Consider the following 53,704-nt stretch of genomic DNA (forward strand, 5'->3'; position numbering starts at 1 on the left):
GTGACCATCGGGACACCCACGCTCTGCGCCCCCGCGCGCTGCAGGATGGAGCGGACAATGAACTGGGCCCGCTCGGTGCCCCGGGTTGCCACCAGATCGTCGAAGGACTCGATCCATTCGGCAGTTTCTTCAGGATCGCGGTCCGGCAGCTGGCTTGTCAGCCCGCTGAGGATGTGCGAGGTGTCTTCTCCTGCGCTCACGTCCAACCTCTCCTAGGTGCAGATTGTGTCTGCGCTGTATATGGTCAACCGTCCCGGAGGGATTAGCCGCCGGGTGCGTCCGTTCCCGAGTGCCGGGCCGTCGCTTGCAAGGTTCCGCCGCGACCGGGTCCTGGCGCACGCGGACATTCCTCCTGCCACTCTATCCGCTGCCGCGGCCCGAGCGTATCTGCATGACGCGGCCTGCTGCGGCAGCCGGACCCAATCTTGAAGCGGAGGGATTTAGGGTGTTGGCTGGTAGTGGCAAATGTTGTCGGTGATGCACGGCACCATATAAATTGCACTAAAGACCGTTCCATACAGGAGGAGCACAGTGAGCGAGGCCGAGGCCGCCGCGGTGGATAATGTGGCAGGCAAGTTGGGTTTCAAAGAGGGAGACCTGATCCAGGAGTTAGGCTACGACGAGGACGTGGATTTCGATCTGCGCGCCGACATCGAAGATCTCGTCGGCTCTGAGTTGCTCACTGAAGACGACCATGAGGTAGTCGACGCCGTTATTTTGTGGTGGCGCGACGGCGACGGCGACCTGGTGGATGCGCTGGTCGATTCGCTGACGACTCTTAACGAGGGTGGAATGGTCTGGGTCCTGACCCCCAAGTCCGGCCGCGACGGCTATGTCCCGCCGAACGAAATCCAGGAAGCCGCCCCCACCGCCGGACTGCACGCGACGTCGTCCGCCGGAGTCTCAGATGATTGGGCCGCCACCCGGCTGGTCAGCAGAAGGAACAAATAACCCATGACTTTGCCTCTGGCAGGCCGCCCCGCGCCCGACTTCGAACTGTCGAACCAGTTCGGCGAACCCATCCGGCTCTCGGAACTGCGCGGCGGCAACGTCGTCGTGGTGTTTTACCCCTTCGCCTTCTCCGGCATCTGCACCGGCGAGCTCTGCGCCCTGCGCGACGACCTCGGAGTCTTCCGGGACGAGAACGCGCGGGTGCTGGCCGTCTCGGTGGACCATAAGTTCGCGCTGCGGGCCTTCGCGGAACAGGAAGGCTACGAATTCGACCTGCTGGCGGATTTCTGGCCGCACGGCGGCGTGGCCAAAGAATACGGCGTCTTCGACGAAGCGTCCGGCATGGCCGGCCGCGGCACGTTCATCATCGACGCCGAAGGCATCCTGCGCCATATCATCCAGAGCCCGCGCGGCCAGGCCCGGGATCTCCAGGAGTACCACCGGATCCTGAAGGGCCTGTAGGCCCGGAAGCCGGGATGCCATGCCGCACAGCCCGCCGCAAGACCGGAGCGAGCCAGCCCAGGCGCCGGAACTGCTCGACCAGGCGCTCCGGCTGCTGGCAGGCGTCCGGCTGGCCGTCCTGACGGGCGCGGGCTTGAGCACGGATTCGGGCATACCTGACTACCGCGGGCCGACGTCGGTGCCGCGCACCCCGATGACGTACCAGCAGTTCGTTTCGGACCCGGTGCTGCGCCGCCGGTACTGGGCCCGCAACCATGTGGGCTGGCGGCATATGCACCGGGCCGCGCCCAATGCCGGACACTTCGCCATTGCCGGCATGGAGCAGGCTGGCCTGCTGACCGGGCTGATCACGCAGAACGTGGACCGGCTGCATTCGGAAGCCGGCAGCCGGCAGGTCATCGACCTGCACGGGCGCTTCGACCAGGTTATCTGCCTCGGCTGCCGCAGAATCATCAGCCGTTCCGCCCTGGCGCAGCGGCTCGAGGCACTCAATCCGGGCTTCGCCGCGGGCCCTTCCGACGCCGGGGACGTCGCCCCGGATGCCGATGCTGACGTCGGTGCAACCGATAGTTTCGTGGTGGCTGACTGCCACGTGTGCGGAGGGATGCTCAAGCCGCATTTCGTCTATTTTGGCGAGAACGTGCCCAAGGACCGGGTGGACGCCGCCTACGCCATGGTGGACCAGGCCGGTGCGCTGCTGGTGGCCGGCACTTCGCTGACGGTCATGAGCGGCCTGCGCTTCGTCAGGCATGCCGCAAAATCAGGCACTCCCGTGGTGATCATCAACCGCGGCATCACCCGCGGCGACGAGCTGGCAGCGGTGAAAATCGACGCCGGCGTATCGGAGTCGCTCACCTTCCTGGCCACCCGGCTGCGGGCGGCATCCGGTTAGGAAATCGGTACCGCCATCCGGTAGAGTGAATCCTCGTGATGTTGCGGCGGATAACGCTCCGCGGTCCCGTCAAAAACATTACAAAAAGGGTCTTTAGCTCAGCTGGTAGAGCGCCACGTTTACACCGTGGATGTCATCGGTTCGATCCCGGTAGGACCCACCGCAGAGCCCCGGCGACGGGGCTTTTGCCGTTTAATGCCCTTCTCCGGGCAGGGCGGGCCGGAGCGCTGACGCACCTGTCTGCAGCGCCAAGCCGCCTCCGCACTTCACAAGTTCAGGGCACGGCCCTCGGCGGTTAGGCTTGGGGGAGACGACACCGGCCTTTCGCAGGCCGCGCCCCGCAACGGGGCAGAACTCGAGCAATGGAGAATCAATGAGCGCACAAATCGGTGTCACCGGGCTGGCCGTCATGGGGGCGAACCTGGCCCGGAATTTTGCCCGCAACGGCTACACGGTGGCCCTGCACAACCGCTCGGTGGCCAAAACCGACGCCCTGCTGGCCGCCCACGGCCACGAGGGCAGCTTCGTGCGGACCGAGACGCTGGCCGAGCTCGTGGACGCGCTGGAGCGGCCGCGCCGGGTGCTGATCATGGTCAAGGCCGGGGCGCCGGTGGATGCGGTCATCGAGGCGCTGGTGCCGCTGCTGGAGGAAGGCGACATTGTCATCGACGCCGGCAACTCCCACTACGAGGACACCCGCCGCCGGGAGGCTGCCCTGGCCGCGAAGGGCCTGCATTTTGTGGGCATCGGGGTCTCCGGCGGCGAGGAAGGGGCCCTGCTGGGCCCGTCCATCATGCCCGGCGGCTCCCGCGCCTCCTACGATTCGCTCGGGCCGATGCTGGAGAAGATCGCCGCCAGGTACGACGGGGTGCCCTGCTGCCGCTGGGTCGGCACCGACGGGGCCGGCCACTTCGTGAAGATGGTGCACAACGGCATCGAGTACGCGGACATGCAGGTGATCGGCGAGGCCTACGACCTGCTGCGCTCCGGGGCCGGGATCGGACCGGCCGAGCAGGCGGGCATCTTCACCGAATGGAACAAGGGCGAGCTGTCCTCCTTCCTGATCGAAATCACCGCCGAGGTCCTGGGCCACACCGACGCGAGGACCGGCGCGCCGTTCGTTGACGTCGTCGTCGACTCCGCCGGCCAGAAGGGCACCGGGCGCTGGACCGTGGTCTCGGCCCTGGAGCTGGGCTCGCCGGTGTCCGGGATTGCCGAGTCCGTGTTCGCCCGGGCCCTGTCCTCCCAGCGGGACCAGCGGGCCACCGCCCGGCAGGTGCTCACCGGCCACGAGCAGCAGGTGGCGGTTCCGGAGGGCTTCGTCGAGGATGTCCGGCAGGCGCTCTTTGCCTCCAAGCTGGTCTCCTACGCCCAGGGCCTGGACATGCTTGGTGCCGCCGCCAAGGAATACGGCTGGGACCTGAAGCTGGACGAGATCGCCTCGCTCTGGCGGGCCGGCTGCATTATCCGCGCCGAGCTGCTGGACGAGATCATGAAGGCCTACGCCGGCGGGGACAAGCCGGCGAACCTTTTGTTCGCCCCGGCCTTCGCCGGGGCCATTGCCGCCGCGGTGCCGGCCTGGCGGCGCGTGGTGGCCACCGCCGTGGCCCTGGGCATCCCGGTGCCGGTGTTCGCCAGCTCGCTGGCCTACTATGACGGCCTGCGCCGGGACCGCCTGCCGGCCGCGCTGACCCAGGGCCTGCGGGACCTGTTCGGCGCGCACACCTACCGGCGCACCGACGCCGAAGGCACCTTCCATACCCTCTGGGGCGGGGACAAGTCCGAAATCGAAGCAGTCGACACCCACTAGGAACGGCACCCGTTCCACCCGGCCCGGGGCGCACCGCCGTGCCCCGGGCCTTCCGCGCATCCATGCCCGGAGTCATGCACAGGCCCGGCAGCAGCGCGGGCAATAAGCAACGGCAGGACCGGAACCGGTCCTGCCGTTGCTTGGGCGTTTTCAGATGATCTGCGCCGCCGTCAACCTCCGCGGTGGGTCCTGCTCAGATCCACATCGCGGGGTCGATGTACTCGGCCGGGTCCACTGCCGGCTTGGTTTCCTTCTGCGGATCCCGGTGGCGGAAGGTTGCGGGGATGCCGGTGATGATGGACTCGGGCGGGGCATCCTTGACGACGACGGCGTTGGCGCCGATCGCGCTGTCCGCACCGATGACCACGGGGCCGAGCACCTTGGCCCCGGCACCGATGACCACGCGGTCGCCGATGGTCGGGTGGCGCTTGACCTTGGCCAGCGAGCGTCCGCCGAGGGTGACTCCGTGGTAGATCATCACGTCCTCGCCGATCTCGGCGGTCTCGCCGATCACCACTCCCATGCCGTGGTCGATGAAGAACCGCCGGCCGATGGTCGCACCGGGGTGGATTTCGATGCCGGTCAGGAAGCGCGCCGCCTGCGAGAGCAGCCGGGCAGGCAGGCGCAGTTTGGGATTGGCCCACATCCGGTGGGTCAGCCGGTGCACCCAGATCGCGTGCAGCCCGGAATAGGCGAGAAAATTCTCGACGTGGCCCCGGGCCGCCGGGTCATGGGACCGGGCGGCCTCGAGGTCTTCACGCAGTCGCGCTATGAATCCCACAGTGATCTTCCTGATCGTACGAACAACAGGCCGCTGCGGTTATGGCACTGTAGCGACCCTGGCAGGCTAGCCGCGGATGTCGTCGTAGAGGATGGTGGAGATGTAGCGCTCTCCGAAGTCCGGGACCACGGCCACAATCAGCTTACCTGCGTTTTCCGGCCGCCTGGCCACCTGCAGGGCGGCCCAGACCGCAGCGCCCGAGGAGATACCGCCGAGAATCCCTTCCCGGACGCCCAGGTCGCGGGCGACGGCGACGGCGGCGTCCGTGGGGGCATCCAGCACCTCGTCGTAGATGGTGGTGTCCAGGATCTCCGGGACGAAGTTGGCGCCCAGGCCCTGGATCTTGTGCGGGCCGGGGTTGCCGCCGGTGAGGATGGGGGAGTCGGCCGGTTCCACCGCGACGACCTGCAGCTCGGGCTTCTTCTCCTTCAGGAAGCGGCCCGCGCCGGTGACCGTGCCGCCGGTGCCGATACCCGCCACCAGGATGTCCACGGCGCCGTCGGTGTCTTCCCAGATCTCGGCACCGGTGGTGGCGTAGTGGATGGCCGGGTTGGCTTCGTTGGCGAACTGCTGGGCCCAGATGGCGTTCTCGGTCGTGGCCACGATCTCCTTGGCCTTCTCCACCGAGCCGCGCATGCCCTCGGAACCGGGGGTCAGCACGATCTCGGCACCGAAGGCCCGCAGCATGACCCGGCGTTCGGTGGACATGGTCTCCGGCATGGTCAGGATGACCTTGTAGCCGCGGGCAGCGCCGACCATGGCCAGGGCGATGCCGGTGTTCCCGGAAGTGCCTTCGACGATGGTGCCGCCGGGCCTGAGGGCCCCGGCCTTCTCCGCGGCGTCGATGATGGCGACGCCGATCCGGTCCTTGACGCTGTTGGCAGGGTTGTAGAACTCAAGCTTCACGGCGACCTGCGCCGGCAGCCCCTCGGTCAGGCGGTTCAGCCGGACCAGGGGGGTGTGCCCCACGAGCCGGGTGACGTCGTCGTAGATGCGTGCCATGTTTCCTGCCTTACTCGGCCTTTCCGGCCGTCTGGAATGGAGCGGACAATGCAGTGGGGCAGGACGGGCAGCGACCTGCAGCAAGACCTGCCTCCAGCCTAGTCAGCCCCGCACACCATGGCTAAGATGCGGACCATAGCGCGTAATGTGGCTAGACCGTGAGCCATTCGGCGTAATATTTCCTGGCCTTGGCCAGCTTGGGGTTGATGATCACCTGGCAGTATCCGGCAAACGGATGCTTGGCGTAGAAGTTCTGGTGGTATTCCTCGGCCGGATAGAACTCGGCCAGCGGCACGACCTCGGTGACGATGCTGCCCGCCCAGTCCTCCTGCGCCCGGCCGATGGCCGCCTCGAAGGCCTGCTTCTGTTCGTCGTCGGCATAGAACATGGCCGAGCGGTACTGCGTGCCCACGTCGTAGCCCTGCCGGTTGAGCGTCGTCGGGTCGTGGGAGGCGAAGAACATGCCGAGGATGACCTCTTCGGGCACCACGTCCTCGTCGAAGGTCACGGCCACCACTTCGGCATGCCCGGTGGTCCCGGAACAGACTGCCTCATAGCTGGGGTCCGCCACATGGCCCCCCATGTAGCCGGAAACCACTTCGCTGACGCCGCGGGTCTTCTGGTACACGGCATCCAGGCACCAGAAGCAGCCGCCGCCCAGGACAAAAGTCTTCATGGGTTTAACAATGCCAGAGCTACGCGGAAGATTCCCGGCGGGGACGGGACGTATGTAACCGCGGTCACGTAAACTTCAGGCCTTTTCCGAAACCATGCGGTAGAAAAGGAGCTATGGAGCCGAAGACGCAGCAAAAGGACGCTCCCGCGCCGGGAGCCCGGGAGCACAGCGGGCCGGAGACCCGGGAGGACGCCGGGCAGCAGCCCGGGCAGGACGCTGCGCCCGGGCCCGCGGAGGATCCCGGGGACGTGGCCGGGCCCGGCCCGGCCGAGGACGACAGCACCCCGGTGCTCGGGGACGTCCTGCTGGCCGTGGAAGAACTCTGGCCCCGCTCGCTGGCCGAGCAGTGGGACGCCGTCGGCCCCGTGGTCGGCCGCAGCAACGCCCCGGTGCGGCGCATCCTGTTCGCCGTGGACCCGGTCACGGAGGTGGTCGAGGAGGCCGTGGCGTGGGGCGCGGACCTGCTGGTCACCCACCATCCGCTGCTGCTCAAGCCGGTGAACTCCGTGGCCGCCTCCAGTTTCAAGGGCAACATCGTCCACCAGCTGATCGAATCCGGCTGCGCCCTGGTGACAGTCCATACCAACGGGGACAGCGCCGTCGGCGGGGTCTCCGACGTGCTGGCCGACGCCTTCGGGCTGCAGCATGTCAAGCCCCTGTCGCCGTCGGTCAACGGGCTGCCCGAAGAGGGCATCGGCAGGGTGGGCGAGCTTGGCGAGGCGACGACGCTGGGCACCTTCGCCGAGACCGTGTTCAGCCTGATGCCGGCGGTGGCCGGAGGGGTGAAGGTCGCCGGCAACCGGGACGCGCTGGTGCGCACCATCGCCGTCTGCGGCGGCGCCGGGGACTCCCTGTTCGACGCCGTCCGCGAAGCCCAGGCGGACGTCTACGTCACCGCCGACCTGCGCCACCACCCGGCCTCCGAGGCGCGCGAGGCGGCAGTGGACGGCCGCCCCTACCTGATCGATGTTTCGCACTTTGGCAGCGAGTGGCTCTGGCTCACCCCTGCGGCCGCAGCCTTGGAGAACGTGCTCGCCGACCAGGGCTACGACGTCGAAATCCGCGTCAGCGGCATCAATACCGATCCCTGGGACTTCATCCTGACCCCGGCCTGACCCACCCCGGGCGGTAGGCTGGTTCGACGCGTTACCTGTAGTTCGGCAAGCAATATCCGGAACACCTTAAGGGGACATATGGCCAAGGCACCAGCATCCGAGCAGCTGCGTCTGCTGGATCTCCAGGCGCTGGACAGCAAGGTGGTGCAGCTGACCCGCCGCGCCGCCGCTGCCGCGAAGAACGCCGACATCGACGCGCTGCTGGACAAGCTCGGCTCGGCAGAGCGCGATCTGGCCGCTGCCAATGCCGAGGTGGCCGGCGCCGAGCGTGAGCTGGCCCGCTCGGAGGCGGACGTGGAAACGGTCCAGGGCCGGATCGACCGGGACCAGCAGCGCCTGGACAGCGGCTCGGGTACGTCCAAGGACCTGACCGCGCTGCAGCACGAACTCGAAACCCTGAACAAGCGGCGGTCAGACCTGGAAGACGTGGAGCTGGAGGTCATGGAGCGCCTGGACGGGGCCCGGGAGCGGCAGGAACAGATCCGGCAGGCCTGTGACGCCCTGCGCGAGCAGTTGGCCGGGCTGGAGAAGATCCGTAACGAGGAACTGGCCTCCATCGAGGCCGAGAAGGCCGAGGTCGCCGCCCGCCGGAGCGAGCTGGCGGCAACGTTCGACGCCGGGCTGCTGGCCGTCTACGAGAAGACACGGGCCCAGCGCGGCATTGGTGCCGCCCGGCTGTTCCACGGCAAGTCCGAAGGCTCGGGCATGCAGCTGAGCCCGGGGGATCTGGCCGACATCAGGAAGGCGGCCGAGGACGACATCGTCTTCTGCCCCGACTCCGGCTGCATCCTGGTCCGCTCACCCGAGTGGAGCAGCTAGCCTCCCCGTATTCCCCGACAAAAACCGGCCGGTAGCTGTCCTCTTCCGGGAAAGTGCCGTGCGGGCCCTGCAGCGGTGCGGGCCCTCGTCAGGCGGCGGGCGGCACCCACCCCAGCTCGCGCATCCTGCCGTCGGCGAGCTGCCGCAACGCCTCGTACCCATGCTCGTTCAGATGCGCCCGGTCCCCGGACAGCCCCGGCGGCTTGTTGCCCCGTGCCTGCTGCTGCAGGTCCGCCCAGGAGGGCAGCAGGCCTGCCTGCGCCCAGATGCCGAAGGAGGTTACCAATGCCTGCACATCCACAAAACGCGATCCGTAGCGTTCCTTCAGCGCAAGGTTGACCCGGACGATCCGCTCACGCACCGGCCGCGATTCCGGGGTGTAGGTGTTGACGAAGTGTCCCCAGACCAGCACCTGCCCGCCGGCAGCCGAAATCCACTCGCAGGCGCCGATGGTCCAGTCGATGATGGTTTCCGGATCGGTTGTGCCCTGGCGCCTGCCGGTCAGATTGTTCTTGCCGATGTTCAGGTGGTTGATGCCTGTCCGGAACTCGGTGCCCTTGTCGGGCAGGAACGGCGTTCCGGCCGCAATTCTCCTGGGGTGGCCGGGCCGGTGCCGGGTGAAGCGGTAGCCGGAGCGGGCTCCCGGCGGCTTGACCAGGGTGCCTGGAATGCCGGCGAGCGTGCCGGCGGCGGCGAACGGGGCATGGTCTGCGGCACTCATGGATCCGGTGGTCAGCACCACCGAACCGGAGGCCGGGATGATCCCGCCATCCATGCGCGCCGGACGGGAGCCCAGGCGGGCCAGGATCTGCTCGGCGGTCTGCCCGCCGGCCCCTCCGTTGAAGTAGCGCATGTTGTAGGCGGCGGCGGTTGGCTCCATGTAGGCGGAGATGCCCGCCACCGTCGAGGAGCCCCAGCAGGCCATCGTGGCTGCCTGGCCGCCTGCAGGCCCGGGATGCGGTCCGACCGGGAAGGGGGCAGGTCCACGGCCGCCGGCCGCCCACCAGAGGGCCGGCGGTACCGCCACCAAGGCCAGACCCAGCGCAGTGCGGCGCCGGATGGGCTGCTGACGCGAGGGCATGGGGCGCCTCCTCAGGTATCCGCGCAGGCGCCATCATCCGCCCCGAACCTTGGGAAAAGCTGTGGAAGGCCCGCCGCCGTCAGCGCCGAAGCAGCCGGGCCATCCGGCGCCCGAGATGGCGCTTGAGATAGCGCGGGAGACGCCGCACCGGCACGGCACGGAGCCCGGGCGCCAAGGGCATGGTCAGCGAGCTGCGGATGCTCGCGGAGGTCGTTCCCGCATCGTCCACCGTAATCTGGACGGTCTTGCCCGCCGGCAGCGTGTACACGGCGCCCGCGCAGCTGAGGGTCACCGCGACGTCGTACCGGCCCGGCCGGAGCCCGGAAACATCGACGCCGGATTTCCGCGGGGTGCTGAAGCGGGCGGCCGCGTAGTTGCCGAGGCCGTCCCCGAAGTCAATGTCCGGCCCGTCCAGGCCGCCGCACACCAGTGCCCGCGCGTGGGTCTTCCCGGCCCCGCGCAGTACCAGATAGTACGACCCGGTTTTCCGGTCCGGCAGCTGGACCCCGCGCACGGCGAAGTCCCCGTCCAAATGCACCAGCGGCCCGCGGGCCCAGCTCTTGCGCAGCCGGAACACCGCCTGTTTCGGCGCGGCCCCCACTACCGGGCGCACATCCAGCACCGCCCGGCGTTCATCCGACCGCAGCCGGTACAGCAGGCCGTCCAGGTGGGACTCGGACCGCACCGGGTCGGTCGAGCGCAGCGGCACCTCCGCCGCCTGGCCGGGCAGGACCAAACGCAGCAGCAGCTCGTAGCTGCCCGCGGGCACCTGCGACAGGTCGATGCCAAGCTTCTTCGGCGAGGCGAACCTGGCCCGGTTGTAGTCGCAGGCGGCCTCCTCGTAGTACCGGAAGGAGACCGAGGGATCGGCCCGGTCCGCGGCCAGCGGAAATTCATACCGCCTGCCGCTGCCCGCCAGCACCAGGACGGTGGACAGGGCATCGGCGCTGTCGACGGCGTGCCCCCGCAGGAATCCCGTGCCTTCCGGGAAGAACCTGGGCCCGGCCAGCCGGCCGGAGGAGAGGTTGACGACGACGCCGCCGGCGGCACGCTGCCGCTCCAGCACCTTCCGGCGTGCCCCGGGCGCCAGCCGGTTTCCGTTGCGCACCATGCCGAACCGGGGCGGGGCGTTCTCCGCCGCCGCGTACAGGATGGACAGCATCAGCGGCAGGTTGTAGCGGATGACGCCGGCATGGTTCCAGACCAGGTCCGAGTCCGATTCGATGTAGTTGAAGTTCGGGTACTTGGCGAACATCGGCAGTGCCGGCACGATCTGGGCCTGGTGGAACTGGTCCTGGGCGGAACTGAACAGGTAGATGTTCTTGTCCGTGCCGCGGTCGGCTGCCACGGCCTCCGGAATCAGTGCGTCCAGCAGTTCCTGCTCCCGGTCGCCTCCGCCACCGGTCATATGGGCGAAGATTTTGGGCCGGACCTGCCGGGCGTGTGTCCCAACATAGACCTGCGGAGCGGTGGCCACGATGTTCCGGAAGTTGTACTTGATGCCGTAATACAGCGCCGGGAAGCCGCCCTTGGAGATGCCGGCGAGCGTGCACTCGTTCCGGGTCAGTCCCAGCCGGGCCAGCTCCGCATCGATCAGCGCCATCACGGCGTGCTCGATGCCGTGGTCCATGTTCCGGCACACCGTGTAGGCGTAGTAGCCGTCGAATTTGTCCTTGATCCACAGCCAGTGCGCCTGGCTGTCCCGGCTGGAGCGCCCGTCAAAGTCATAGGCGTCCAGGGGCCGCAGGCCGGTGAACATGACGATCAGGTGGCGCCGGTCCAGCCTGCCGGCGCGCCTTTTGTACTCCACCAGTACGCCGTTGTGCCGAAAGGCCGTCTCGTGTGCGGGCATGCGTGCGAAAGTACCGGGCCGCGGTGAACGCGAAGGAAACGGCGTGCGACGACGGCGTGCGGCCGCCGCTGGTCAACTGCGCCGGGCAGGGCGGCGGAAGGCGCGCTGGCGGAGGACAGCCGGCCGCAGGCGGCCCAGGCCGGCCCGGAACAGCACGGATTCCGGGCCGGGCTGGCGGACGGCGGCGGTCACGCCGCTGCCGGACGCAGTGATCTGCACGCTCCTGCCGGCCGGCAGGGTGTAGAGTCCGCCGGCGCAGCTCAGCGACACCGCGGCGTCGTAGGTCCCGGGCGCCAGCGCCGAGAGATCGACGCCGGCATCCCGGCGCGTGCCGAAGCCCGCCCAGGAATAGTCGCTCAGACCGTCGCCGAACGGATCCGGTTCGCCGCGCCGGGCTGCCGGGGCCAGCTCGAACGAATGCACGCCCGCCGTCCCGTGCAGCACGAGGTAGTAGCGGGCCGCCTGCCGGTGCAGTATTTCCACTCCGCGGACGGCGAAGTCCCCGGCCAGGTGCAGCAGCGGCCCGCGGGTGGAGCAGCTGCGCAGCCGGAAGCAGGCCTCGCCGGGAGCGGCCCCCAGCACCGGCCGGATATCCAGCACGGCCCGGCCGCCGTCGGCACGGAAGCGGAACAGCCGCCCGCCCAGCTGGGATTCGCTCCCGATGCCGGTGTCGGAGCGCAGCGGTACTTCCACCGTCCGGTCCGGTGCCGCCAGCTGCAGTTGCAGGCAGTAGGTATCCGGCGGCAGGGCGCCCAGGTCGATCCCGGCCTTCTTCGGCGAGGAGAAAGCCGCCAGCCGGTAGTCGCAGAAAGCGTCCTCGAAGTACCTGAAGCCGATCCCCGCGTCACGGTTCCCGCCAAGCCTGAATTCGTGGCGCGTCCCGTTCCCGGCCAGCACCAGCGTGGCGGCCAGGTCCTCCCACCGGCGGACGGCATGCCCGCGCAGGAAGCCCACGCCCTCAGGGAAGAACACGGACCCGGACAGCCGCCCGGAGGTCAGGTTGGCCACGGCGTCCCCGCGTTCCTGCTGCCGCAGCAGCACCTGCCCCACGGTTGCCGGATCCAGCCGGTTTCCGTTGCGCACCGTGCCGTAGCGCGGCGCCACGTTGTCCGCGAGCGCGTAGAGCGTGGCCAGGATCAGCGGTACGTTGTAGCGGGTCACGTCGGTGTGCTCGTTGACCAGGTCCGAGTCCGTCTCGATGTAGTTGAAGTTCGCGTACTTGGCGAACATCGGCAGCGCCGGCACGATCTGGGCCTGGTGGAACTGGTCCTGCGGGGAGCTGAACAGGTAGATGTTCCGGTCCGTCTCCTGATCGGCGGCCACGGCGTCCGGAACCAGGGAGTCCAGCAGCACCTGCTCCCGGTCGCCACCGCCGCCGGACAGGTGGGCAAAGATCTTGGGCCGGTTGGTACGGGTATGCGTGCCGACGTAGACCTGCGGGGCGCTGGCGACGATGTTGCGGAAGCCGTACTTGATGCCCAGGTACAGGGCCGCGAAGCCGCCTTTGGAAAAACCGGCCAGCGTGCACTGGCTCCGGGTCAGCCCCAGCCGCTCCAGCTCGCCGTCGATCAGCGCGATGACAGCGCGTTCGATCCCGAAGTCCAGGTTCCTGCACAGGTAGTAGGCATGCTGCCCGTCGAACTTGTCCTTGAGCCAGAGCCAGTGGGCCTGGCTGTCCCGGGACGCCCGGCCGTCGAACTCGTAGCTGTCCAGCGGCCGGATCCCGGCGAACATGACCACCAGGTGCCGCCGGTCCTGCCGGGCGGCGCGCCGTTTGTACTGCACCACAACGCCGCCGCTGACGAAATCGAGTTCCTGCTCGGCCACGCCGCCTCCATGCTCCTCATCCCTGCCGTACCGGTCAGGAGTCCGAACCTAGGCGGCCGGCATGAACGCAGGGGAAACGGCAGGCAACGAGCCTATCCGGCGAGGATGACGTTGAGGGCGTGCGGCTTCCGCGCGGTCCCGGGGACAAGCTCCGCCGCCCACTTTTCCTGTGCGGCCTTCAGCAGCGCCTCCGGCGTTTCCGGGGCCTTGCCCCGGCGGGTAACCAGGTGCCGGGCCAGTTCGCCGCGGGTGTGCTTGGCGAAATGCGAGACGACAGTCCGCTTCCCATCGCACTCCTGGAAGACGTTGACGACGACGGTGCGTTCCGGAGGCGGGGCCCAGGCCGCCGCGTAGCTGCTGGAACGGCAGTCCACCAGCAGTTGGCCGTCCGCGTGCGCAGCCAGCGCTGCCGGCAGGTGCCGCTTCCAGTAGGAGGCGAGCTTGCCGGTCTCCGGCAGCCCCACGGACATGGACAACCGGTAGGCCGGAATCCGGTCCGCGAAGCGGATGGCACCCCACAGTGCGGAGATGACCACAACGGCGTCGTCCGCCTTGCGCCGCTGCGCCGGCGTCATGCTGCGGTAGCCGAGTGCGTCGTACAGCACGCCGGAGTAGACGGTGTGCGCCGGCGCGGAGGGCTCGGCATGCAGCCGCGTGTTGCGCTGGACCTCGGCCGCCAGGGATGCGCCGACGCCCAGCTTCGCGAGCGCATCCGGCGACGCGCTGACATGGGCCAGCGCGGCCAGCACCTGCCCGCGCGCGGGGTTCAGTTCGGGAAAATGCAGGTCCTCGAGGTCAAACGGAAGGCCGTCGGTGGCGGCCGTCTTTCCTTCGGACGGGGGAAGCAGGATCAGCACCGTCCGAGCTTACCCAGCCGCGGGGGAGTGGGGCGAAACGATACAGCCGATGAGCGCGGCGGGTGCCGGAGGACGTATCCTTAGGGGGGATGGGTTGGCCGGGCGATCGCGTCGGTGCGGCTGCCGGCAACAGCCGGTCGGCTGCCCGCCGAGGAAAGTCCGGGCTCCGCAGAGCAGAGTGGTGGGTAACGCCCACTCGGGGTAACCCGCAGGCCAGTGCCACAGAAAACAGACCGCCAGGATTGCCTTCAGGGCAGGACCTGGTAAGGGTGAAACGGTGGTGTAAGAGACCACCAGCGCCCCGGGTGACCGGGGCGGCTCGGTAAACCCCACTCGGAGCAAGGCCAGACAGGGCGCGTTCGAGGGCTGCTCGCCCGAGCGTCCGGGTAGGCCGCTTGAGGGTGCCGGCAACGGTACTCCTAGATGGATGATCGCTACCCTGCGGCGGGCAACTGCCGCAGGTGACAGAACCCGGCTCACAGGCCAGCCCATCCCTTCCCTCCGGCCCGCGCAGCGTCCCGGCTGCCGTGCCGGACGTGACATCCGGCACATCGTCCTCCAGTGGCGTCCGCCACCCTCTAAAATAGGTGTGGGTCCGTCACCACGGACTTGGGTTCCGCCTGCCGCAGGGCGGTCCCCGTCCCTGAAGCGAATCAGCCGGGTTTTGCCCAGGGCTCCGCCGCGGTCGGAAGCACCGGGCGTTTCCAACCGGACTCGAAGGCGTGTCCGGCTGATGTAGGAAGGTAATTCTGTGAACCAGAAGTCAGAAGAGTCGTTGGCCGCGTGGGTCAACCGTGAGGAACTCGCCGAGGCGATGATTCCGCTGATCGGGCGCCTGTACCGGGAAAACAACGTTGTTACGTCCATCCACGGCCGCAGCCTGGTCAACCAGTCGGTGGTGGGCATCCTCAAGGCGCACCGCTTCGCCCGTCAGATCGACGAGGTCGAGCTCTCCCTGGAAGAAACCTTTCCCGTCCTGCAGGTGCTGGCCGGCCTGGAACTTGGCGCTGCCGCGGTCGACGTGGCCCGCATGCTGGCCAAGTACAAGGCCGAAGGTGCCGGACGCAGCCTCGAAGACTTCCTGCGCGAGGAACTGGCCGAGGTCGTCGGCCGCAAGGGTGCTGACGAGCGGACCAGCACCGACGTCGTCCTCTATGGCTTCGGCCGGATCGGCCGCCTGCTGGCCCGTATCCTGATCGGCCACTCCGGCGGCGGCCACGGCCTGCGCCTGCGCGCCGTCGTCGTGCGCAGGGGCAGCGAGAACGACCTGATCAAGCGCGCCAGCCTGCTGCGCCGCGACTCGGTCCACGGCCCCTTCGAGGGCACCATCTCCGTCGACGAAGAGAACAACACCATTCTCGCGAACGGCACCCTGATCCAGGTCATCTACTCCAACGATCCGTCCTCGGTGGACTACACCAAGTACGGCATCGAGAACGCGATCGTGGTGGACAACACCGGCAAGTGGCGGGACGAGGACGGCCTGTCCCAGCACCTGCAGTGCCCGGGCGTCTCCCGCGTGGTGCTCACCGCCCCGGGCAAGGGCGGCCTGAAGAACATCGTCCACGGCGTGAACCACGGTGACATCACGGGCGAGGACAAGATCGTCTCCGCTGCTTCCTGCACCACCAACGCCATCACCCCGGTGCTGAAGGCCCTCAACGACAAGTTCGGCATCGTGCACGGTCATGTGGAGACGGTCCACTCCTACACCAATGACCAGAACCTGATCGACAACTTCCACAAGGGCGAGCGCCGCGGCCGCTCGGCGGCGCTGAACATGGTGCTGACCGAAACCGGCGCCGCGAAGGCCGTGGCCAAGGCCCTGCCCGAGCTGGCCGGCAAGCTGACCGGCAATGCCATCCGCGTCCCCACCCCGGACGTTTCCATGGCCATCCTGAACCTGAGCCTGGAGCAGGAAGCGACCAAGGAAGGCATCAACGAGTACCTGCGCGGCATGTCGCTGAACTCGGAGCTGCGCAAGCAGATCGACTACATCGACTCCCCGGAGGTTGTCTCCACGGACTTCGTCGGCTCCCGTCGCGCCGGTATTGTGGATGGCCTGGCCACCATTGCCACCGGCAAGAACGCCGTTGTCTACGTCTGGTACGACAATGAGTTCGGCTACAGCTGCCAGGTGATCCGCGTGCTTGAGGACATGGCCGGGGTCAACCCGCAGTCCTTCCCGGCCGTGCGCCAGGACGAAGCGCTGTCGGCGATCGTCTAGCAGCCGGCAAGCCTCAAGGACCGGCAGCGGGTTTCCGCTGCCGGTCCTTCGGCGTCCTCGGGCTATGGCTTTTGCGCGCGCGGCGTTCCTAGAATGAGCCACATGACTGAGATGACGCGGTGGCAGCGGGCACAGGCCAACTACAAGGAGGCGGTCCGGCTCCTGGATGCGGCCAAGGCCGCCTATGCCAGGGGGGACGTGACGGAAAAGCGGGTGGCGGAACTGTCCCGCCTCCTGGACGTGGCCGCTGAGGATCTGCAGCGCTGCGAACTGGAGCACCGCTCGGGCTTCACCGACTCCTGAGGCGCGTCCCCGCCTTTCCTGGCCACCTGCCGTCCACAGGTGGGCACGAAGGGACAGCCTGGGGCGGGGTTAGTGGCCGAAGGGGTCCGGGTCCGTGCCGGGCAGCCAGGTGAGCCCGGGAATGCCCCAGCCTTCCTTCTTGACCTGCTTGCGGGCCCGCCGCCCCCAGCGGTCGTTGAGCCGGTCAATGTACAGCTTGCCGTCCAGATGGTCGTACTCGTGCTGCATCACGCGAGCAAACCAGCCGGTAGCCTCAAAATCCAGCGGCTTGCCGTCGGCGTCGAAGCCCTTGACCCGGGCCCACTCCGCGCGCTTGAGCGGGTAGCTCAGCCCCGGCACCGACAGGCAGCCTTCCACTTCCTCGTCCGGGTCCGGATCGGCGCCGGAAACCTTGGACAGCGTCAGCGACGGGTTGATCACCACCCCGCGCTCCGGCACGCCGTCGTCGTTGGCGTACTGGTAGGTGAACAGCCGCAGACCGACGCCGATCTGCGGCGCTGCCAGGCCGACGCCGTGCGCGGCGTCCATCGTCTCGTACATGTCCTCGACCAATGCGCGCAGTTCGCCGTCGAAGGACTCCACCTCTGCCGCCCGCCGGTGCAGCACCGGCTCGCCCGCGATGGTCACTGGTCGGATGCCCATGGTTCTCCTTGCTCCTGCCCTGCGGTTAGCGGGCGATGTCCCGGCCGATGACGTCGCGCATGATCTCGCTGGTGCCGCCAAAAATGGTCAGCAGGCGGGAGGCGAGGAAGGCCTGGGCTACCGGGTATTCCATGATGTAGCCGTAGCCGCCGTGCAGCTGCAGGCAGCGGTCGGTGATGGACTTGACCCGCTCGCTGGCGAACAGCTTGACCTGGGCGGCGGAGACGGCGTCCAGCCGGCCGTCGTTGAAGGCAAGGATGGCCTTGTCCACATAGGCCTCGATGGCGTCCACCTCGGTCCGGATTTCCGCCAGCGCGAAGCGGCTGTTCTGGAAATCGAGGATGCGTTCGCCGAAGGCGCTGCGGTCCCGGGTGTACTGCACCGTCTCGTCGTACACCGCGCGGGCGACGGCGGAGGCGGCCACCGCGATGGCCAGGCGCCCCTGCGGCAGCTGGCCGGCGGCGTATTCAAGGCCGCGGCCTACCTCGCCGACCAGGTTCATGCCCGGGACCCGCACGTTGTCGAAGAACAGTTCGGCGGTATCGGAGGCCTTCAGGCCCATCTTGTCCAGCTGCTTGCCGGTGGTGTAGCCCTCGCCCTTCTCCACCATGAAGAGCGAGAAGGACCCGGCGGTTCCCCGTCCGGCCGAGCCGTCGGTGCGGGCCAGGACCAGCGCGGCGTCGCCGCTGACGCCGTTGCCAATGAAGGTCTTCTGGCCGCTGATCAGCCAGTCGTCCCCGTCCCGCACGGCCTTGGTCCGGATGCCCCGCAGGTCCGAGCCGGCACCGGGTTCGGTCATGGCCACGGAGGTGATCTTGTCGCCGGAGACCATGCCCGGCAGCCAGTACTCCTTGAGCTCGTCCGAGCCGTAGGCCAGCAGGTGGGGCAGGACCAGGTCGTCGTGCAGGTGGAAGGCCAGGGCGACGGCGAGATGGTTGGCCTTGGCGAACTCCTCGTCCAGCACGGCCCGGAAGCGGTAGTCGGCCAGGCCCAGGCCGCCGAACTCCTCCGGCACGGCCAGGCCCAGCAGGCCCTGCTCGCCGGCGGCCTGCCACAGCTCCCCGGACATCATGTGCTTTTCGTCCCACTGCTGGTAGTGCGGCGCTACCTCGCGGGTATTGAACTCCGCGGCGAGTTCGCGGAAGTGCTCGTGGTCTTCTTCGTAGAGATTGCGTTCCAAAACGGTGGTCCTCCACTTGCTGCGCTGATCAACGGTGGAGGGGCCTGTGCTGCATTCGGCCGGATATACGAGAAGCCGCCCCGGAATGATTCCAAGGCGGCTTCTGCCGGACCGGCCGAATGCCGGCCCCTTCGGGGTGAGTAACGGGGATTGAACCCGCGACCTCCTGGACCACAACCAGGCGCTCTGCCAGCTGAGCTATACCCACCGTGTGCTTCTTCGTTCCTCCCGGGAGGGCCCGTATGGCGGCGGTCCCGGCCGGTCTTCAACCAAGAAGAGCAACGCAGATAAGTTTACATGCTTTCCGGGCCGGTTTTGACCATTTGGTCCGATTTCCGCCATTTCGGCCCAAATGTGGCGCAGCTAACAAAATCAGTTCTGGTTCTGCCCGGAGATGCCGGCGGCAATCTGCTTCGCCGTGGCCGAGTCCGGGCCCGGGGACGGGACGAAGACCGCCTGCCGGTAGTAGCGCAGTTCGTTGATCGAATCCCGGATATCGCCCAGGGCGCGGTGGCCGCCGTGCTTGGTGGGGGACTGGAAGTACGCCCGGGTGAACCAGCGGCGCGCGAGCTCCTTGATGGTGGAGACATCGATGATGCGGTAGTGCAGGTGCTCGACTATCCGGGGCATGTCGCGGGCCAGGAAGGCACGGTCGGTGCCGACGGAGTTCCCGGCCAGCTGGGCCTTGCGCGGCTCGGGTACCCAGGTGGTGACGTACTCCATCACCCGGTCCTCGGCCTCCTGCATAGTGATGCCGCCGGAGAGTTCCTCCAGCAGGCCTGAGGTGGTATGCATCTCCCGGACGAAGTCGCTCATCTGGACCAGCGCCTCCTCGGAGGGCTTGATGACCACGTCCACGCCGTCGCCCAGGACATTCAGTTCCGAGTCCGTGACCAGGACCGCCACCTCGATCAGTGCGTCGGCCTCAAGGTCCAGGCCCGTCATTTCGCAGTCGATCCAGACAATGTGTTCGTTTGAGATAGGCACCGGTCAAATGTATCGTGTTCTGCCCGCCGTGCTGCCTGCAGGTGTGCCTGCGGCCTGCTGATAAAATGCTTCGGATGACTGCCCACCGCCCTGCCGCCGCCCCGCTGCCGCTATCCGGCACAGCTGCCGGCGGGGGCCGCTGCACGCGCACCATTATCCAGGGAGCTGTCGGGTCCGTCCTGATGTTCTTCGGCTCCCTGGGCGTGGGCTGGCTGGCCTCGGTCTCCGAGCTGCGCCGGTGGCCGCTGCTGATCTGGCTCCGGCTGGAGCCGGCCGGGGTCATCGTCTCCGTGCTGCTGCTGGCCGTCGGCGGGATGCTGCTGGTGCGCTCCTGGCTGCGGCTGGGCCAGCAGTTCTCCGCGTGGGGGCCGGAGGCCCGCCGTGCGACGCTGGCGGCGATCGTGGCCTGGGGTGCCCCGCTCGCGCTGTCCATTCCGCTGTTCAGCCGGGACGTGTACGCCTACATTGCCCAGGGCAAGGTCATGGTCAACAACCTCAACCCCTATGTGGACGGGTATGACCAGCTGCAGAACTACCTGCAGACCGGGGCGGACGATCTGTGGGCCCGCAGTCCAACGCCGTACGGGCCGATCTTCCTCTGGCTGGAGGAGTTCATTGTCTGGTTCACCGGCGGCCATCCGGAGTTCTCCATCATCCTGTTCCGCCTGCTGGCCCTGGCCGGGGCGGCGATGTGCATCTACTACGGGCCGAAGCTGGCCGAACTGCACGGCATCAACCCCAACCGCGCGCTGTGGCTCGCCTGCGCCAATCCGCTGTTCCTGACCACCTTCATTGCCAGCATCCACAACGACGCGCTCATGCTGGGCCTGGCCCTGGGCGGACTGTACTACGCGGCCACCAAGCGGCCGCTGCTGGGCATCCTGCTGGTCACGCTCTCGGTGGGCATCAAGCCCATCACCCTGATCTTCCTGCCGTTCATCGGCCTGCTCTGGGCCGGCCGGGAGGCCGGCTGGCCCCGCAGGTTCGTCTTCTGGGCCCTGACCGCCGGGCTGTCGCTGGGCCTGCTGGCCGTGCTGGGCCTGATTAACGGCCTGGGCTTTGGCTGGATTGGCGCCCTGGGCACCCAGGGGGCCGGACTGTTCATCTGGTACGCCCCGGTAGGCCTGCTGGGCATGATGGTGTACGTGATCACTGATGCCCTCGGGTTCGACGGCGGCCTGGTACAGAAGCTGGTGTACGACGCCGGCAAGGCGGCGGCCGTGGTCGTGGTGCTGTTCATGATGTTCCGCGGCGGCTACGACCGGATCGTCCGCCGGCTGGCGCTGGCGCTGGCCGCCGTGGTCTTCCTGGCCCCGATGATCCAGCCCTGGTACGTGGTGTGGCTGCTGCCGCTGTTCGCGGCCACCGGCATCCGCAACGACTGGCAGGTGCGCACCGTCTATGCCGTCACCTCGTTCCTCATGGTCTACGCCATCGCGGACCAGCTGGACATCTTCCCGTACATCGCCATCGACCTGGCCGCCGCGCGTCTGCTGGCCGTCGTGGTCGCCGTCGGGTTCGCCCTCTACCTGGTGTTCCTGGACCCCGGCACGCGGAGGCTTTTCCGCAAGAAGTACCTGGACCCGGCGGACCGGCGCCTGTTCTAGCGTGCGGTGCGCAACCGGCCATCCACTACACTCAATAGGAGTGCGGCGGATTAACGGGGACCGGCCGCGGACACTATCCGCCCTTCAGTTTAAGAAGCTATTTGATGCAACTTGTAAGGAACACAGCTGGCATGACCCTGGCCGAAGAAGCGGCGCTGTACAACCTTGAGCGGGTTGGCAAGCGTCCGCCTCTGCGCGAATATCTTGCGGATGTCTGGCGCCGCAGGGACCTGACGATCTCGATGGCCAAGTACCGGATCCAGGCCAGCAACGAAGAAAACCGCCTCGGCATGCTGTGGGTGGTCCTGAAGCCGACGATGAACGCGCTGATCTACGGCGTGGTCTTCGGCCTGCTCCAGGGCGACCGGCGGCCCGAGAACATCGTGGCCTACATCGTCATCGGTGTCTTCCTCTTCGAGTTCTTCGCCAACGCGTTCTCCCAGGGCGCGGACTCCATCATGCGCAACCGCGCGCTGGTGCAGACCCTGGCCTTCCCCCGCATGGCGCTGCCGCTGGCGGCAGTGATCCAGCAGCTGATGAACCTGGTGCCGATCCTGGTGGTGATGGCCGCGATCGTGCTGTTCTCCGGCAACCCAATCACCTGGCGGTGGCTGCTGATCATCCCGCTGGTGGTGCTGCTGGCCATGTTCAGCACCGGCGTGGCCCTGATCTCGGCCCGGCTGACGGTACACCTGACCGACATCAAGGAAATCATCCCGATCGTGACACGGGTGCTGTTCTATACCTCCGGGGTGTTTTTCTCGGTCGAGCGCATCCTGGGCCAGTTCCCGTGGCTGGTGGCCATCTTCGATTTCTACCCGCTGTACGAGTTCCTGAAGCTGGCGCGCTCGGCGATGCTGCCGGATTACGCCGCCGACCCGGTGCTCTGGCCGCTGGCCTGCGGCTGGAGCGTGCTGGTCCTGGTCTGCGGCGTGCTGTTCTTCTGGCAGGCAGAAGAACGCTATGGGCGGATCAACTGAGGGGGCCGGCATGAGTGAAACAGCCAGCCACCGCAGGCCGGTGGTCATCGCCGACGACGTGCACGTCGAATACAAGGCCCACGCCGCCGGCCGGGGCCTGAAGGAAGGCACCCGGAAGATCCTCACGCCGCACAAGGCGCTGCGCACCGTCCACGCCCTCAAGGGGGTCACCTTCAAGGCCTACGAAAACGAGTCCATCGGCATCATCGGCTCCAACGGCTCCGGCAAGTCCACACTGATGCGGGCCATCGTGGGCCTGACGCCGACTACCCGCGGGGCGATCTATGCCTCCTCCCGGCCCAGCATGCTCGGCGTCGGGGCGGCGCTGATGCCCAAGCTCTCCGGCGAGAAGAACATCATCCTCGGCGGCCTGGCCCTGGGCTTCAGCAAGGCCGAGATGTTGGAGAAGAAGGATGAAATCATCGCCTTCGCCGAACTGGAGAAGTTCATCGACCTGCCGATGGGCACCTATTCCTCCGGCATGCAGGCCCGCCTGAAGTTCGCCATCGCCGCCTCCAAGCAGCACGACATCCTGATCGTGGACGAGGCGCTGGCCGTGGGCGACCAGCGGTTCCGCCAGCGCAGCGAGGCGCGGATCCGGGAAATGCGGGAAAACGCCGGCACCGTCTTCCTCGTCTCGCACTCGATGAAGTCGATCAAGGACACCTGCAGCCGGGTGATCTGGATCGAACGCGGCGAACTGCGGATGGACGGGGATCCTGCCGAGGTAGTCAAGGCATACCAGGAGCTCAGGAAACAGTGACCGGGGAGCCGACCGCCCGGGCGCTGGAGGGCACGCCCGGGGTGTCCTACGTGATGCCCGTGCTCAACGAGGCCGGCCACATCGAACGCGCAGTCCGGAGCATCCTGGCCCAGGAGTACGCCGGGCCGAAGGAGATCGTCCTCGCCCTGGGTCCCTCCACCGACGGGACCGACGAGATCGTGGCCCGGCTGGCAACGGCCGAGCCCCGGCTGCGCAGCGTGAGGTCCCCGTCCGGGCGCACCCCGGCGGCGCTGAACCAGGCCATCCGGGCCTCCCGGCATCCGGTGATCATCCGGGTCGACGCCCATACCGAACTCGAACCCGACTACACCGCCCGCGGCGTGGCGACCCTGCTGCGCACCGGCGCGGCCGACGTCGGCGGACTGATGGCGGCCGAAGGACGCACCGGCTTCCAGCGGGCCGTGGCCGCCGCCTACGTCTCTCCGCTGGGCCTGGGCGGGGCCGCCTACCACAGCGGCGCGCCCGAGGGCCCTGCCGAATCGGCCTACCTGGGCATTTTCCGGCGGGACGCGCTGGAGGCCGTGGGCCTCTATGACGAAACCTTCTGGCGCGGCCAGGACTGGGACCTGTGCCTGCGCCTGCGCGAAGCCGGCCACGTGATCTGGTTCGACCCGCAGCTGCGCGTGACCTACTGGCCGCGCACAAGCTGGGGGTCGCTGGTGCGCCAGTTCTACGCGGCCGGCATCTGGCGCGCCGAACTGGCCCGCCGGCACCGGCAGGGCAAATCCCTGCGGCATTTCCTGCCGCCGGTGCTGGTGGCCGGGCTCGGCGCCGGGGCCGCCGGTGCGGTCCTGACCGCCGCGGGGGCGACCCGGAACTGGCCGGCCTGGCTGAAGGCTCCGGCGGCGGCCTCCGCGCTCGTGCCGGCCGGCTACGCGGCGGGGCTGGTGGCCGCCGCCGCCACGGCCCCGCAGCAGCTGAGCCTGCCGGACCGGCTGCGGCTGATGGCCGTGCTGCCGAGCATCCACATCAGCTGGGGGCTGGGCTTCCTGCGCGGCAGCCTGCTCGGCGCAGGCACCACGGTGGACACCGGACGGAGGAAATCGTGAACCGCACCTTGCCGCCGGCGCGTCCGGCCCGGCCCACGCTCGAGCAGCTGCGCGCCGTTGCCCAGCCGCCCGAGGTGCGCAGCCGCAAGAACGCCGAGCACTGGACCGCCGAGCTGTACCTGCGGCACATCTCCATCTACCTCACCAGCATCCTGGTGCGCACCCCGATCTCGGCCAACGGTGTCACCGGGCTAATGATCCTCTCCGGCTGGGCGATCTCCGCCAGCCTGCTCATCCCCGGCATCTGGGGCCCGCTGCTGGCCGTGCTCTGCTCCCAGCTGCAGCTGTACTTCGACTGCAGCGACGGGGAGGTCGCCCGCTGGCGCGGCACGCAGAGCCCCAAGGGCATTTTCCTGGACAAGATCGGCCACTACACCACCGAGGCGCTGATCCCGCTGGCCCTGGGCCTGCGCTGCCTGGGGGACGCCGGGCTGCTGCGCACCGATCCGGGCCAGGCCTACCTGCATCTGTTCCTGGGCGCGGTGCTGGCACTGCTGATCGTGCTGAACAAGGCGCAGAACGAAATGGTCCACGCCTCGCGGGCGCTGGCCGGACTGGACAAGCTCCCGGACACCGCCGAGGCCAAGGCCGTCCCCGCTGCCTCCCTGGTGGGCCGGCTGCGCCGGCTGGCCCGCTTCCTGCCGTTCCACCGGCTGCTGCACTCGGTGGAGCTGAGCCTGCTCATCCTGGCCGCTTCGGTGGCCTCGCTGGTCGCGGCCCAGCCGGTCCTGGGAGAGCGGTGGCTGCTGTACGTGCTCGTTCCGGCCGTGCTGTTCGTCAACGCCGGGCATTTCGTGGCCATCATGGCCTCGCCGAGGCTACGCCGGTGAGCGCGCCCGGAAGCCGGCCGGCGGCCGCCACCGGGAGCGGCCCGGCGGCGGTACCCACCATCGGCGTCGTGGTCCTGACCCAGGGCACCCGGCCGGCCGAACTGCAGCGCGGCTTCGCCTCGCTGCAGGCCCAGCGCGGGGTGGACCTGGACGTCGTCGTCGTCGGCAACGGCTGGAAGCCCGAAGCGCTCCCGGAGGGGTTCAAGGCCCTGCACCTGGCGGAGAACCTGGGCATCCCCGCCGGCCGCAACGCCGGCGTGCCGCAGGTGGCCGGCGAGTACCTGTTTTTCCTTGACGACGACGCGTGGCTGCCCGATGAGGATTTCCTGCTCAACTGCGTGCGCCTGTTCCGGGCCCGGCCGGACATCGGCATGATCCAGCCGCGGATCGAGGATCCGGCGGACCCGGACGCCCCGCAGCGCTGGATCCCGCGGCTGCGCAAGGGCGACCCACGGGCGTCCAGCAATGTGTTTTCCGTGGTGGAAATGGCCATTGCCATGCGCCGCGACGTGTTCGACGCCACCGGCGGCTGGCCGTCCACCTTCTGGTACGCGCACGAGGGCATCGAGTTCGCCTGGCGGGTCTGGGACACCGGCCACCGCACCTGGTACGCCGGCGACCTGCGCGCCGGCCATCCGGTGATCGACCCGCGCCGGCACGCCGAGTTCTTCCGGCTCAACGCCCGCAACCGCGTCTGGCTGGCCCGCCGCAACCTGCCCTGGCCGTTCAGCTGGGCCTACGTGGGCTCCTGGACCCTGGTGCAGCTCGTCCGCGCGCGCCGCCAGCCGCAGCAGCTTAAGCCCTGGTTCGCCGGCTGGCTGGCCGGCTGGCAGCAGGATCCGTGGGGTCCGGGGGAGCGGCGGCGAAAGCTGAAATGGTCCACGGTCCTCCGGATGGGCGCCGCCGGCCGCTGGCCGGTGGTCTAGGATCGCTGCCTGCCCCGCTAAGAGCGGGGCAGCCGGGTCCCTGCGTGGCGCTTCAGCGACACGATAGGGCCTGCCCCGCTCGCTAAGATGGCTAGCGGACGAACTTTGGGCAAACAGCCGGGCATCGACAGGACGGGCAGGGAAGACGCGTGGGCAAAACGGTCCTTACGTACGGGACATTCGACTTGTTCCATATTGGGCATCTGAACATCCTCAAGCGGCTGAGCGAGCTGGGGGACCGGCTGATCGTGGGCGTGTCCACGGACGAATTCAACGCGGTCAAGGGCAAGAAGCCGGTGGTGCCGTTCGAGCAGCGGATCGAGATCGTCCGGGCGATCCGGTATGTGGACCTGGCCATCCCGGAGGAGAACTGGGCGCAGAAGCGCACCGACATCGACAAATACGGCGTGGATGTCTTCGGGATCGGCGAGGACTGGCGGGGCAAGTTCGACGACCTGGAAGACCGGGTCGAAGTGGTCTACCTGCCGCGCACCACGGGAATTTCCACCACCGAGATGAAACGGGTGCTCAGCGCCTTCGACGAGCGCCATGTGGAGGAACTCAAGCGCACCCTGGACAGCATCAGCCAGATCGTCAAAGAACTCAGCTGACTCCCGGGACTCCGCAGGCCGGCAGGCGGCCCGGCCGGCAGGTACACGAAAGCGGTCCCGGACCTTGGGTCCGGGACCGCTTTCGCAGGCTCCTACCTGCCGGTCACATGCTGCGCCAGTACCCGACGAACGGCCCGTAGCCGTCGCTCCAGGGCTTCTGCGTGTCCCGCCAGTTCATGATCTTCGGGTCCTCGTCCGTCCCGATCAGCGCGGAGTGGTTCCACTCGTCAGGCAGCACGGCGCGCTCCGGGCCCACCACCGCGTTCAGGGCTTCGCCGAAGTCCATCTCGTAGTTCAGCAGCAGGGTGGCCACCTTCCGGCCGAGCCCCGCCTCCCGCGCCGCCTCGAGGTCCATGACCAGCACCGAGGCGTCGAAGACCCGGAAATCGAACGCATGCGCGGCATGGGTGACCGCGATCATTTCCAGCGCCTTCGCATCGTCGTGGTGGTGCCGTTCGGAAATCAGGCGGAGCAGGCCGAAGCCGCTCTGGCGCCGCATCCGGTGCTCGTCCCGCGCCGCCAGGGCCTTGCCCTGCAGTGACAGCCCGGCCAGGCCGGCCAGGTCCGCACGGACCAGGGCAGCCCCGTTCAGGTAGACCGCACGCTTGCTGCCGGCCATGATCTCCGGCATCAGGGCCAGCAGCAGTTCCCGGCGCTTCAGGTAAGGGTAGCTGCCGGCCAGCTCATCGGCCGCGAACGCGTCTTCGGCCAGCCACACGACCTGCAGCTGCGGCTGCAGGGCCTCGGCGGCCTCGCGGACCTCGGCCGGCACGCCGTCCTCGGCCATCCAGACACGTACGTTGCCGTCGGCGTGGTCGGCGATCGAGCGCAGCAGCTTGGCCAGGTGCCCGGCGCTGCCCTGTCCGTGGTCCAGCACGACGTCGGTGACCTCGCCGTCCGGCTGCACGGTGGCCGGCGCGGCGGCCGCCGCGAGCCGGGCCACGACGTCGTCCTCCAGCACGACCTGCGGCCGGCGGGCCAGGAACCGGTCCGCCTCGGCCATCGCCGGGGCGCAGACCTCGGCCCACCTGGCGTAGACCTCCTCCTTGCCGGCTCCGGAAGCGATGAGCGGGATGACTTCGGCGAGCTTGTCCAGGATGCCGTTGCGGATGGCGTCGAAGTCCGCCTGCGAGGTACCGATCAGTCCGCCGAAGCGTACGTCCGAGCGGTTCTTCGGCTCGAATTCGACCTCGCAGCCCACCGAACGGGCCGGCAGGAAGCAGTGCAGCCGCGAGGTGCTGATCTGCTTGTAGTCGGTGTGGTAGCCGTTGACCCAGCTCCGGGCGGTTTCGAGCTTCTGCGCGAACGGCATCTGCAGCATTCCCTTCTGGGTCTGCAGCAGGACGTCCCCCTCGCCGGGCTGCAGGGCATCCACGCGCGCAATCTTGGACCGCGTGTCCTCGCCGTCGCGCCGGAAGACCGTGTCCACGGTGGTGGTGATGCAGCCGGAGAAGAACGCGGGCACGCCCGCCGCCCGCAGCAGGGCGACGGTCTGCCAGTCCCGGCAGCCGACCGGGCCGTGCTCCTTGAGGTAGGCAATGGCCTCCGGGGTGAGCATGGCCGGCTTGTTCACGTGGAAGGAGACGAAGATCGGCCGGATGTTCGGATGGAAGGGGAAGTTGAAGTGCTGGCCGAAGGTGTGGTGCATGTACCAGCCGAAGGCCAGGATCCAGGTGTTCTCCGGGATGTCCTGCAGCGGGCTGCCGTCCCGGTAGGTTTCCAGCACCGCTACCGTGGCTGCCGGCCCGATGATCCGGCGCTCGTCCTTGACCTGGCTGCGGATCTCGTTCAAAAAGCCGGTGAGCTCCGGGTCGCCGACGAATTCGAGGTTGGCGTGGCGGACCAGGTGCCCCAGCGAGGCGAGCGTCTGGATGTAGTCGCCGACGTTCCGGGACCAGGCATCCGGCTGCTGGTAGCTGAGCACGCCGAAGTTCGCGTCGGCTGCCGGAACCGTGATGGGCTGGCGGCGCTCACCCTCGGGGAACCAGGTCTGCAGGCGCTCAAACTCGCCCCGGGTGTGGGCCGAGAGTTTCTTCAGCCCTCCGCCCAGGCCAAAGGAGACCAGGACGCGGGCGGCATCGAGCTCGTCGCGGGCGAAGGCGCGCCGGGCCACGCGCAGGACTGCCTGGGCGGACCAGGCCAGGTGGGCCCCGTCCGCCAGCAGCCCGGTGAGCACCTTGGCCGCCCGGTCAGGGTCCTGGGTGAACGCGGCCGCGAAGTATTCGTCCGGGCACAGGTTGATAATCCGGTCGTCGCCCACCAGCTCGAACTGCCGCCACGCCGCCTCGGGTCCCGAGATGCGCAGCAGGGCCATGCCCTGCAGGGCCCGGACGAAGTCTTCGCTGGCCCCTGCGTCCCGCAGGCTGTAACTGGCCGCCAGTACCGTCTGGGCGCCGGAGTCCTGGATCGTCTTCCGGGCATCGGCAAAAAAGTCCGGCACCAGGGACCCGCCGCCGGCTACGGCGCCGATGAGTGAGGGCTTGGCCGCCTCCGTGGCCGGCTGCTGCGGGCGGGCCCACGGCTCGGGCGCCTTCAGCGGCACTTCGGGTGCCTGGGGTTTGCCCGCGACGTTGGCCACGGTGGGAAGGATGGCGCGTGCGGCCGGTTTCAGCGTTGTCTTGAGGTGGCGTTTGCCTTTGCGGAGGACACGGTGGGCTAGGGAATCACGCTTGGTCAAAGTCTGGTCCTTGCAGCATCGGGGGAGCGTCAGCCCCCCAGTCTACTGGCAATCGGCGGTGGCAGGTGGCAGCCCGTGCCCCCGCGGGGGATTAACACCGTCGGCACCGCCAACGTGGAGGTTATAGAGTTGGGGGCGGGCGCCATCGCCGCGCCAGTATCCGCCCGCCCGATCCCGCAAGGGGGAGCCACGTGTCCCAGCCGCCGCCGCAAGCATTTGAACTGAGCAAGGCCAGCGTCACGGCCGACGGCCTGCTGACCTTGTCCGGCACCGTGCGTGCGGTGTCCGGGCAGGCCGACGGCGGCTACTCCTTCGTCCTGGCCGTGCGCGGAGGGGCCGCCGAACGCGAGTACCCGGCCCGTACCGAGGCCGGGGCGCCGGGGGCTGTGCGGGTCAGCTGCTCGGTGCCGCTGGCGGAGCTGGCAGCGGCACCGGAAGACTTCGTGGACCTGTATTTCCAGGCCCGCGACGCCTCCGGCAGCAGCCGCACCCGGGTGACCTGGCAGCCGTCGTCGCTGCGCTGGCTGCCCTACCCGACGAAATTCGGCAACCTTAGCCTGAAAAGGAAGGCACAGTGAGCATGGCGGAGACGGCCGGCCGCACCGCGGCGGCGCTGCCGGAGGGCAAGTACTTCATGGTCCTGTGGGGACTGGCGGAGAATTTCGGCGGCATGACCACCATGTGCCTGCACCGCGCCGGGGCCTTCAGCCGGTTCGGCGGCCGGGAAGCGGCCATCATCTCCTTTGAGCCCAAACCGAGCTACCAGGCCCTGACCGACCGGCTGCGCGAGCAGGGGAAGCTGGCGCCCGGAACCCAGGTCCTGAACGTCTTCCAGCACTACCGGGACGCGGACCTGGACGGCCTGCCTGCGGTGGCGCAGCCGGCGGTTCCCGAGGACCAGGGGCCCGCCGGGCAGCCCGAGGTGGTGCTGGACCCGTCGGGCGAGGTCTTCATGCGCACCATCATGCGCCCGGACGGGACCACCGTGGCCCACCGCCGGTACTACCGGCCGGACGGCACCGAATTCTTCCGCGACGAGGCGCCCGTCGACGCCGCCGGCAAGCCGCTGGGACGGTACCTGACGCTGCTGGACCGGACCGGCAACGCCGTCGGCCGCTGGCGCACCGCCGGCGACTTCTACCGGCACTGGATGCGCGAGCTCGCCGGCGGGGACCGGGCCGTGTTCATCGTGGACAGCGGATTCGCCGCCCAGGTGGTGGCACCGCTGGACGAACAGCACATCCTCAAGCTGGTGGTGATCCACAACAGCCACATCGCCGGCGGCGGGGATCCGTTCACCGGCAAGCTCGCCACCGGCCGCAAGCCAATCTTCGAGGACAGCGCCGCCTGGGACGGGCTGGTCTTCCTCACCCGCAAGCAGCGCGAAGACTACGAGCTGCGGTTCGGCAGGGCGACCAACCTGTTCACCGTCTCGAACCCCAAGCCCCGTGCCGAGGCGCTGCCGCCCTTCGAGGGACGGGACCGCAGGCGCGGCGTCATGGTGGTCAGGCTGGAAAGCCAGAAGAACGTCGCCGACGCCGTCGACGTGATGGCGCTGGTCCACCAGAAGCTGCCCGACGTGGTGCTGGACGTCTACGGCAAGGGCTCGCTGCGGGACGAGGTGCAGGCCAGGATCGAGGAACAGGGCCTGACCGAGGTGGTCAGGCTGCGCGGGCACGCGCCGAATGCGGCCGCGGAGTTCGAGACCGCCTGCTTCTCGCTGCTGACCAGCCGCAACGAGGGCCAGCCGCTGGCGCTGATGGAAAGCCTGGGCCGCGGCTGCCCTCCGGTTTCCTACGACATCCGCTACGGGCCCAGCGACGTGATCGAGGACGGCGTCAACGGCTTCCTGGTGCCTGCGCGGGACACCGCCGCCGCGGCCGAACGGGTGGTCAGGCTCTGCACCGATGCGGAACTGGCCCGCGAGATGGGCCGCAGGGCGTGGGAGCGCAGCGAGGCCTTCTCGGACACCGCGGTCATCGGCCAGTGGGCCGCCGTCCTGGAGCAGGCCTGGCGGCAGGTGCCGGACCGGGTGGTCCTTTCGGGCCTGGACTTCACACTCCGGGAGCTCGGCCTGCCGGCTGCGGGCGGGCTGGAGATCGAGGGCGAGCTGGCCTGGCGCCAGAGCGCGGGCCCGGCGCTGGAGGACCTGGTGCGGGCGAACCTGGTGGTCGGCCGCCGTGCCGGCGGAGCTCCGGTGTTCTTTCCCGCCGAGGTGCTTGAGCGCGGACCGGGCCGGCTGCGGCTGCGCGCCGCCGTCACCGACGGGCAGCTGGACGAGGGGGTCTCCGGGGACAACGGCTTCCTGGACATCTACCTGCAGGTGGAGGGCAACAACGTGCTGCACACCTTCCGGATCGGTTATCCGGGCGGGAGCACGTGGCGGCCGTACGCCACCGTGCACGGTTCGCTCAGCCTGCAGTACGCGTAGGCTCCCGGTCCCTGCCGGCCGGCCGCAGCGCCGTCCAGGCAGCCCGGGGATCGACCAGCGGCCGCGCCAGCGCGACCACCGGCTGCCAGACCGCCAGGACACAGAACAGCGCGGAAGCGGCCATGAACAGCGCCGTGTGCAGCGGGCTGCCGGCGGACTGGACCAGCGGCGATGCGTCGACGACGGTGAGCAGCGGCAGGTGCAGCAGGTACGGGTACATCGTGTACTGCCCCGCGCGGGCCGTCCAGGCCCCTGCCCGCGACGGGGCGCCCGAGCGGCCGGGCAGGGCCAGCATGAAGGCCGTCGCCATCACGGCGCCTGCCGCGAGCACCAGCAGGCGCCACAGCATGCCCTCGGCGCTGCCGAGGCCAAGGTCGGCATAGCCGCTGCTGCCCAGGAACGGCGTGCGCCAAAAGTCCCCGCGCAGCGCCAGCGTCACCGCCGCGCCGGCCGCCAGGACGGCGGCCCCGGCCATCCTGGCCCTCCGGTCCCGGCGCCACACGCTGATCCGGTCCACGATCCAGGGTCCGGCCAGGAACAGCGGCAGGAACACCAGGATCCGCGAGAGCGAAAGGAAGCCGCCGATCTGCGGGCTCAGCCCCGCGGCCAGCGCCAGGCCGGCGGCAGCCGGCACGGCCAACGGCAGTCCGCGGAACTGCAGGCCACGGAACCACGGCGCCAGCAGGCGCCATCCGGCCAGGGCCACCAGGAACCAGAGTCCGAAGGTCTGCTCGGTAAAGCTCCAGCTCGGAGTGTCATCCTCCACCAGATAGTTCACGCCGAACGCCAGCAGTTGGAAAACCACATAGGGCAGCAGCAGCTGCTGGAAGATCCGGGCCAGGCCTTCCCCGCCGGCCTGGGACCGGCGCGCCCCCCAGCCTGCCAGCAGGACCAGGACGGGGATGTGGAACATGTAGACGAAATTGGAGGCCAGCAGCGCCAGCCCCGAGTCCGTGCGCAGCAGCCCCACGGCATGGCCGGCGACCACCAGGACGATCGCGGCCCAGCGGGCCTGGTCGATCCAGGTCTGGCGGTCCTGGGGATGTGCGGGGGCAGGGGCGGCATCGGTGGTCAAGCAGTTAATCCTGGAAGCGTCGGGAACAAAAGCGCCGTCCAGTCTACTGGCTGCTCCGGTCCGCAGCCGAACCGGGCCGGTCTGCCAGAGCCGCCCGGAGGGGCCCGTCCAGGTACGGCGCCAGGGTCCGGGCGTAGGTGGCGGTGATGTGCGAGCCGTCGCGGAACGCCACAACCGAGCCGATGACCGCCGGGCACACTTCACGGGCACAGAAGTACTTGTCCAGGTTCACGGTGCCGATGCCCGGCGCATCCAGCTCACGGGCCGCCCGCTCCAGCGGGTCCATCCAATGCCAGCTCCGGGGCGTGCCGGAGCAGGCGGACGGATCCTCCGGGTGGGCGGCCAGGCAGTCCGGGATGGAGCTGATCCGGGTGCCCGGATAGGGCGGATCCTTGATCACCAGGACCTTCGTCCCGGCCGCCGCCCATTCGGCGAGGTAGCTCTTGTAGCCGGCGACGGCCGGCGCCTCGGTGCTCTGCCAGCTTTCGCCCTCCACCGTGACCGACTGCCGCGCGGACGTGACCACCAGGTCGTATTTGCCGCCCTTGGTCTGGTCCATCACCCACCGGCCGTAGTCCAGGCAGTTCCGGGTCCGCTCGGCATTGTTGAAGTCCAGCGGCGCGGTGGTCAGGTTGCAGCGGGTGACCAGGTAGGTGGTGATGGTCCAGCCGTGCTTGTCCGCCAGGATCTGCAGGGCCGGCAGCCATTGGCCGGCATGGGAGTTGCCCACCAGGGCCAGCTGGGTCTTTCCGTCCCCGTAGGTGCATACAGGCCGGTCGGTGAAGTCATCGTAGGACCAGCAGCCGTCCTTGTAGGCGTCCGGAAGATCGTCCTTGGCCAGCGCCGGCTCCGGGACCATCCGCTCCGGCTGCCCGGGCGCGCAGGTGCCGGGCCCGCGGGCCAGGGCAGAGGCGCCGATGCAGGGGTCCTTGCCTGCCTCCACCGCGGCCAGCTGCTGCTCGGCCAGCTGGCTGCGGTAGTTGACCTCGGCCAGCTGGGCACCGCCGAGCACCGCGACGGCGGCCATGCCGGCTGCGGCGAAGCGGTAGGCCGGCACCAGCCGTCCGGCCGGCAAGGCCGAACGGAACCTGTCCTCGACGAAAACCTTGGTCAACGCCGCCAGCACGAGGGTCAGGGCCAGGACCGCCAGCTTGTCCCACCAGCGAAGGTCGGCCCCGGTGGCGAAGGGGAACAGCACGATCAGCGGCCAGTGCCACAGGTAGACCGAGTAGGAGACATCGCCGAGCCACTGCACGGGTTTCAGGCCCAGGACGCCGGTGGGCGAGGACCTGTGCTCCGTGCCGGCCAGGATCACCAGGGCGGTACCGGCCACCGGCAGCAGCGCAGTGTAGCCGGGGAACGGGGTCGCGGCGGTGTACGTCACGCCCGCCGCGAGGATGGCCGCCATCCCGCCCCAGGCCAGCAGCGCGGCCGCGGCCCGGGGCAGCCGGGTGGCGGCCAGCGGCGCCAGCGTGGCCACAAGGCCGCCGGCGGCAAGTTCCCAGACCCGCGTGGGGGTAATGAAGTAGGCGCTGCCGGCGTCGTCGGCGGTGGCCAGCACGGATACCGCCAGGGACCCGGCGATGACAGCCGCGATGACGCAGCGGGCCACCAGGCCGACGGCGAGCCGCCAGATGCCGGCGAGCCAGACGACTGCCAGGATGACCAGGGGCCAGCACAGGTAGAACTGTTCCTCAAGCGAGAGCGACCAGAAGTGCTGGACGGGACTGGGGGCATTGTCGGCCGCCAGATAGTCCACCGCGCTGCCGGCCAGGACCCAGTTCTGCACGTACAGGGCCGAGGCAATTATCTCCTTGGCGATCAGCTCCCATTGCGTTGGCGGGGCCACCAGCCGGGCCGCCACGGCGGTCGCGGCCAGCACCAGGAAGGAGGCCGGCAGCAGGCGCCTGATCCGCCGGGCCCAGAACCGGGCCAGGTCTCCGGCCGTGCGCGGCTTCCGGGCGAGCAGGTGCGCGGTCATCAGGTAGCCGGAAATGACGAAGAAGACGTCCACGCCCACATAGCCGCCGGTCAGCCGGGCCGGCCAGAGGTGGTAGATCAGGACCAGGGAGACCGCCACGGCGCGCAGCCCTTGGATGTCCTGCCGGAATCCGGCAGGACTGCCGATGGCGCTGTGCGGGGCGGTTAGGTTTTTCGTGCCAGGTCCTGACGCTAGATTTCCCCAAATTCCGTCCGGTCGCCATCCTAGCCAGTGGGCGGCTGGCCCGCGAGGGCTTTTTCGATCGGCTCCTGCAGGTAGGGCGCCAAGGTCCTGGCATAGGTCGCCGTGATGTGCGAACCGTCGAAGTACGTTACGACGGATCCGACGACGGCGGGGCAAACGCCGTCGGTGCAGAAGTACTCATCCATATCGGTCCTGTGGATGTGTGGATGGGCGAGTTCGCGCGCTGCCTGGTCCAAGGGGTCCATCCAGTGCCAGCTCTCCGGCGTGCCGGAGCAGGAATCGACGTCCTTGGCAGCCAGACAGTCCGGTATCGAACTGATTTCGTTGCCCGGGTAGGGAGGGTCCTTGATGACCAGGACCTTGGTACCGGCGTCCGCCCATTGCTTCAGATAGGACTTGTATCCTTCCACCGCCGGGGCTTCGGTAGTTTCCCATGAGGTGCCGTGGACCGGGACGGATTGCCGTTCCGACGTAATGACGAGGTCGAATGCCTTACCCTTCGTCTGCTCCATGACCCATTCGCCGTAGGCATGGCAGTTTTCGGTCATCTCATCGGTATCGAACTCCAACTGCGCGTCCGTGGGATTGCAGCGTGAGACGAGGAAGGTCGTAATTGTCCAATTGTGCCGTTCGGCGAGCACCTGCAGGGCAGGCAGCCAATGACCCGCGTGGGAATTACCGACCAGGGCAATCTCGATGTCCCCGTTGCCATAGGTGCAGACGGGGCGCTCCGTGAACGGCTCATTTGACCAGCAATTGTCCCGGTAGGCGTCCGACCTGTCATTCTTGGCCACAGCTGGTTCCGGAATCATCCGGTTGTCCGGCGGGCATTCATCCCCTGACGCAATGGCGGCGGCTCCAAGGCATCCATCACCGCCCTTTTTCAGCTCTTCGAGCTGTTCACCGGCCATCTGCTGGCGGTAATGGACCTCACCCAGCTGTGCGCTGCCCAGCACGGTGAGCGCGATCATTCCCGCTGCCGCAAAACGATACGTGGGAGTGAGTCTTCCGGAGGGATGTGCGGACCTGAATTTGTCCTCTACGCACGTTTTGGTCAGCCAGGCGAGCACTACCGTCAGCACCACGATGACCGCGTTCTCGAGCCAGCCGCGCTCGCCTCCAGTCGCGTAGGGGAGCAGCATGATCAGGGGCCAGTGCCAGAGGTAGACGGAGTAGGAGACGTCGCCGAGCCACTGCAGCGGCTTGGCGCGCAGCAGATGGGTGGGCGAGAGGCGGTCCTGCGCGGCCGGCAGGATGACCAGGGCGGTTCCCAGGACCGGCAGCAGAGCTGTGTAGCCGGGGAAAGGCGTGGCACCGTCATAGGTGAAGCCGGCCAGGAGGATCCCTGCGATGCCGGTCCAGGCCAGCAGAATGCGAACGGGTCCCGCGAGCCGGGGTGCCGCCCAAGGCCCGATGACGGCTACGAGTCCGCCCACGGCCAGTTCCCAGATCCGTGCCGGGGTGATGAAATACGCGCTGGCTGGCTCGGAAGCCGTGGTGTGGACGGAAACCGCGAGCGAAACAGCGGCCAGGCCCAGCATCACGAACCCGGTCAATACGGTTGCATTTGCTCCCCATTTCCTGGCCAGCCAGAAGCCGGCAAGGATGACCAGCGGCCAGAAGAGATAGAACTGTTCCTCAACTGACAGGGACCAGAAGTGCTGGCTCGGAGTCGGTGCATTCTCTGCCGCCAGATAATCGACGGATGCGCTGGCCAGGGCCCAGTTCTCGACGTACAAAGCCGACGCGATGATTTCCCGCGCAATGGCAGCCCACTGCGTTGATGGGGCGAGAATTCTCGCAGCGACTGCAGTAACCAGCAGAACCAGGAATGCGGCAGGTAGAAGGCGGCGGATCCGGCGGCCCCAAAATGACGCAAGGTCCCTGACCGTACGCGGAGGGTTGGCGACCAGATGGGCGGTAATGAGATAGCCGGATATGACAAAGAACACGTCAACACCGACGAATCCGCCGGTCAGCGCGCCGGGCCACAAATGGAAGATGACGACAAGGGAAACAGCCAAAGCCCGCAGTCCCTGGATGTCGTACCGGAAACCTTGGACTTTCGGCGTGAATCCTGCGCGATGCGGCACTGTATCGGTAACTGAACGTGAGATCGTTTTCCTCCTGGCGGTCACTAATGCCCGGGCAGCTCCAATCCTGCAGTAAGTCAGCCTATCGAAATCCAGCGGGTGCTTTTTCGTGCTTGTTTATTCTCCGAGGACGGTATCCACCGCTTTCAGGAAGCGGCGGGTGCTGGCTCCGGGCGAGGTGTCCCCGAAGTGGTGCCGGACCAGGTCCAGCTGTGCCTGGCCCACGGGGCGGGAGAGCAGTTCGTCGAGCCGGGAGACCACCCCGGCTGCCTCGGAGGCCTCCAGCAGGGGAACGACGCCGGCGATGCCGCCGGGATCGACGGCGGCCGCCGGCTCGGCCGGCCGCGTGAGCAGCAGCGGCTTGCGCCGCGGAAGCCAGTCCATGGCCATGGCGGACAGGTCGCAGATGCACACGTTGGCCTCGGCCATGGATACCGAGAAGTCGGGCCTGCGGTCCACATAGTGCCCGGCCCCGGGGGTCCGCTTCACGGCGTCCTCGACCAGGGCCGTGATCTGCTCCGCGGCCGCCCGGTGCGCCGGCAGCCGCACGCCGGTGCGCGGGTGGGGCCGGAACACCAGCCGGTAGCGCGGGTCCGCCAGGATGGCCCGGGCCATCTCCACCCCGTGGGAGGCCAGCGAGCCGTAGGCCATCGCCGGGCGGTCACCCTCCCAGGTCGGGGCGTAGAGCACGGTGGTGCGCCCGCCGGAGTCCTGCCCCGCCGTCGAATCCTGCCCTGCCTCGGGGACCGCGCTGTCCAGCTGGGGCCGGCCGATCTCCACCAGCCGGGCCGGGTCCAGCCCCCGCACCCGGCCCAGGATGCGCTCGCGCGAGGCCTGTCCGGCGATGAAGGCATAGTCATAGGCCTTGAGCTGGTTGGAGGCCATGGAGATCTTGTCGCTTTCGCCGTGGCTGAGATGGACGTGCACCTGGCCGGTCAGGCGCAGGACGGTGAAGTTGTCCCGGTTGTTGTTGACGTAGAACACCAGGCGCACGGCCTTGTCCTGGATGAACCGCTCCACCTCTCCGATGCCCGATGTCAGGTAGAGCGGCAGCGGCGAATCCTTGAGCAGCTCGGCAGCGGTGGTGGCGCGGTGCACCAGCAGGGCCACCGGATGCGTGCGCGCCAGCTCGGCCAGCGGAGCGAACCACTGGCGCACCTGGTAGGCGCTGGAAGGCTCGTCGGCAAAGTAGACGACGCAGTCGAAGCGTTCCGGCGCGGCGGATCCGGCGGCCAGCTGCCGCCTGAGGCGCCGGGCCGCCACGGCGTCGGCCGCCTGGCCGCCCAGGACCGTGAGCGCGCGGCGGACGGGGGCCGTGCGGGAGGCAGCCGCGCGGAAGATACTGAGGGGCACGAAGGACTCCTGTCGGCAGGTCGGCAGCTGGCAACCTGCCCGAACCATGGAGCCTGCCCGGACGTCCGGCAATCCGCCAGCCTTGGCTTGCTAAACTATAGCGACTCTTGCCGCGGCGGCCGGGACGGACGCTGCGGCTGGCACTGCCCACCGTCGCCGGAGGAAAGGACCCGATGTTCGCCGGACTGCGCGGGACTCTCGCCAGGGTTTTGCCGCAGCCGGCCGTCCAGGCGCTTTTCGACCTCCGCTACGGCAGGACCGGGATCCAGCGCCGTACCGCCGGCGCCTGGCGGCTGGCCCGCACGCGTCCGGCCCGGCAGGCCCTGGCAACGGACACGGTGCCCGCCGTCGTGGACGGACGGACGGTACTGGCGACGCCGGTGCGGCGCTTCTGCGCGCGCGACGCCGCGGCCGCCAACCACCTGCTGGTCGCCGAGGCGGCCCGCACCGCCGGCATCGGCCTCCGGGACGAGGTCGCGGGCCCGGCCGGCGGCCGCCGGGTCGGTGTGGCGCCGGAGGATCTTCCCCGGCTGCTGGCGGCGGTCGCCGGCGCGGCAGCGGGCCGGCCCGTCTACGCCTCGGCCGCCGGCCGCCCGCCCGCGCCGGTGGAGGAAGCCGGCGCCGGCAATCCGTCCGAGGTGGCAGTCTTTGAGTACCGCGCGGCCGGCGGCCTGGTGCTGGCCGACCGGCGGCTCGGCTGCACGGTCCTGGCCCGTCCGTCCGGACCCTGCCTCCCCGCCCTGACGGACTTCACCGGGCCGGTGGATCTTGTCTATACCTGGGTGGACGGGGCCGATCCGGCCTGGAGGCGCGCACGGGACGAAGCCTGGGCCCGGATCCACCCCGGCGAACTGAACGAGCACGCAGCCAACCCGGAACGCTTCCGCTCCCATGACGAACTGCGCTATTCGCTGCGTTCGGTTGACTACTTCGCCCCGTGGGCCAACCACGTCTACCTGGTCACGGCAGGGCAGGTGCCGGACTGGCTGGACACCGCCAACCCGCGCATCACCGTGGTGGACCACCGGGAGATCTTCGCCGACGCCGCCGCGCTGCCCACGTTCAACTCGCACGCCATCGAGGCACAGCTGCACCGCATCCCCGGGCTGAACGAACACTTCCTGTACCTGAACGACGATGTGTTCCTCGGCCGGCCCGTGGTCCCGGAACTGTTCTTCCATGGCAACGGACTGGCCAAGTTCTTCCTCTCCGACCAGCGCATCGGTGCCGGCCCCGCCGGGCCGGCGGACCTGCCGGTGGACAGCGCCGCCAAGCGCAACCGCGCGCTGATCGAGGAGAAGTTCGGCAAGAGCCCGCAGTTCAAGTTCAAGCACACGGCGCACCCGCAGCGGGTGAGCACGCTGCGCCGGCTGGAACAGGACTTCGCCGCCGCCCACGCAGCCACCACCCATGCCCGGTTCCGCACCCCGGCGGACATCTCCATCCCCTCGTCACTGGCGCACTATTACGGCTACGGGACCGGGGCAGCGGTGCCGGCGGACATCGCCTACCGCTACTGCGACATCGGCCAGCCCGGCGCCCAGGCGAAGCTGCTGCGCCTGCTGCGGGACCGGGACGCGGATGTCTTCTGCCTCAACGAAGTGGGGAAGTCCGCCGTCGGCCTGCACCGCCAGGAGTCGATGGTCCGGCAGTTCCTCCAGTCCTATTACCCGGTGCCAAGTTCATTCGAAGTAGGAAACTGATGCCCAATCCCAAGTCCCTCCTGACGCGCGCCAAGACGAGGACCGAGCGGGTCCTCGATCCGCGGTCCTCCGCCGCGCGCCGCGAACTGCACCATCTGGCGGTCGGCCAGCGCGGGACCGTGCTCACCGCCGGCTTCACGCTCGCACCCGAACTGACCCCGCTGGCGCTGTGGGCTGCTGCCGGCGGGGACGCGCTCCGGCTGGTGCCGGTCGACGCCGTCACCGGCGAAGAGACGCCGCACGGCAGGAACTTCCAGGCCGAGCTGCCGCTGGAGCCGCTGGCGGCCCGGGTGCCCGCTGCCGCCTCCGGCGGGGAGGGTGCGGTCCTGCAGCTGTTCCTGGAAGTCGAGGCCGAGGCGGCCCGCCTGCCCCGGTACAGCCGCGGCATCCGGCCGGCCCCGCAGCCGGGGGAACCTGCGGCGGATACCGCCGTCGTCGACGCCGGCGACGACTTCGCCTCCTTCCGCACCGGGCTGGAAGCCGGCCGGATCGGACCCGCGCTGCGGTACCGGGCCTGGCTGCCGCTGGGCAGGTTCCTTGAGACAACCATCGGGCCGCTGGCCCCGGTAGCTGCCGGAACCTCCACGCTCACGCCCTACGTGAACCGGCGAGGCTACCTCAGCCTGGCGGTCGACCGCCCGCTCAAGCCGTACAACGCCATCTATGTCAAAAAGCTCTCCGTCGCCGGCGGCCTGCTCGAGCTGACCGGCCGCCTGGTCACCCGGCACGGCGACGCCGTCCGGGCCCAGCTGGTCCTGCTTGGACGGCAGACCGGACGGCGCTACACCGCCCCCGCACACCTGGTGTTCAACGCCGAAGCCACCTCGCGCCACTACGGCCTGCGCGAATACAGCGTGGAAGCAACGCTGGACTTCTCCGGCATTCCCACGCACGAGCTGGCCGAGGAAGACATCGTCGACCTCTGGCTCGAGGTCTGGGACCGCGTCGCCGCCGAGCCGCACAAGGCACGGATCGGCAGGACCCGGTACGTCACCCGCAAGCTCACCCGGGCCGGCTGGCAGCGGCGCGGGGACCAGACCGTGTGCATTACGCCCTACTACACCTTCAAGGCCAAGAACACCTCCTTCCACATCGAGGTGATCGATACCGACGCCTTCGACTACCTGCAGCAGCGCACCCGGATCCCCCTGCGGAACCAGCGCGGCCTCACCGGCAAGCCGGTCTGGCTGGTGGGGGAGCGGCCGTACAAGGCGCAGGACACAGGACTGGCCTTCTTCCGCTACCTGCGGCTGAACCACCCGGAGATCGACGCCTACTACGTCATGGATCCGGCCTCCCCGGAGGCCCGCAACCTTGAGGGCCTGGGCAACGTGGTGGCGTACCGCTCCCGGGAGCACTTCGAGGTGGCCCTGAAGGCGGAACGCTTCATCGGCTCCCACCACCCGGACTTCCTCTACCCCACCCGGCTGCCGCAGTTCCGCCGGGCGGCCGGCGGCGTCAAGGTCTTCCTCCAGCACGGGGTCATGGGCACCAAGTGGATGGTGCCCAACTACGGCAAGAAGGCTCCCGACTTCGAGACCGACCTCTTCCTGGTCAGTTCCGAGCGCGAGAAGGAATACATCGTCAGCGACTTCGGGTACGCGCCCAAGGACGTGAAGATCACCGGACTGTCCCGCTTCGACACCCTCTTCGCCGGCGACGTCGAGGTCCGGCGGAACCAGATCCTGGTGATCCCCACCTGGCGGGACTGGCTGCCGGACCCGGCGCTGTTCACCGAGTCCGAGTACTACCACGCCTGGAAGAGCTTCCTGACCGATCCTCGGCTGCGCCGGCTCAGCGAAGAGCACCAGGCCGAGATCGTGTTCTGCCTGCATCCGAACATGCAGCAGTTCCGGCACCACTTCGCCGACGCACCGGTCCGGGTCATCTCGCAGGGCGAGGTGGACGTGCAGCACCTGCTCAAGGAAAGCGCGCTGCTGGTGACCGACTATTCCAGTGTCGGCTTCGACTTCAGCTTCCTGGACAAGCCGGTGCTCTACTACCAGTTCGACCGCGAGCGGTTCCTGGGCCCGCAGGGTTCGCACCTGGAGCTGGACGAGGAACTGCCCGGCAAAATTGCCTTCGACCGCCAGCGGCTGCTGGCCAACCTGGAGGAAGCGCTCGCGTCCGGCTGCGCCATGCCGCCCGAGTATACGCGCCGGGCCCGGCGCTTCCTGAAGTACCGGGACCAGGACAACTGCCGGCGCATCTTCGAGGCCGTCCGCGCTGCCAAACCGGCCGAGCCGAGGGTGCGCCGGATGGTGGATCCGGAACTCGGGGAAAAGGTGGCCGGCCGCTTCCGCCGGAGCCGCTACTACTTCCCGGCCATGCAGCGGATGTTCAAGCTGGTGGCGCGCACGCCCATGGACAAGGACCTGATCGTCTTTGAAAGCGGCCTGGGCAAGCAGTACGCCGACAGCCCCCGGTACATCTACGAGGAACTGCTGCGCCGCGGCGACACACGCCGGAAGGTCTGGGTCTACGACAGGAAACTGCCGGTGGCGGACCCGCACACCAAGGTGGTCAAGCGGCTGTCGCCGGAATACTACTGGTACCTGGCGCGGGCCAAGTACTGGGTGAACAACCAGAATTTCCCGCACTACCTGCGCCGCCGCAAGGACGGGGTGTACATCCAGACCTGGCACGGCACGCCGCTCAAGCGCATGCTCCACGACATGGACGAGGTGCACGGGCGGACCGACGGCTATATCGAGCGGGTCTCCCAGGCGGTGCGGCAGTGGAGCGTGCTGCTGTCCCCGAGCCCCTATGCGACGGCGGCTTTCCGCAGCGCGTTCCGGTACCAGGGGCCGGTGCTGGAGGAAGGCTACCCGCGTAACGATGTGCTCGCCCTGGGCAAGGACACCGGCGCCGGCCGGGCGGTGCGCGCGAAGCTGGGCATCCCGGCAGACCGGAAGGTGGTGCTCTACGCCCCGACGTTTCGGGACGACCAGGCCACCGGGACCGGGCGGTTCAGCTTCGAGCTGCCGCTGGACCTGGAGCGGTTCCACAAGCGCTTCGGCGAGGACACGGTGCTGCTGCTGCGCATGCACGTGCTGGTGGCCGGCCGGCTGTCGATCCCCGAGAGCGCCAGCGAAACGGTGTTCGACGTCTCGGCCTATCCGGAGATCCAGGACCTGCACCTGGCCAGCGACGTCCTGGTCACCGACTACTCCTCGGTGTTCTTCGACTTCGCCATCCTGCAGCGCCCAATCATCTTCTACGCCTACGACCTCGAGCGCTACCGGGACACCCTGCGCGGCTTCTACCTGGACTACGGAACGGACCTGCCGGGGCCGGTGGTGCAGACCGAGGAGGAGCTCTTCGACGCCATCGAAGCGGCCGGCGGTCCCGACCCGGACGGCCGGGCGAAGCTGGCGGCGTTTGCGGCCAAGTATGCCCCAAAGGACGACGGCGGCGCCGCCGGCCGGGTGGTGGACGCCCTCCTGTAACCGCCCCGCCCCGCCAACTCGTTGACGACGCGGATAATGCCCTTCCCGGACTTGGAAAGGGCATTATCCGCGTCGTCAACAATGAGTGGAGAGGGGTCGGCTACAGGCGGCCGACGTCCTTGCGCGGGCTCAGGGCGCCGATGACGAACTGTGTGCCGTTGTAGCGCCAAATGTACCCGGCCGGGGCCGTGGCCAGCAGGTCCACCTTGCGGTCCGAGGTGAAGTCACCGGGTCCGGCGATCCGGTCGTAGGCGTTCCAGCCGCTGCTGCCGATCTTCCGTTCGGCAGCGAACCAGCCCGCGGAGTAGGTCCTCCGCCCGGCCAGCAGCCACAGCGTGCCGTCCGGCTTGCGCGCGATGATGTCGCCGGCACCGTCGCCGGTGTAGTCGCCGGCGGCGGTGAGGTAGCTGTACTGCTGCCAGCCGCTGGCGATCCGTGTCGGCGTCCCGTGCCGGCCGTTGCCCGGTCCGGCGTACAGCCACACGGTTCCGTCCGGGCGGACGGCCAGCAGGTCGGCGCGGCCGTCCCGGTTCACGTCGCCGGCCCCCAGGACCCGGGAGTACTGGTTCCAGCCGCTGGTGCCGATCTTGACCCGGCGCTGGTAGCCCTCGTTGCCGCCGCCGACCTTGCCGGTACCGGCGTAGAACCACAGCGAGCCGTCCTTTTGCCGGGCGAGCAGGTCGTTCCTGCCGTCCCTGTTGTAGTCGCCCACGCCGAAGACCAGGCTGTAGATCTGCCAGCCGTGGCCGATCCGCACCCGGGGCCCGTAGCCGCCCTGGCCGTTGCCAGCGGCGAACCACAGCTGGCCGTTCGGCTTGCGGCCGATCAGGTCCGCCCTGCCGTCCCCGTTGAAGTCCCCGGGGGTGATGATCTCGCTGTAGCTGTCCCAGATGTCCGTACCGGTCTGCACCCGCGGCTTCATGCCGGAGGAGTCCTGCATCTGCGTGCCGGCGTAGAAGCGCAGCGACTGGTCGGCGGAGATGGCCAGCAGGTCGTTCCGCCCATCGCCGTTGTTGTCCCCGACGCCCAGCAGCGTGGTGAACTTCTCCCAGCCGGAGGAGCCGATCTTCTGCGCCCTGCCGAACAGCGTCCCGTTGCCCGCGGCCTTGCCGGTCCCGGGCAGCAGCCAGAGCGTGCCGTCAGCCCCGCGGGCGACGACGTCGGCCTTGCCGTCGCCGGTGAAGTCCCGCGGTGCCACCAGCTGCCGGTAGCCCTGCCACCCGGAGGCAACCAGGACCCGGGATCCGACCTTGCCGGAGCCCAACCCGGGATAGAAGTAGACCGTGCCGTCGGTCCGCTTGGCCAGCAGGTCCCCCCGGCCGTCACCGTTCAGGTCCCCGGTGCCCAACAGGTCCGCATACTGGTTCCAGCCCGAGGCGCCGTTGCGTACCCGTGCGTGGTACGTCCCGCTGCCGGTTCCTGCGTAGAACCAGAGCGAGCCGTCGGTCTGCCGGGCCAGCAGGTCCGGCCGGGAATCGCCGTTGAGGTCTCCGCCTCCGGCCACGGCGTTGTAGATCTGCCAGCCCTCGCCGAGCTTCCGCGGCGAGCCGTAGCCCCCGGCGCCGTTGCCCGGATACAGCCACAGGGAACCGTCCGTACGGCGGGAGAGCAGATCCCCCCGGCGGTCACCGGTCAGGTCTCCGGCCGCGGCATAGTCCTGCCGGGTGCTGGTGACCTGGCTGGCAGCCGACGAGCGGTTGTAGGCGAAGTTCTGCAGGTCCTGCTGGCTGCCGCGCCAGACGTTCGAATCCCCGGTGAAGGGGCCGGTGGAGCTGTACTGCCAGATGTCCCAGCTGGCCCAGCCGGCCGGCAGGGTCGGCCGGGCCAGGGTGTAGCCGGGGTAGGGGTAGTGGGCGATGTGCAGCGGGTGGTCCCTGAATACAGTGCTGTTGCCGGTGCATTGGTTCCACCAGTGAGCGGTGGTGTAGATGGCCGGCAGGCGTCCGGTGAGCGACCTGATCGTGTTTGAGAAGTCCCTGATCCAGGCCACCATCTGCGCCGGGCTCATGTTGTAGCAGGTGTTGCCCAGTTCCGGGTAGGGGTTGTACTCGATGTCCAGCAGCGGGGGCAGGGTCTTCCCATCGGCGGACCAGCCGCCGCCGTTGCGGACGAAATAGGTGGCCTGTGCTTGGCCCGAGGAGACGTTGGGGATGGCGAAGTGGTAGGAGCCGCGGATCATCCCCTGGCGGTAGGAGCCGGTGTACTGGGTTTCCCAGTAGGGGTTCTTGTAGTTGAGCGCTTCGGTGGACTTGACGTAGGCGAACCGTGCCCCGTAGTCCCATTCGGTCTTCCAGGTCACCGAGGGCTGGTGGCTGCTGACATCGATGCCCTGGATACCGTCCGGGCTCCAGTCATCGCGCGCCGACAGGACCGGGAGCGGCGCGGCGGCCGGGGTGAGCGAGGCGCTGCGTTCGATTTCCAGCACCTCGAGCTGCTCGTCCAGCTCCTCCTGGGCCTCGGGTTCCGTCAGTTCCTCGATGCGCTCGCGCCGCTGTTCGAGGCCGCTGCCCATCTCGGCTCCGTGCTTGCCCTGCAGCACCGCCAGCAGCTGCCGGAGCTGCTCCTGCGAAAGTTCTTCAACCGGCACCTCGACCTCGGCCTCGACGTCTGCGTCCGCCCCACCGGCGTTCCCCTCCGGCACGGCGGGGGAGGGATCCGGGACGGCAGTTTCCGCCGGCGCCCCCGGTTCCCCCATCTCCGCCGGCTCCTTCGGGGCTTCGCCGGACGGCTCCGGTTCCCCGGCGGGCGTTGGTGTTCCGGGATCACCGGCGGCCGGATCCGGGACGGTACCGGTGGCGGCCGGCTCGGTCGCGGCCGGCGCAGGTGCGCGTTCGACGGCGGCGGCCGGCGTCGCGGTGAGCGCGCCGGAGACGGCGAGCGAGAGTGCCGTCAGGGCGCAGGCGATGCGGGATCGGCGGGCGGTGCCTCCGCCGCGCGCGGAGGTTTGGCTGCGAGTGCTCATGTGTAACTCCGGATCACCCCTTCGCTGGCGAAGCGAGGGGCAGAGGCCCCGAAGGGCGTAGTGGGCTGAGACGTTTCACCTTAACATCATGGCCAAAGGTGTGACCACAGTGAACCACGCTGCCGGCCCGGAGCGCGGTAAATCCGGCGCGCGTCGCGGGCAGCACCAACGGAGGGTACGGTCCTGCGGCGCAGGTGCCCAAGAATAAGGGGGCATGGGGGTTACTGGCCCGATGAATGCTTTGATCATTAAGAAAGTCCGGACACTGGCCGCTGGGGCGGAAAACAGGCGCCCCGGCGGCCTTGACACCTGTGCCGGCAGGGGACCACACTGCTGGCACCAGCGGGACCGGCAAGGGGGCACAACCGGTCCAACCGCCGACAGTCGGGGTGGACGGTGTCATGATGGGCGCGCGGATTTTTGCTGTGGCAGTCTTGGTGGTGCTGATGCTGGCTGCCGGCGCAGCGCTCCCGGCGCCCGGGCCGCCGGGGGGCGGCCGGATCGAGCTGCGCGTGATGTCCTTCAACATCCACTACGGCAATGACCTGGACGGCGAACTCGACCTGGAGCACATTGCCGAGGACATCGAAGACAGCGGCGCCCAGATTATCGGCCTGCAGGAGGTGGACCGGAGGAGGTCGGCCCGCAGCGCCTTCGTCGACCAGGCTGCCTGGCTGGCACGGCGGCTGGGCATGTACTACTCTTTCGGCCTCAACCGCACCTACTGGGCCCCGGGCCGGGAGAAGCCCGGCCGGTTCGGTCTGGTGGTCCTGAGCAAGTACCCGATCCTCAGTACCCGGAACCACATGCTGACCCTGATCGACTATGCCAGGCGGCCCACCAAGCCCCGGAGCATCCTCGAGACGGTCATCGACGTCGACGGCACCTGGATCACCTTCTACAACACCCACCTGGACCACCAGCGCAGCGAGCAGCGCCAGCTGCAGGCGAGGGAAATCCTGGCGCTCGCCGGGAAGTCGGCAGGGCCGGCCATCTTGGTGGGCGATCTGAACGCCGAGTATCCGGATCCGGAAATCGCCCGCCTGCGCAGCGTCTTCACCGACACCTTTGTCGTCGAGGACATGGCCGAGGACTACACGTATCCGGCGGATGACCCGTACAGCCGGATCGACTACATCATGACCCGCGGACCCATCCTGGTGCACGAGGCCGAAGTCATCGATGATTCGGATTCCTCCGACCATCTGCCGATCACCGCGGACCTGAGCATCGAGCGGGACCCTGCCTGGCAGTCCTGCGCCGTCCGGCCGCCGGATCCGCTGCCGGCCCGCCAGCGCTGCGAGATCACGTCGGCGGGACGGTGACCTGCCAGCCCCCGCCGGTCCGCGGGGCCTGACAGGCGGGCCCCGCTACAGGCTCCCGGCAGACGTGCCCGGGAGCAGTCCCAGGTTCTCGAACCGCGTTCCCCGGTACAGCCAGAGCGACCCGGAGTCCTCGACTGCCAGCAGGTCCACCTTCCAATCCGAGGTGGTGTCGCCGGAGCCGAGGATCTGCTCGTATCGGTCCCAGCCGCTGCCGGCGATCCGGTTCGGGGACAGGAACCAGCCCCTGGAGTAGCTCTTGCGGCCGGAGAGCAGCCACAGCGAGCCGTCCGGCTGGCGCCCGATGACATCCGCGGTGCGGTTGCCGGTGAAGTCGCCCACGGCTGCCAGCTGGTCGAACTTCTGCCAGCCGCCGCCGATCTTCTTGCGGGGTGCATAGCGGCCGTCGCCCCGCCCCGCATACAGGTACACCCCGCCGTTCTCGTGCACGGCAAGAATGTCGCTGCGCCCGTCGCGGTTGACGTCTCCGGGCCCGAGTACCCAGTCGTACTGGTTCCAGTCTCCCCAGCCGATCTTGACCCGCTTGCGGTAGCCTTCGCTGCCATCCCCGACCTTGCCGGTGCCGGCATAGAACCAGACCGTGCCATCCTTCTGCCGGGCGATCAGGTCATTGGTGCCGTCCCCGTTGAAGTCCCCGGCGCCAGCGAGCTGGTTGTAGATATGCCAGCCCGTGCCGATCCGGGTGGCCGTCCCGTAACCGCCCCTGCCGTTGCCGGCCAGGAACCAGAGCCTGCCGTCGGAACTGCTCCCGATCAGGTCGGCCTTGCCGTCGCCGTCGAAATCCCCGGGCGTGGCGGTGAGCCGGTACCCGCCCAGCGGGGAGGAGCCCAGGCTTTGGCGGGACTTCACGCCGGTGGAATCCCTCATCCGGGTCCCGGTGTAGAAGCGGAGCGATCCGCTGGAGTAGATGCCCAGCAGGTCCTCCTTGCCGTCCGAGTTGTTGTCGCCGATGCCCACGACGGCGGCGAACTTCTGCCAGCCGGAGCTGCCCACCTTGACCGCCGGCTTGAACAGGGTGCCCACTCCGGCCTGCCGCCCGGTGCCCTGCAGCAGCCACAGAGTGCCGTCCGCCTTGATGCCCAGCACGTCCCTGCGGCCGTCACCGGAGTACTTCCCGGGTGCCACCAGTTCCTGGAAGGACCCCCAGCCCGTCGCCGCCAGGGTCCGCCCACCGAACTTGCCGGTGCCGAGTCCGGGGTAGAAGTAGACCTTGCCGTCCGGACGCTTGGCCAGCAGGTCCGCCTTGCCGTCCCGGTTCAGGTCTCCCGGGCCGATAATGTCGGAGTACTGGTTCCAGCCGGTGCTGCTGCTGACCCGGACCCGCTTCTGGTAGCCGCCGGTGCCGGTGCCGGCATAGAACCAGAGCGAGCCGTCCACATGGCGGCCCAGGAAGTCCGCCTTCCCGTCCCGGTTCAGGTCCCTGGTGCCGATGAGCTGGTTGTAGATCTGCCAGCCGGTGCCGATCCTTCGGGCGGACGAGAACCCGCCCTTGCCGTTGCCGGGGTAGAGCCAGAGGGTGCCGTCGCCGCGGCGGGAGAGCAGGTCTCCGCGGCCGTCGCCGGTCAGGTCTCCGGTGGACGCGTACCGCTGCGTCCCGCTCCCGGAGCTGCCGGTGGACGTGGTGCTGTTCCTGGCGAAATTCTTCAGCGCCGTCATCGTGCCGTTCCAGACATTGGAATCGCCTGGGAAGGGGCCGGTGGAGCTGTACTGCCAGATGTGGTAGGTGCTCCAGCCTGCAGGCAGCGGATCGGGCCTGGATACCCCGTACTCGGCCACGTGCAGCGGATGGTCCTTGAACGCGGTGCTGCTGCCGGTGCAGGTGTTCCACCAGGAGGCGGCCGTGTAGATGGCGGGCACACGCCCGGTGCGGGCCTTGATCGTGTTCGAGAATTCCCTGATCCAGGCCACCATCTGGGACGGGCTCATGTTGTAGCACATGTTGCCCAGCTCAGGGTACGGGTTCCACTCGATGTCCAGCAGCGGCGGCAGGGTCCGGCCGTCGGCCGACCACCTCCCGCCGTGGTCGACGAAGTAGTTTGCCTGGGCCGCTGCGGAGAACTTCGGACCAGGGATGGCGAAGTGGTAGGCGCCGCGGATCATGCCCGCGTCGTAGGAACCGTTGTACTGGGACGCGTACCGGGGGTTCCGGTAGGTGGTGCCCTCGGTGGCCTTGACGTAGGCGAACCGGGCGCCGTAGTTCCACTCGGTGGTCCAGTTGACATTGGGCTGGTGGCTGGACACGTCAATGCCCTGGATGCCCTCCGGGCGCCAGTCGTCGCGGGCTGCCGGGACCAGGACGGGTCCGGAGGCCGGCTCGACCGCGGCGGTGCGCTCGATGTCCAGTTCCTCGAGCGTCTCCTCGAGCTCTTCCTGGACTTCGGGTTCCTTCAGTTCCTCGACGCGCTCGGTGCGCTGCTCCAGGCCATGGCCCATCTCCGCCCCGTGCCTGCCCTGCAGGGCGGCCAGCAGTTCCAGCAGCTGGCTTTCGGACAGCTCTTCCACGGGGACCTCGAGGTCCTCGCCCGCTGCCGGATCCTCGGCGGGGGCGGCGCTTCCCTGCCCGGCCGGCACAGACGTTTGCGGGACGGTTCCGGACCCCGGGCCGGGAGCGGCGGGCTCCGGCGCGGGGTCGGTGGCCGGCGGCTCCTCTGCGGCGGGCAGCTGGCCGGTGGCTGACGGTTCCGGCGATGCTGTTGGCTCCGGAACCGCAGGAAGCGTCGCCTCGACGGCGTCCTCCGCCGTCCCCGGTGCCATCTCCGAGGCCGCGGCGGGCGGGACGACCAGGGCCGAGCTGGCGGCCAGGCTCAGCGCAGCCAGGCCGCAGGCGAGCCTGTTCCGGTGCCGCCGCGGGACGGCAGGGCGTAACGACGACGGACGGGGCGTGCTCATAGGGCGTCTCCGGAAAATCCTGCGCTGCAGCTGCACAGCAGCGGGCGGAACAGCGCATTCGCGGGCAAGAGTCGCTTCACCCTAACACCGTAAGTTAAACGTGTGACCTCCGGTGCGGTCGGACCTTGATCACATTTGTACAAATAATTGATTAATTCGTTCCGCGACGCCTGCCGACCCGACACCGGGATCCCGCCCGGGACTGGAGCGGGCGGAATCCCGGCGGGCGCAGAGTTGCTGCCGGGGGCTGTCCGGACTGCCTTTCGGGGCGTACTCTGGCGGTATGTTCCGCCGCTTCGGAAGCCGGTCGTCATGATCCGCGGCCGCCTGCGCTGGCTCCCTGCCCTTGCCGTTTCCGCCGCTGTCACGGCAGGTTCCCTGACCTGGTCCCTCCAGGCCGGCGCCGCCACCGACCTGCCGGCAAAGACCCCGGAAGAAGTCCTGGCGATGATGCTCGACAGCGACGTCCGCGCCTTCTCCGGAGCTCTGGAGCAGTCCTCGCAGCTGGGCCTGCCCGAACTGCCCCGCACCGGCGAGACGGCCGGCCTGGCCTCCGCACTCGATCTGTTCACCGGCACCCACACGGCCCGCGTCTACGTGGACGGCCCGGCCAAGGCCCGGCTGCAGGTTATGGACAGGCTGGCCGAGCGCGACGTCGTCCGCAATGGCAGCGACGTCTGGCTCTACAACTCCAGGGACAACACGGCAGCCCACCTGACCCTGCCGGACCACGGCCGGACCGGCACCGGGCACCCTCAGGAGCACGCCGTGCCCGAGGGGGCGCAGACCCCCGACCGTCTGGCGCACCGGCTGCTGGCCGCCGCCGACGCGCACACGCAGGTCACGGTCGGTCCGGATACCGAGGTCGCCGGCCGGGACGCGTACACCCTGGAGTTCGACCCGCGCAGCGCCGACACCCTGGTCGGGTCGGTCGCCATCGCCGTCGATTCCCTGACCGGGCTGCCGCTGAGCGTCCAGGTGCACGCCCGCGGCCAGCAGCAGCCGGCCTTCGCGCTCGCCTTCACGGAACTGCAGCTGGAGGCTCCCGCCCAGGACCTGTTCGACTTCACGCCGCCGCCCGGCGCCGAGGTGCAGGAGCACACGCTGCAGGCGCCGTCGAAGCAGCACCGGCGGATGGATGACGGCTCCTCCCGCAGCGGAGCAGCCGAAAGGTACACGGTCACCGGCGAGGGCTGGGACGCCATCGTCGGCCTGCCCGCCGGCAGCGTGCCCACCGGGGCGGACGAGTCCGGGCTCCTGGAGCAGATGACGCAGGCGGTCCCCGGCGGACGGGTGCTGTCCACGGCCCTGCTGAATGTCCTCTTCACGGACGACGGGCGCGTGTTCGCGGGCTCGGTACCGCTTGAGCGGCTGCAGGCGGCAGCCGGCACCCGGTGACCTCCGGAGCCCCGACCGCCGTACTGGCCATCGAGACCCGGGGACTCACCAAGCGCTTCGGCCGGCAGGCCGCCGTCGACAGCCTCGACCTCGCCGTTCCGCGGGGCAGCGTGTTCGGGTTCCTGGGCCCCAACGGCTCGGGCAAGACGACGACGATCAGGATGCTGCTGAGCCTGGCCGCGGCCACGGATGGGCGGATCCGCCTGCTCGGGCAGGAGATGCCCCGCAGCTGGCAGGACGTGCTGCCGCGCGTCGGGGCCTTGGTCGAAGGACCGGCCTTCTATCCCTTCCTCTCCGGCGCGGCCAACCTGCAGCGGCTCGACGCCGCGGACCGCCGCGCGCCGTCGTCCACCCGGAAGGTGCGGGTGGCCCAGGCGCTGGAGCGGGTAGGGCTGGCCCATGCGGCCGGCAAGAAGGTGCGCGCCTACTCGCTGGGCATGAAGCAGCGCCTCGGCATCGCCCATGCCCTGCTCCAGCCGCGCGAGCTGCTGGTGCTGGACGAGCCGACCAACGGCCTGGATCCCCAGGGCACGCGCGAGGTGCGCGGCCTGGTCAGGTCACTGGCTGCCGGCGGTACCACTGTCTTCGTCTCCAGCCACCTGCTGGCCGAAGTCGAACAGATCTGTACCCATGCCGCCGTGATGAGCGCCGGCCGGCTGGTGGCCCAGGGGAGCCTGGAGCAGCTGCGGGCGGCAGGCCAGGCGCGCGTGCGCATCCTGACTCCCGACGACGCCGGTGCGCACCGGGTGCTCGCAGGCCTGGGCCTGCTGCCCGAACCGGGCCCGCCCGGCACCGGCACGGTTACCGCGCCGCTGCTGGACCATCTGGCCCCCGAGGCAGTTGTGGCGGCACTGGTCGCCGGCGGAGTGCGGGTCCGCGGCTTCGCCGTGGAAGGAGCCAGCCTCGAGGAGCGCTTCGTGGCCCTGACCGGGGAAGGATTCGACGTTGCCCACTGACTCCGGCCGCGCCGGCCACGCCACCGGGGGTGTCCAAGCCGGCAGCCCCGGGACCGGCAGCGCCGCGGGATCAACGCTCCGCCGCGGTGCCGCGGGTTGGGCGCTGCTGGGTTCGGAACTTGCGGTGCTCTTCCGGCGCGGCCGCACCTGGGCCATGCTGCTGGCGCTGGCTGCGGTCCCGGTGCTGATCGCCGTCGCCGTCCGGCTCTCCACGTCCGGACCGGCCCCCGGGCGGGGCCCGGCGTTCCTGGACCGGGTGGCCCAGAACGGGCTGTTCGTCGCGCTCACCGCCGTGGTGGTGTCCACGCCGCTGTTCCTGCCGCTGACCATCGCGGTGTCCGCGGGCGACACCATTGCCGGCGAGGCCGGGCTCGGGACACTGAGATACCTGCTGACGGCCCCGGCGGGACGGGCACGGCTGCTGCTGGTCAAGTACGCCGGTGCCGCGGCGTTCTGCTGTGCCGCGGCCCTGACCGTCATCGCGGCCGGCATCGGCATCGGCGCCGCACTGTTCCCGGTGGGGCCGGTGCCGCTGCTTTCCGGGGACACCGTCGGTGTCGGCGAGGCGATGCTGCGGCTGCTGCTGATCGCCGGCTATGTCGCCGTCTCGCTACTCGGGCTGAGCGCCGTCGGGCTCTTCGTCTCCACCCTCACTGAGGTGCCGGTGGGCGCGATGGCAGCCACCGCCGTGCTGTCCGTCATCTCCCAGGTGCTCGATTCGCTGCCCCAGCTGCAGTGGCTGCACCCGTGGCTGTTCAGCCACTACTGGCTCGGTTTCGCCGACCTGCTGCGCCAGCCCATTGAATGGAGTTCCTTCGCGGACAACGCGCTGCTCCAGGCCGGCTACATCGTGGTGTTCGGGACGCTGGCGTACGGGCGGTTTGCCACGAAGGACATCCTGTCCTGATCTGCCGGCCGGGGCACCGCCCCCCCCCCCCC

Annotated in this window: 41 protein-coding genes, 2 tRNA genes and 1 other RNA gene; 25 read left to right on the plus strand and 19 right to left on the minus strand. The window is 68.9% G+C overall.

The window, feature by feature from the left end:
* On the minus strand, positions 1 to 200 hold a 200-nt coding region (locus tag HGG74_RS21740), incomplete at its 3' end, for a pyruvate dehydrogenase E1 component-related protein (protein ID WP_312856904.1).
* 331 nt (positions 201 to 531) lie between these two features.
* Between HGG74_RS21740 and HGG74_RS18425 the strand changes: the two genes are divergently transcribed.
* From HGG74_RS18425 to gnd, 5 genes are all read left to right on the plus strand, one after another.
* Entirely contained in the window at positions 532 to 951 is a 420-nt protein-coding gene (locus HGG74_RS18425; protein WP_168488764.1) for a DUF3052 domain-containing protein, read from the plus strand.
* A 3-nt stretch (positions 952 to 954) separates the two neighbouring features.
* The gene (locus tag HGG74_RS18430; protein ID WP_168488766.1) at positions 955 to 1,413 is read left to right on the plus strand and encodes a peroxiredoxin; all 459 of its coding nucleotides are present in this window, start codon (positions 955 to 957) and stop codon (positions 1,411 to 1,413) included.
* Positions 1,414 to 1,432: 19 nt separating this feature from the next.
* Positions 1,433 to 2,305, plus strand: coding sequence for an NAD-dependent protein deacetylase (locus HGG74_RS18435; protein WP_168488768.1), 873 nt, complete (start codon positions 1,433 to 1,435; stop codon positions 2,303 to 2,305).
* Positions 2,306 to 2,392: 87 nt separating this feature from the next.
* A tRNA-Val gene (locus tag HGG74_RS18440) sits at positions 2,393 to 2,465 on the plus strand.
* Between the two features lie 213 nt (positions 2,466 to 2,678).
* Positions 2,679 to 4,115: an NADP-dependent phosphogluconate dehydrogenase gene (gene gnd / locus HGG74_RS18445; protein ID WP_168488770.1), complete on the plus strand. Its 1,437-nt coding sequence runs from the start codon at positions 2,679 to 2,681 to the stop codon at positions 4,113 to 4,115.
* A 193-nt stretch (positions 4,116 to 4,308) separates the two neighbouring features.
* Here gnd and epsC read toward each other — a convergent pair whose 3' ends face one another.
* From epsC to msrA, 3 genes are all read right to left on the minus strand, one after another.
* The gene (gene epsC, locus HGG74_RS18450; protein WP_168488772.1) at positions 4,309 to 4,896 is read right to left on the minus strand and encodes a serine O-acetyltransferase EpsC; all 588 of its coding nucleotides are present in this window, start codon (positions 4,894 to 4,896) and stop codon (positions 4,309 to 4,311) included.
* Positions 4,897 to 4,962: 66 nt separating this feature from the next.
* On the minus strand, positions 4,963 to 5,898 hold the full coding sequence (cysK, locus tag HGG74_RS18455; RefSeq protein WP_168488774.1) for a cysteine synthase A: 936 nt from the start codon (positions 5,896 to 5,898) through the stop codon (positions 4,963 to 4,965).
* A gap of 151 nt (positions 5,899 to 6,049) precedes the next feature.
* Positions 6,050 to 6,574: a peptide-methionine (S)-S-oxide reductase MsrA gene (gene msrA, locus HGG74_RS18460; protein ID WP_168488775.1), complete on the minus strand. Its 525-nt coding sequence runs from the start codon at positions 6,572 to 6,574 to the stop codon at positions 6,050 to 6,052.
* Between the two features lie 113 nt (positions 6,575 to 6,687).
* Between msrA and HGG74_RS18465 the strand changes: the two genes are divergently transcribed.
* On the plus strand, positions 6,688 to 7,689 hold the full coding sequence (locus HGG74_RS18465) for a Nif3-like dinuclear metal center hexameric protein (RefSeq protein ID WP_168488776.1): 1,002 nt from the start codon (positions 6,688 to 6,690) through the stop codon (positions 7,687 to 7,689).
* Positions 7,690 to 7,767: 78 nt separating this feature from the next.
* Positions 7,768 to 8,508 (plus strand): zinc ribbon domain-containing protein, encoded by a 741-nt coding sequence (locus HGG74_RS18470; protein WP_168488777.1) that lies wholly within the window; start codon positions 7,768 to 7,770, stop codon positions 8,506 to 8,508.
* 88 nt (positions 8,509 to 8,596) lie between these two features.
* Here HGG74_RS18470 and HGG74_RS18475 read toward each other — a convergent pair whose 3' ends face one another.
* The 4 genes from HGG74_RS18475 to HGG74_RS18490 form a co-directional block, all read right to left on the minus strand.
* On the minus strand, positions 8,597 to 9,589 hold the full coding sequence (locus tag HGG74_RS18475; protein WP_168488778.1) for an SGNH/GDSL hydrolase family protein: 993 nt from the start codon (positions 9,587 to 9,589) through the stop codon (positions 8,597 to 8,599).
* A 79-nt stretch (positions 9,590 to 9,668) separates the two neighbouring features.
* On the minus strand, positions 9,669 to 11,441 hold the full coding sequence (locus tag HGG74_RS18480; RefSeq protein ID WP_168488779.1) for an accessory Sec system protein Asp2: 1,773 nt from the start codon (positions 11,439 to 11,441) through the stop codon (positions 9,669 to 9,671).
* Positions 11,442 to 11,513: 72 nt separating this feature from the next.
* Positions 11,514 to 13,268 (minus strand): hypothetical protein, encoded by a 1,755-nt coding sequence (locus tag HGG74_RS18485; protein ID WP_168488780.1) that lies wholly within the window; start codon positions 13,266 to 13,268, stop codon positions 11,514 to 11,516.
* 92 nt (positions 13,269 to 13,360) lie between these two features.
* Positions 13,361 to 14,125, minus strand: a complete 765-nt coding sequence (locus HGG74_RS18490) for a YaaA family protein (protein ID WP_168488782.1) — start codon at positions 14,123 to 14,125, stop codon at positions 13,361 to 13,363.
* 90 nt (positions 14,126 to 14,215) lie between these two features.
* Here HGG74_RS18490 and rnpB point away from each other — a divergent pair.
* From rnpB to HGG74_RS18505, 3 genes are all read left to right on the plus strand, one after another.
* Positions 14,216 to 14,620, plus strand: an RNA gene (rnpB, locus tag HGG74_RS18495) — RNase P RNA component class A.
* Between the two features lie 256 nt (positions 14,621 to 14,876).
* A complete protein-coding gene (locus HGG74_RS18500; RefSeq protein WP_168488784.1) occupies positions 14,877 to 16,352 on the plus strand; it encodes a glyceraldehyde-3-phosphate dehydrogenase in 1,476 nt (491 codons plus the stop codon).
* A 102-nt stretch (positions 16,353 to 16,454) separates the two neighbouring features.
* Positions 16,455 to 16,655: a hypothetical protein gene (locus tag HGG74_RS18505; protein ID WP_312856898.1), complete on the plus strand. Its 201-nt coding sequence runs from the start codon at positions 16,455 to 16,457 to the stop codon at positions 16,653 to 16,655.
* A gap of 69 nt (positions 16,656 to 16,724) precedes the next feature.
* Here HGG74_RS18505 and def read toward each other — a convergent pair whose 3' ends face one another.
* The 4 genes from def to orn form a co-directional block, all read right to left on the minus strand.
* Positions 16,725 to 17,297 (minus strand): peptide deformylase, encoded by a 573-nt coding sequence (gene def, locus HGG74_RS18510; RefSeq protein ID WP_168488789.1) that lies wholly within the window; start codon positions 17,295 to 17,297, stop codon positions 16,725 to 16,727.
* A 25-nt stretch (positions 17,298 to 17,322) separates the two neighbouring features.
* Positions 17,323 to 18,477 (minus strand): acyl-CoA dehydrogenase family protein, encoded by a 1,155-nt coding sequence (locus HGG74_RS18515; protein ID WP_168488790.1) that lies wholly within the window; start codon positions 18,475 to 18,477, stop codon positions 17,323 to 17,325.
* A 135-nt stretch (positions 18,478 to 18,612) separates the two neighbouring features.
* A tRNA-His gene (locus HGG74_RS18520) sits at positions 18,613 to 18,685 on the minus strand.
* Positions 18,686 to 18,849: 164 nt separating this feature from the next.
* Positions 18,850 to 19,464 carry an oligoribonuclease gene (gene orn, locus HGG74_RS18525; protein WP_168488792.1) on the minus strand — a complete coding sequence of 205 codons (615 nt, stop codon included), beginning with the start codon at positions 19,462 to 19,464 and terminating at the stop codon, positions 18,850 to 18,852.
* Positions 19,465 to 19,538: 74 nt separating this feature from the next.
* Between orn and mptB the strand changes: the two genes are divergently transcribed.
* From mptB to HGG74_RS18560, 7 genes are all read left to right on the plus strand, one after another.
* Complete coding sequence (gene mptB / locus HGG74_RS18530) at positions 19,539 to 21,071, plus strand: polyprenol phosphomannose-dependent alpha 1,6 mannosyltransferase MptB (protein WP_168488794.1); 1,533 nt, start codon at positions 19,539 to 19,541, stop codon at positions 21,069 to 21,071.
* A 131-nt stretch (positions 21,072 to 21,202) separates the two neighbouring features.
* Positions 21,203 to 22,051 (plus strand): ABC transporter permease, encoded by an 849-nt coding sequence (locus tag HGG74_RS18535; protein ID WP_168488796.1) that lies wholly within the window; start codon positions 21,203 to 21,205, stop codon positions 22,049 to 22,051.
* A 10-nt stretch (positions 22,052 to 22,061) separates the two neighbouring features.
* On the plus strand, positions 22,062 to 22,814 hold the full coding sequence (locus tag HGG74_RS18540) for an ABC transporter ATP-binding protein (RefSeq protein WP_205762166.1): 753 nt from the start codon (positions 22,062 to 22,064) through the stop codon (positions 22,812 to 22,814).
* On the plus strand, positions 22,811 to 23,884 hold the full coding sequence (locus tag HGG74_RS18545) for a glycosyltransferase family 2 protein (RefSeq protein WP_312856899.1): 1,074 nt from the start codon (positions 22,811 to 22,813) through the stop codon (positions 23,882 to 23,884). The genes HGG74_RS18540 and HGG74_RS18545 overlap by 4 nt, the downstream gene beginning before the upstream one ends.
* Positions 23,881 to 24,714 carry a CDP-alcohol phosphatidyltransferase family protein gene (locus HGG74_RS18550; RefSeq protein ID WP_312856900.1) on the plus strand — a complete coding sequence of 278 codons (834 nt, stop codon included), beginning with the start codon at positions 23,881 to 23,883 and terminating at the stop codon, positions 24,712 to 24,714. Before HGG74_RS18545 ends, HGG74_RS18550 begins: the two co-directional genes overlap by 4 nt.
* Positions 24,711 to 25,640 carry a glycosyltransferase family 2 protein gene (locus HGG74_RS18555; RefSeq protein ID WP_168488800.1) on the plus strand — a complete coding sequence of 310 codons (930 nt, stop codon included), beginning with the start codon at positions 24,711 to 24,713 and terminating at the stop codon, positions 25,638 to 25,640. The genes HGG74_RS18550 and HGG74_RS18555 overlap by 4 nt, the downstream gene beginning before the upstream one ends.
* Before the next feature lie 149 nt (positions 25,641 to 25,789).
* Entirely contained in the window at positions 25,790 to 26,251 is a 462-nt protein-coding gene (locus HGG74_RS18560; protein ID WP_168488802.1) for an FAD synthase family protein, read from the plus strand.
* Between the two features lie 103 nt (positions 26,252 to 26,354).
* Here HGG74_RS18560 and HGG74_RS18565 read toward each other — a convergent pair whose 3' ends face one another.
* Positions 26,355 to 28,829 carry a hypothetical protein gene (locus HGG74_RS18565; protein WP_168488804.1) on the minus strand — a complete coding sequence of 825 codons (2,475 nt, stop codon included), beginning with the start codon at positions 28,827 to 28,829 and terminating at the stop codon, positions 26,355 to 26,357.
* A 290-nt stretch (positions 28,830 to 29,119) separates the two neighbouring features.
* Here HGG74_RS18565 and HGG74_RS18570 point away from each other — a divergent pair, with 290 nt between their 5' ends.
* Together HGG74_RS18570 and HGG74_RS18575 are read left to right on the plus strand one after the other, a co-directional pair.
* Positions 29,120 to 29,506 (plus strand): hypothetical protein, encoded by a 387-nt coding sequence (locus tag HGG74_RS18570; RefSeq protein ID WP_168488806.1) that lies wholly within the window; start codon positions 29,120 to 29,122, stop codon positions 29,504 to 29,506.
* A 2-nt stretch (positions 29,507 to 29,508) separates the two neighbouring features.
* Complete coding sequence (locus tag HGG74_RS18575) at positions 29,509 to 31,359, plus strand: glycosyltransferase (RefSeq protein ID WP_246263052.1); 1,851 nt, start codon at positions 29,509 to 29,511, stop codon at positions 31,357 to 31,359.
* On the opposite strand, the gene HGG74_RS18580 is transcribed toward HGG74_RS18575, so the two are convergent.
* The 4 genes from HGG74_RS18580 to HGG74_RS18595 all read right to left on the minus strand — a co-directional run bounded on the left by HGG74_RS18580 (position 31,340) and on the right by HGG74_RS18595 (position 38,065).
* Positions 31,340 to 32,434: an acyltransferase family protein gene (locus HGG74_RS18580; protein WP_168488810.1), complete on the minus strand. Its 1,095-nt coding sequence runs from the start codon at positions 32,432 to 32,434 to the stop codon at positions 31,340 to 31,342. The genes HGG74_RS18575 and HGG74_RS18580 overlap by 20 nt on opposite strands.
* A gap of 43 nt (positions 32,435 to 32,477) precedes the next feature.
* A complete protein-coding gene (locus tag HGG74_RS22190; protein WP_312856905.1) occupies positions 32,478 to 34,757 on the minus strand; it encodes an acyltransferase family protein in 2,280 nt (759 codons plus the stop codon).
* On the minus strand, positions 34,640 to 36,757 hold the full coding sequence (locus HGG74_RS18590; protein WP_312856901.1) for an acyltransferase family protein: 2,118 nt from the start codon (positions 36,755 to 36,757) through the stop codon (positions 34,640 to 34,642). Before HGG74_RS18590 ends, HGG74_RS22190 begins: the two co-directional genes overlap by 118 nt.
* A gap of 72 nt (positions 36,758 to 36,829) precedes the next feature.
* Positions 36,830 to 38,065: a CDP-glycerol glycerophosphotransferase family protein gene (locus HGG74_RS18595; protein WP_168488816.1), complete on the minus strand. Its 1,236-nt coding sequence runs from the start codon at positions 38,063 to 38,065 to the stop codon at positions 36,830 to 36,832.
* 107 nt (positions 38,066 to 38,172) lie between these two features.
* Here HGG74_RS18595 and HGG74_RS18600 point away from each other — a divergent pair, with 107 nt between their 5' ends.
* Both HGG74_RS18600 and HGG74_RS18605 read left to right on the plus strand, forming a co-directional pair.
* The gene (locus HGG74_RS18600; protein ID WP_168488818.1) at positions 38,173 to 39,768 is read left to right on the plus strand and encodes a stealth family protein; all 1,596 of its coding nucleotides are present in this window, start codon (positions 38,173 to 38,175) and stop codon (positions 39,766 to 39,768) included.
* Positions 39,768 to 43,217, plus strand: a complete 3,450-nt coding sequence (locus tag HGG74_RS18605; protein WP_168488820.1) for a CDP-glycerol glycerophosphotransferase family protein — start codon at positions 39,768 to 39,770, stop codon at positions 43,215 to 43,217. Before HGG74_RS18600 ends, HGG74_RS18605 begins: the two co-directional genes overlap by 1 nt.
* Positions 43,218 to 43,317: 100 nt before the next feature.
* Here the strand turns inward: HGG74_RS18605 and HGG74_RS18610 are convergent, their stop codons facing one another.
* Complete coding sequence (locus HGG74_RS18610; RefSeq protein ID WP_168488822.1) at positions 43,318 to 46,179, minus strand: GH25 family lysozyme; 2,862 nt, start codon at positions 46,177 to 46,179, stop codon at positions 43,318 to 43,320.
* Positions 46,180 to 46,604: 425 nt separating this feature from the next.
* On the opposite strand from HGG74_RS18610, the gene HGG74_RS18615 reads away from it, so the two are divergent.
* Positions 46,605 to 47,504, plus strand: coding sequence for an endonuclease/exonuclease/phosphatase family protein (locus HGG74_RS18615; protein WP_312856902.1), 900 nt, complete (start codon positions 46,605 to 46,607; stop codon positions 47,502 to 47,504).
* Positions 47,505 to 47,549: 45 nt separating this feature from the next.
* Here the strand turns inward: HGG74_RS18615 and HGG74_RS18620 are convergent, their stop codons facing one another.
* On the minus strand, positions 47,550 to 50,411 hold the full coding sequence (locus HGG74_RS18620; RefSeq protein ID WP_246263048.1) for a GH25 family lysozyme: 2,862 nt from the start codon (positions 50,409 to 50,411) through the stop codon (positions 47,550 to 47,552).
* A gap of 312 nt (positions 50,412 to 50,723) precedes the next feature.
* Here HGG74_RS18620 and HGG74_RS18625 point away from each other — a divergent pair, with 312 nt between their 5' ends.
* Genes HGG74_RS18625 through HGG74_RS18635 form a run of 3 tightly spaced genes read left to right on the plus strand, consistent with a single transcriptional unit; the run spans position 50,724 to position 53,672 of the window.
* Positions 50,724 to 51,809 carry a LolA family protein gene (locus HGG74_RS18625; protein ID WP_168488824.1) on the plus strand — a complete coding sequence of 362 codons (1,086 nt, stop codon included), beginning with the start codon at positions 50,724 to 50,726 and terminating at the stop codon, positions 51,807 to 51,809.
* The gene (locus HGG74_RS18630; RefSeq protein ID WP_312856903.1) at positions 51,806 to 52,765 is read left to right on the plus strand and encodes an ABC transporter ATP-binding protein; all 960 of its coding nucleotides are present in this window, start codon (positions 51,806 to 51,808) and stop codon (positions 52,763 to 52,765) included. The genes HGG74_RS18625 and HGG74_RS18630 overlap by 4 nt, the downstream gene beginning before the upstream one ends.
* Entirely contained in the window at positions 52,755 to 53,672 is a 918-nt protein-coding gene (locus HGG74_RS18635) for an ABC transporter permease (RefSeq protein ID WP_376766160.1), read from the plus strand. Before HGG74_RS18630 ends, HGG74_RS18635 begins: the two co-directional genes overlap by 11 nt.
* Positions 53,673 to 53,704 lie beyond the last annotated feature (32 nt).

The organism is Arthrobacter mobilis, assembly GCF_012395835.1.
Taxonomy (GTDB): Bacteria; Actinomycetota; Actinomycetes; order Actinomycetales; family Micrococcaceae; genus Crystallibacter; species Crystallibacter mobilis.

Excerpts from the sequence above, each read along its gene's own strand:
- HGG74_RS18430 (WP_168488766.1), top strand. The coding sequence starts at position 955 with ATGACTTTGCCTCTGGCAGGCCGCCCCGCGCCCGACTTCGAACTGTCG.
- HGG74_RS18435 (WP_168488768.1), top strand. The coding sequence starts at position 1,433 with ATGCCGCACAGCCCGCCGCAAGACCGGAGCGAGCCAGCCCAGGCGCCG.
- gnd (WP_168488770.1), top strand. The coding sequence starts at position 2,679 with ATGAGCGCACAAATCGGTGTCACCGGGCTGGCCGTCATGGGGGCGAAC.
- cysK (WP_168488774.1), bottom strand. The coding sequence starts at position 5,898 with ATGGCACGCATCTACGACGACGTCACCCGGCTCGTGGGGCACACCCCC.
- msrA (WP_168488775.1), bottom strand. The coding sequence starts at position 6,574 with ATGAAGACTTTTGTCCTGGGCGGCGGCTGCTTCTGGTGCCTGGATGCC.
- HGG74_RS18465 (WP_168488776.1), top strand. The coding sequence starts at position 6,688 with ATGGAGCCGAAGACGCAGCAAAAGGACGCTCCCGCGCCGGGAGCCCGG.
- HGG74_RS18470 (WP_168488777.1), top strand. The coding sequence starts at position 7,768 with ATGGCCAAGGCACCAGCATCCGAGCAGCTGCGTCTGCTGGATCTCCAG.
- HGG74_RS18475 (WP_168488778.1), bottom strand. The coding sequence starts at position 9,589 with ATGCCCTCGCGTCAGCAGCCCATCCGGCGCCGCACTGCGCTGGGTCTG.
- HGG74_RS18480 (WP_168488779.1), bottom strand. The coding sequence starts at position 11,441 with ATGCCCGCACACGAGACGGCCTTTCGGCACAACGGCGTACTGGTGGAG.
- HGG74_RS18505 (WP_312856898.1), top strand. The coding sequence starts at position 16,455 with ATGACTGAGATGACGCGGTGGCAGCGGGCACAGGCCAACTACAAGGAG.
- def (WP_168488789.1), bottom strand. The coding sequence starts at position 17,297 with ATGGGCATCCGACCAGTGACCATCGCGGGCGAGCCGGTGCTGCACCGG.
- mptB (WP_168488794.1), top strand. The coding sequence starts at position 19,539 with ATGACTGCCCACCGCCCTGCCGCCGCCCCGCTGCCGCTATCCGGCACA.
- HGG74_RS18535 (WP_168488796.1), top strand. The coding sequence starts at position 21,203 with ATGACCCTGGCCGAAGAAGCGGCGCTGTACAACCTTGAGCGGGTTGGC.
- HGG74_RS18540 (WP_205762166.1), top strand. The coding sequence starts at position 22,062 with ATGAGTGAAACAGCCAGCCACCGCAGGCCGGTGGTCATCGCCGACGAC.
- HGG74_RS18575 (WP_246263052.1), top strand. The coding sequence starts at position 29,509 with ATGGCGGAGACGGCCGGCCGCACCGCGGCGGCGCTGCCGGAGGGCAAG.
- HGG74_RS18605 (WP_168488820.1), top strand. The coding sequence starts at position 39,768 with ATGCCCAATCCCAAGTCCCTCCTGACGCGCGCCAAGACGAGGACCGAG.
- HGG74_RS18610 (WP_168488822.1), bottom strand. The coding sequence starts at position 46,179 with ATGAGCACTCGCAGCCAAACCTCCGCGCGCGGCGGAGGCACCGCCCGC.
- HGG74_RS18620 (WP_246263048.1), bottom strand. The coding sequence starts at position 50,411 with ATGAGCACGCCCCGTCCGTCGTCGTTACGCCCTGCCGTCCCGCGGCGG.
- HGG74_RS18625 (WP_168488824.1), top strand. The coding sequence starts at position 50,724 with ATGATCCGCGGCCGCCTGCGCTGGCTCCCTGCCCTTGCCGTTTCCGCC.